The sequence below is a fragment of the Sulfitobacter sp. TBRI5 genome (genome assembly GCF_051013555.1).
Taxonomy (GTDB): Bacteria; Pseudomonadota; Alphaproteobacteria; order Rhodobacterales; family Rhodobacteraceae; genus JL08.
The window spans coordinates 2677360-2733113 of record NZ_CP112884.1 but is presented as its reverse complement, the minus strand read 5'-3'; the positions used below and the strand labels follow the sequence as shown (position 1 = coordinate 2733113).

At 57.5% G+C, this 55754-nt stretch carries 56 protein-coding genes, 2 tRNA genes, 3 pseudogenes and 1 riboswitch (1 of these 62 running past the window's edge); of the genes and pseudogenes, 27 read left to right on the top strand and 34 right to left on the bottom strand.

Features of this window, described 5'->3' with window-relative positions:
- The 8 genes from murB to ftsW form a co-directional block, all read right to left on the bottom strand.
- Positions 1-781, bottom strand: the 5' portion of a protein-coding gene (gene murB / locus OLX72_RS13800) for a UDP-N-acetylmuramate dehydrogenase (protein WP_433988890.1). 158 nt of this gene lie to the left of the window's left edge; only the first 781 of its 939 coding nucleotides appear in the window; the start codon lies at positions 779-781; its stop codon lies beyond the left edge, outside the window.
- Positions 778-1095, bottom strand: a complete 318-nt coding sequence (locus OLX72_RS13795; protein ID WP_114870743.1) for a hypothetical protein — start codon at positions 1093-1095, stop codon at positions 778-780. The genes murB and OLX72_RS13795 overlap by 4 nt, the downstream gene beginning before the upstream one ends.
- Before the next feature lie 2 nt (positions 1096-1097).
- The gene (locus OLX72_RS13790) at positions 1098-1370 is read right to left on the bottom strand and encodes a hypothetical protein (protein ID WP_114870744.1); all 273 of its coding nucleotides are present in this window, start codon (positions 1368-1370) and stop codon (positions 1098-1100) included.
- The gene (locus OLX72_RS13785; RefSeq protein WP_114870745.1) at positions 1360-1614 is read right to left on the bottom strand and encodes a DUF2484 family protein; all 255 of its coding nucleotides are present in this window, start codon (positions 1612-1614) and stop codon (positions 1360-1362) included. Before OLX72_RS13785 ends, OLX72_RS13790 begins: the two co-directional genes overlap by 11 nt.
- Positions 1611-1865 carry a DUF2484 family protein gene (locus tag OLX72_RS13780; RefSeq protein WP_205388949.1) on the bottom strand — a complete coding sequence of 85 codons (255 nt, stop codon included), beginning with the start codon at positions 1863-1865 and terminating at the stop codon, positions 1611-1613. Before OLX72_RS13780 ends, OLX72_RS13785 begins: the two co-directional genes overlap by 4 nt.
- Before the next feature lie 102 nt (positions 1866-1967).
- Complete coding sequence (murC, locus tag OLX72_RS13775) at positions 1968-3368, bottom strand: UDP-N-acetylmuramate--L-alanine ligase (RefSeq protein ID WP_114870746.1); 1401 nt, start codon at positions 3366-3368, stop codon at positions 1968-1970.
- Positions 3368-4465, bottom strand: a complete 1098-nt coding sequence (gene murG, locus OLX72_RS13770; protein ID WP_114870747.1) for an undecaprenyldiphospho-muramoylpentapeptide beta-N-acetylglucosaminyltransferase — start codon at positions 4463-4465, stop codon at positions 3368-3370. The genes murC and murG overlap by 1 nt, the downstream gene beginning before the upstream one ends.
- A gap of 30 nt (positions 4466-4495) precedes the next feature.
- Positions 4496-5662, bottom strand: a complete 1167-nt coding sequence (ftsW, locus tag OLX72_RS13765; protein WP_114870748.1) for a putative lipid II flippase FtsW — start codon at positions 5660-5662, stop codon at positions 4496-4498.
- Positions 5663-5803: 141 nt separating this feature from the next.
- Here ftsW and OLX72_RS13760 point away from each other — a divergent pair, with 141 nt between their 5' ends.
- The gene (locus OLX72_RS13760; protein ID WP_433988889.1) at positions 5804-6973 is read left to right on the top strand and encodes an NAD(P)/FAD-dependent oxidoreductase; all 1170 of its coding nucleotides are present in this window, start codon (positions 5804-5806) and stop codon (positions 6971-6973) included.
- A gap of 2 nt (positions 6974-6975) precedes the next feature.
- Here OLX72_RS13760 and murD read toward each other — a convergent pair whose 3' ends face one another.
- The 9 genes from murD to OLX72_RS13715 form a co-directional block, all read right to left on the bottom strand.
- Positions 6976-8373: a UDP-N-acetylmuramoyl-L-alanine--D-glutamate ligase gene (murD, locus tag OLX72_RS13755; protein ID WP_114870749.1), complete on the bottom strand. Its 1398-nt coding sequence runs from the start codon at positions 8371-8373 to the stop codon at positions 6976-6978.
- Between the two features lie 36 nt (positions 8374-8409).
- The gene (gene mraY, locus OLX72_RS13750; protein ID WP_114870750.1) at positions 8410-9492 is read right to left on the bottom strand and encodes a phospho-N-acetylmuramoyl-pentapeptide-transferase; all 1083 of its coding nucleotides are present in this window, start codon (positions 9490-9492) and stop codon (positions 8410-8412) included.
- A gap of 11 nt (positions 9493-9503) precedes the next feature.
- A complete protein-coding gene (locus OLX72_RS13745; protein WP_114870751.1) occupies positions 9504-10952 on the bottom strand; it encodes a UDP-N-acetylmuramoyl-tripeptide--D-alanyl-D-alanine ligase in 1449 nt (482 codons plus the stop codon).
- Positions 10949-12421 carry a UDP-N-acetylmuramoyl-L-alanyl-D-glutamate--2,6-diaminopimelate ligase gene (locus OLX72_RS13740; protein ID WP_114870752.1) on the bottom strand — a complete coding sequence of 491 codons (1473 nt, stop codon included), beginning with the start codon at positions 12419-12421 and terminating at the stop codon, positions 10949-10951. The genes OLX72_RS13745 and OLX72_RS13740 overlap by 4 nt, the downstream gene beginning before the upstream one ends.
- A gap of 26 nt (positions 12422-12447) precedes the next feature.
- Positions 12448-14232, bottom strand: a complete 1785-nt coding sequence (locus tag OLX72_RS13735; RefSeq protein WP_114870753.1) for a peptidoglycan D,D-transpeptidase FtsI family protein — start codon at positions 14230-14232, stop codon at positions 12448-12450.
- The gene (gene ftsL, locus OLX72_RS13730) at positions 14229-14573 is read right to left on the bottom strand and encodes a cell division protein FtsL (protein WP_114870754.1); all 345 of its coding nucleotides are present in this window, start codon (positions 14571-14573) and stop codon (positions 14229-14231) included. The genes OLX72_RS13735 and ftsL overlap by 4 nt, the downstream gene beginning before the upstream one ends.
- Before the next feature lies 1 nt (position 14574).
- Positions 14575-15576: a 16S rRNA (cytosine(1402)-N(4))-methyltransferase RsmH gene (gene rsmH, locus OLX72_RS13725; protein ID WP_114870755.1), complete on the bottom strand. Its 1002-nt coding sequence runs from the start codon at positions 15574-15576 to the stop codon at positions 14575-14577.
- A 4-nt stretch (positions 15577-15580) separates the two neighbouring features.
- Positions 15581-16084 (bottom strand): division/cell wall cluster transcriptional repressor MraZ, encoded by a 504-nt coding sequence (gene mraZ / locus OLX72_RS13720; protein WP_114870756.1) that lies wholly within the window; start codon positions 16082-16084, stop codon positions 15581-15583.
- Positions 16085-16763: 679 nt separating this feature from the next.
- Positions 16764-17837, bottom strand: a complete 1074-nt coding sequence (locus OLX72_RS13715; protein WP_114870757.1) for an Mrp/NBP35 family ATP-binding protein — start codon at positions 17835-17837, stop codon at positions 16764-16766.
- Positions 17838-18061: 224 nt separating this feature from the next.
- Between OLX72_RS13715 and OLX72_RS13710 the strand changes: the two genes are divergently transcribed.
- Entirely contained in the window at positions 18062-18229 is a 168-nt protein-coding gene (locus tag OLX72_RS13710) for a hypothetical protein (RefSeq protein WP_162798071.1), read from the top strand.
- A 243-nt stretch (positions 18230-18472) separates the two neighbouring features.
- Here the strand turns inward: OLX72_RS13710 and OLX72_RS13705 are convergent, their stop codons facing one another.
- Positions 18473-18751: a hypothetical protein gene (locus OLX72_RS13705; protein WP_433988888.1), complete on the bottom strand. Its 279-nt coding sequence runs from the start codon at positions 18749-18751 to the stop codon at positions 18473-18475.
- A 107-nt stretch (positions 18752-18858) separates the two neighbouring features.
- Positions 18859-19058, bottom strand: a riboswitch (cobalamin riboswitch).
- Between the two features lie 187 nt (positions 19059-19245).
- Here OLX72_RS13705 and OLX72_RS13700 point away from each other — a divergent pair.
- Positions 19246-19884, top strand: coding sequence for a sulfotransferase family protein (locus OLX72_RS13700; RefSeq protein WP_114872321.1), 639 nt, complete (start codon positions 19246-19248; stop codon positions 19882-19884).
- Between the two features lie 39 nt (positions 19885-19923).
- On the opposite strand, the gene OLX72_RS13695 is transcribed toward OLX72_RS13700, so the two are convergent.
- Positions 19924-22323: an ATP-dependent helicase gene (locus OLX72_RS13695; RefSeq protein ID WP_433988887.1), complete on the bottom strand. Its 2400-nt coding sequence runs from the start codon at positions 22321-22323 to the stop codon at positions 19924-19926.
- Between the two features lie 108 nt (positions 22324-22431).
- Here OLX72_RS13695 and OLX72_RS13690 point away from each other — a divergent pair, with 108 nt between their 5' ends.
- From OLX72_RS13690 to OLX72_RS13680, 3 genes are all read left to right on the top strand, one after another.
- Positions 22432-23571: an alpha-hydroxy acid oxidase gene (locus tag OLX72_RS13690; RefSeq protein WP_114870760.1), complete on the top strand. Its 1140-nt coding sequence runs from the start codon at positions 22432-22434 to the stop codon at positions 23569-23571.
- Between the two features lie 183 nt (positions 23572-23754).
- Positions 23755-27195, top strand: coding sequence for a pyruvate carboxylase (locus OLX72_RS13685; RefSeq protein WP_114870761.1), 3441 nt, complete (start codon positions 23755-23757; stop codon positions 27193-27195).
- Between the two features lie 130 nt (positions 27196-27325).
- Positions 27326-27400 (top strand) — tRNA-Gly (locus OLX72_RS13680).
- Between the two features lie 400 nt (positions 27401-27800).
- Here OLX72_RS13680 and OLX72_RS13675 read toward each other — a convergent pair.
- Complete coding sequence (locus OLX72_RS13675; protein ID WP_114870762.1) at positions 27801-28772, bottom strand: glycosyltransferase family 2 protein; 972 nt, start codon at positions 28770-28772, stop codon at positions 27801-27803.
- A gap of 19 nt (positions 28773-28791) precedes the next feature.
- Complete coding sequence (locus tag OLX72_RS13670; protein WP_302622774.1) at positions 28792-28917, bottom strand: hypothetical protein; 126 nt, start codon at positions 28915-28917, stop codon at positions 28792-28794.
- A gap of 246 nt (positions 28918-29163) precedes the next feature.
- On the opposite strand from OLX72_RS13670, the gene OLX72_RS13665 reads away from it, so the two are divergent.
- A complete protein-coding gene (locus OLX72_RS13665; RefSeq protein WP_162798073.1) occupies positions 29164-29487 on the top strand; it encodes a hypothetical protein in 324 nt (107 codons plus the stop codon).
- Entirely contained in the window at positions 29484-30269 is a 786-nt protein-coding gene (locus tag OLX72_RS13660; RefSeq protein WP_433988886.1) for a hypothetical protein, read from the top strand. The genes OLX72_RS13665 and OLX72_RS13660 overlap by 4 nt, the downstream gene beginning before the upstream one ends.
- Here OLX72_RS13660 and OLX72_RS13655 read toward each other — a convergent pair.
- Positions 30265-30354 (bottom strand): annotated as a pseudogene (locus OLX72_RS13655) (IS6 family transposase); the annotation flags it as partial. The gene OLX72_RS13660 and the pseudogene OLX72_RS13655 overlap by 5 nt on opposite strands.
- Positions 30355-30683: 329 nt before the next feature.
- Between OLX72_RS13655 and OLX72_RS13650 the strand changes: the two are divergent.
- From OLX72_RS13650 to OLX72_RS13620, 7 genes are read left to right on the top strand one after another with little or no spacing between them, the layout of a single operon-like run.
- Positions 30684-31379, top strand: coding sequence for a PAS domain-containing protein (locus tag OLX72_RS13650; RefSeq protein WP_205388950.1), 696 nt, complete (start codon positions 30684-30686; stop codon positions 31377-31379).
- A complete protein-coding gene (locus tag OLX72_RS13645; protein WP_114870766.1) occupies positions 31376-32782 on the top strand; it encodes a sigma 54-interacting transcriptional regulator in 1407 nt (468 codons plus the stop codon). The genes OLX72_RS13650 and OLX72_RS13645 overlap by 4 nt, the downstream gene beginning before the upstream one ends.
- Positions 32783-32817: 35 nt before the next feature.
- The gene (locus OLX72_RS13640; protein ID WP_254684602.1) at positions 32818-33831 is read left to right on the top strand and encodes an ABC transporter substrate-binding protein; all 1014 of its coding nucleotides are present in this window, start codon (positions 32818-32820) and stop codon (positions 33829-33831) included.
- A gap of 50 nt (positions 33832-33881) precedes the next feature.
- Positions 33882-34952: an ABC transporter ATP-binding protein gene (locus OLX72_RS13635; protein WP_114870768.1), complete on the top strand. Its 1071-nt coding sequence runs from the start codon at positions 33882-33884 to the stop codon at positions 34950-34952.
- Positions 34949-35812: an ABC transporter permease gene (locus OLX72_RS13630; protein WP_114870769.1), complete on the top strand. Its 864-nt coding sequence runs from the start codon at positions 34949-34951 to the stop codon at positions 35810-35812. The genes OLX72_RS13635 and OLX72_RS13630 overlap by 4 nt, the downstream gene beginning before the upstream one ends.
- Positions 35809-36663 (top strand): ABC transporter permease, encoded by an 855-nt coding sequence (locus tag OLX72_RS13625; RefSeq protein WP_114870770.1) that lies wholly within the window; start codon positions 35809-35811, stop codon positions 36661-36663. Before OLX72_RS13630 ends, OLX72_RS13625 begins: the two co-directional genes overlap by 4 nt.
- Positions 36664-36688: 25 nt before the next feature.
- Complete coding sequence (locus OLX72_RS13620) at positions 36689-38176, top strand: aldehyde dehydrogenase family protein (protein ID WP_114870771.1); 1488 nt, start codon at positions 36689-36691, stop codon at positions 38174-38176.
- 64 nt (positions 38177-38240) lie between these two features.
- On the opposite strand, the pseudogene OLX72_RS13615 reads toward OLX72_RS13620, so the two are convergent.
- Positions 38241-38333: pseudogene (locus OLX72_RS13615) on the bottom strand (IS6 family transposase); the annotation flags it as partial.
- 88 nt (positions 38334-38421) lie between these two features.
- Between OLX72_RS13615 and OLX72_RS13610 the strand changes: the two are divergent.
- Positions 38422-38765: pseudogene (locus OLX72_RS13610) on the top strand (IS110 family transposase); the annotation flags it as partial.
- 7 nt (positions 38766-38772) lie between these two features.
- Here the strand turns inward: OLX72_RS13610 and OLX72_RS13605 are convergent.
- On the bottom strand, positions 38773-39693 hold the full coding sequence (locus OLX72_RS13605) for a DMT family transporter (protein WP_433988885.1): 921 nt from the start codon (positions 39691-39693) through the stop codon (positions 38773-38775).
- A gap of 345 nt (positions 39694-40038) precedes the next feature.
- On the opposite strand from OLX72_RS13605, the gene OLX72_RS13600 reads away from it, so the two are divergent.
- Entirely contained in the window at positions 40039-40479 is a 441-nt protein-coding gene (locus tag OLX72_RS13600; protein WP_433988884.1) for a GFA family protein, read from the top strand.
- A gap of 167 nt (positions 40480-40646) precedes the next feature.
- On the opposite strand, the gene OLX72_RS13595 is transcribed toward OLX72_RS13600, so the two are convergent.
- From OLX72_RS13595 to OLX72_RS13585, 3 genes are all read right to left on the bottom strand, one after another.
- Positions 40647-41417, bottom strand: a complete 771-nt coding sequence (locus OLX72_RS13595; protein WP_433988883.1) for an enoyl-CoA hydratase/isomerase family protein — start codon at positions 41415-41417, stop codon at positions 40647-40649.
- 249 nt (positions 41418-41666) lie between these two features.
- A complete protein-coding gene (locus OLX72_RS13590) occupies positions 41667-42281 on the bottom strand; it encodes a dimethylsulfonioproprionate lyase family protein (protein ID WP_114870774.1) in 615 nt (204 codons plus the stop codon).
- A gap of 336 nt (positions 42282-42617) precedes the next feature.
- Positions 42618-43856, bottom strand: coding sequence for an APC family permease (locus OLX72_RS13585; RefSeq protein WP_433988882.1), 1239 nt, complete (start codon positions 43854-43856; stop codon positions 42618-42620).
- A gap of 349 nt (positions 43857-44205) precedes the next feature.
- On the opposite strand from OLX72_RS13585, the gene OLX72_RS13580 reads away from it, so the two are divergent.
- The 3 genes from OLX72_RS13580 (at position 44206) to OLX72_RS13570 (ending at position 47551) form a co-directional block, all read left to right on the top strand.
- Positions 44206-45255: an alpha/beta hydrolase gene (locus OLX72_RS13580; protein WP_114870776.1), complete on the top strand. Its 1050-nt coding sequence runs from the start codon at positions 44206-44208 to the stop codon at positions 45253-45255.
- Positions 45256-46058: 803 nt separating this feature from the next.
- Complete coding sequence (locus tag OLX72_RS13575) at positions 46059-46520, top strand: GNAT family N-acetyltransferase (protein WP_114870777.1); 462 nt, start codon at positions 46059-46061, stop codon at positions 46518-46520.
- A gap of 32 nt (positions 46521-46552) precedes the next feature.
- A complete protein-coding gene (locus OLX72_RS13570; RefSeq protein WP_433988881.1) occupies positions 46553-47551 on the top strand; it encodes an agmatine deiminase family protein in 999 nt (332 codons plus the stop codon).
- Positions 47552-47609: 58 nt separating this feature from the next.
- On the opposite strand, the gene OLX72_RS13565 is transcribed toward OLX72_RS13570, so the two are convergent.
- A complete protein-coding gene (locus tag OLX72_RS13565) occupies positions 47610-47849 on the bottom strand; it encodes an Lrp/AsnC ligand binding domain-containing protein (RefSeq protein ID WP_114870779.1) in 240 nt (79 codons plus the stop codon).
- A 130-nt stretch (positions 47850-47979) separates the two neighbouring features.
- On the opposite strand from OLX72_RS13565, the gene hisB reads away from it, so the two are divergent.
- Positions 47980-48567 carry an imidazoleglycerol-phosphate dehydratase HisB gene (gene hisB / locus OLX72_RS13560; RefSeq protein WP_114870780.1) on the top strand — a complete coding sequence of 196 codons (588 nt, stop codon included), beginning with the start codon at positions 47980-47982 and terminating at the stop codon, positions 48565-48567.
- Between the two features lie 4 nt (positions 48568-48571).
- Positions 48572-49210 carry an imidazole glycerol phosphate synthase subunit HisH gene (gene hisH / locus OLX72_RS13555; protein ID WP_114870781.1) on the top strand — a complete coding sequence of 213 codons (639 nt, stop codon included), beginning with the start codon at positions 48572-48574 and terminating at the stop codon, positions 49208-49210.
- A gap of 12 nt (positions 49211-49222) precedes the next feature.
- Here the strand turns inward: hisH and OLX72_RS13550 are convergent, their stop codons facing one another.
- Together OLX72_RS13550 and OLX72_RS13545 are read right to left on the bottom strand one after the other, a co-directional pair.
- Positions 49223-49618, bottom strand: a complete 396-nt coding sequence (locus tag OLX72_RS13550; RefSeq protein WP_254684603.1) for a DUF2147 domain-containing protein — start codon at positions 49616-49618, stop codon at positions 49223-49225.
- Positions 49619-49741: 123 nt separating this feature from the next.
- Positions 49742-50134, bottom strand: a complete 393-nt coding sequence (locus OLX72_RS13545) for a DUF2147 domain-containing protein (protein WP_114872323.1) — start codon at positions 50132-50134, stop codon at positions 49742-49744.
- Between the two features lie 138 nt (positions 50135-50272).
- On the opposite strand from OLX72_RS13545, the gene hisA reads away from it, so the two are divergent.
- The 4 genes from hisA to OLX72_RS13525 all read left to right on the top strand — a co-directional run bounded on the left by hisA (position 50273) and on the right by OLX72_RS13525 (position 52579).
- On the top strand, positions 50273-50995 hold the full coding sequence (hisA, locus tag OLX72_RS13540) for a 1-(5-phosphoribosyl)-5-[(5-phosphoribosylamino)methylideneamino]imidazole-4-carboxamide isomerase (RefSeq protein ID WP_114870782.1): 723 nt from the start codon (positions 50273-50275) through the stop codon (positions 50993-50995).
- Entirely contained in the window at positions 50988-51428 is a 441-nt protein-coding gene (locus OLX72_RS13535) for a YqaA family protein (protein WP_433988880.1), read from the top strand. The genes hisA and OLX72_RS13535 overlap by 8 nt, the downstream gene beginning before the upstream one ends.
- A gap of 81 nt (positions 51429-51509) precedes the next feature.
- Positions 51510-52271 (top strand): imidazole glycerol phosphate synthase subunit HisF, encoded by a 762-nt coding sequence (gene hisF, locus OLX72_RS13530; RefSeq protein WP_114872324.1) that lies wholly within the window; start codon positions 51510-51512, stop codon positions 52269-52271.
- Complete coding sequence (locus OLX72_RS13525) at positions 52268-52579, top strand: phosphoribosyl-ATP diphosphatase (RefSeq protein WP_114870784.1); 312 nt, start codon at positions 52268-52270, stop codon at positions 52577-52579. Before hisF ends, OLX72_RS13525 begins: the two co-directional genes overlap by 4 nt.
- 55 nt (positions 52580-52634) lie before the next feature.
- Here OLX72_RS13525 and OLX72_RS13520 read toward each other — a convergent pair whose 3' ends face one another.
- From OLX72_RS13520 to rlmB, 3 genes are all read right to left on the bottom strand, one after another.
- Entirely contained in the window at positions 52635-53105 is a 471-nt protein-coding gene (locus OLX72_RS13520) for a CoA-binding protein (RefSeq protein ID WP_433988879.1), read from the bottom strand.
- Between the two features lie 199 nt (positions 53106-53304).
- On the bottom strand, positions 53305-53631 hold the full coding sequence (locus OLX72_RS13515; protein ID WP_114870785.1) for a hypothetical protein: 327 nt from the start codon (positions 53629-53631) through the stop codon (positions 53305-53307).
- Between the two features lie 12 nt (positions 53632-53643).
- Positions 53644-54417: a 23S rRNA (guanosine(2251)-2'-O)-methyltransferase RlmB gene (gene rlmB / locus OLX72_RS13510; RefSeq protein WP_433988878.1), complete on the bottom strand. Its 774-nt coding sequence runs from the start codon at positions 54415-54417 to the stop codon at positions 53644-53646.
- A gap of 124 nt (positions 54418-54541) precedes the next feature.
- Between rlmB and OLX72_RS13505 the strand changes: the two genes are divergently transcribed.
- Positions 54542-54625 (top strand) — tRNA-Tyr (locus OLX72_RS13505).
- Positions 54626-54661: 36 nt separating this feature from the next.
- On the opposite strand, the gene OLX72_RS13500 is transcribed toward OLX72_RS13505, so the two are convergent.
- Complete coding sequence (locus OLX72_RS13500) at positions 54662-55384, bottom strand: DUF6880 family protein (RefSeq protein ID WP_433988877.1); 723 nt, start codon at positions 55382-55384, stop codon at positions 54662-54664.
- Between the last annotated feature and the right edge of the window lie 370 nt (positions 55385-55754).

The following is a 55754-nucleotide window of genomic DNA, read 5'->3' as shown; positions in this document are numbered from 1 at the left end:
GCATCTCGCTCATCTGCGCGCCGCCGCGCCGCGCACCGCGCATTCCGGCCTTGTCAATCACCGCCCACGCCTTGAGATCATGCACGTCATCCGCCCGCCCGGTTGAGCTGAAACCCGCCGGATTGCGAAAGGTCGAGCCTGCCGACCGTTCTTTTGTCGGTTGTGTCGCGTCCCGTTTGGCCAGTTGGCCGGCCATGCGCGCGTGCAAATCTGCGGGATCACCGGTCGGGGCGGCAAATGTTGCCTCGAACACCACCCACCCGTCGGGCAGATCAGTCTGGCGATAGCGGAATTTCAGATCATCGGCCGTCAGCGTGACAATGCGCCCGTCACGCGTAACGGCGCGCGCGCTTTGGAAGACATCTGCCGTATAGTGGCCGTAACAGCCTGCGTTCATCCGCACAGCACCTCCGATGCTGCCGGGGATCGTGCGCAGGAATGTCAGATCAAGCCCCGCGTCGGCCGCCTTGCGCGCCACGTGCGCATCCAGCGCCGCCGCCCCGGCTGTAACGGTGTTTCCGTCGATCCGGATATCATTGAACCCACGCCCCAAACGCACCACCACGGCGCGCAATCCGCCGTCGCGCACGATCAGGTTTGAACCAACCCCCATGGGAAAGACCGCGATACCGGGATCAAGGGCCGCCAGAAAGGCGGCAAGGTCATCGGCATCTTCGGGCTGAAACAGGAAATCCGCCGGCCCGCCAACGCGCAGCCACGTCAGATCGGACAGATTGCGCGCCTCGCTCAACCGGCCTCTTGGTGTCGGCAGTGCCGTCACGAACCGTGATCCGGATTTGACGGGTCAGGTTTCTTGCGGCCCCGGATCAGACGGGACAAGCCGCCAAACATCAGGCCGACAACATAGGCAGCACAGCCATAAAACAGAACCGCCAGCTGCGATGTAAGAGCGGGCGGATCCAGCGGAGATTCCCCCACGCCGTATTTGATCCAGACCGCGTGAAACAGAATGGCAAACAGGAAAAGAAAACCGAACAGCCTGCGATTGCGCCGCCACCCTGCAACAAAGGACAGCACGATCCAGATGATAAAGGTCAGAACGACCCCGCCCAGAACTTCCGCAACTTCAATCATGTTTAACCCTTTCCCATGATCCGCCCTACCCCCCAGGATGCAAGCGCGCCTCCACAAAAGGCCGGCAGTGCGAAATACAGCCAGAGCGACAGAAAAATCCGCCGGTCAAATGATGGTGTGCTCAATGCCAATAGAAACAAGACCACACTCAGCACAATCCACAGAACCAGCAGGATGCGCAACAAGCGGGTCAAGCCGAAATAACGCGCACTGCCTGTGATCAAGGCCGCAATGGCAGCCGTGGCCGCCATAAACAACAGGGCCTCAACTGCCATGGCGCCCGGCCTTACGCAACCAGCGCGTCAGGTAGATCACCGGCCAGCGCAAAACGCTAATGCCTGCGACCAGCACGAACAGCCCCACCCACGGTCCATTCTGATAGGTCACATATCCCAATAGCGGGATCCCGATGGCGATCAGGATATAGGCATTGCGCCAGTGGTTGTCGCGGCTGGGTGTCATCGCCAGAACATTTGCGATCACGGCCCACATACAAGCCAGAATAAGGGAATACGTCATTTTGGAACCTCGGGATGGCGGCCACGGAAACGCTGATAGAAATAACGCAGAGGATTGCGGAACATCGACACAAAGGCAGCCGCCCCCAACACGGAAAATTCCCATCCGTATTGCAGGCCGATCAGAAAGATCAAAACCGGCGCCATCAACAACAGCGCAAAACCGGGAACATACTGGTATCGCATCGGCAGCATTGCAACCACCGCAGACGCCAGAGCCCAGAGACAGGCAAGTATCAGGACGATATTCATGCCGCTCCCGCCCAAATCAAACCCGTTAACGACTGAACAACGACGCCATACACTGCCAGCAATCCGGGTCCGATCCGACGCTGTAGTGTATCTCTCATACCGCTATCCCTTGGCCAGCCGGTCTGGTAAACCGTGGGCCCATGCACTGATGGTGCCCGCCCCTAGGCAAACGACCATATCACCGGGGCCGGCCTGTTCACGCACAAGACGGGCCAGATCGTCTTCGTTGTCGATGGCGCGAGCGTGGCGGTGCCCGTAGCGGATTAGACCCGACACCAGATCGTCGCGGCTGGCCCCCGCGATGGGGTCTTCGCCAGCTGCATAGACATCCGCAATCGCAACGACATCCGCGTCATTGAAACAGGCACAGAAATCATCAAACAGAGAATGCAGCCGCGTATAACGGTGCGGCTGGTGGATCGCGATCACGCGACCTTCGGTTGCCTGACGCGCGGCGCGCAAAACCGCTGCTATTTCAACCGGGTGGTGGCCATAATCGTCGATAATGGTAACGCCGTCGACTTCCCCCACTTTGGTAAATCGCCGGTTCACACCGCCAAAATTTGCCAACGCGGTGCGGATTTCATCCTGTTTCATGCCAAGATGACGCGCCACTGCGACCGCCGACAGGGCATTGGATACGTTATGATCGCCCGGCATCGGCAATGTGCAGCCTTTGATCAGTTTGCCCTCGGCTTGCAGCGCGATATCGAAATGCGCCACGCCGGCTTTGTATTTCAGGTTCACGGCGCGCACATCGGCCTGTGCGTTGAACCCGTAGGTGACAATCCGCCGGTCGGTAACCTTGCCCACCAGCGCCTGCACTTCGTTGTGATCGGTGCAGCAAACCGCGACCCCGTAAAACGGGATGTTGGATACGAAATCCAGAAACCCCTGCCGCAGCGTATCAAAATCGCCCCAGTGTTCCATGTGTTCGGGGTCGATATTGGTGACAATGGCGATGGTTGCGGGCAACCGGTTGAACGTGCCGTCGCTTTCGTCTGCTTCGACGACCATCCATTCGCCCTGCCCCATGCGGGCGTTCGACCTGTAGGCGTGGATTATACCGCCATTCACCACCGTCGGATCAAACCCGCCTGCGACCATCAATTCGGCCATCATGGTCGTCGTTGTCGTTTTGCCATGGGTGCCCGCCACGGCGATGTTTGATTTCAGCCGCATCAATTCCGCCAGCATTTCGGCGCGCCGCACGATCGGCAGGCCCAGGCGCCGCGCCTCGTCCAGTTCGGGATTGCCTTTCTTGATCGCCGAGGAAATCACAACAACCTCGGCACCTTCCAGGTTTTCGGGCCGCTGGCCTTCGAAAATTGTCGCACCACTTGCAGCCAGCCTGTCGGTGATCTTGGATGCCTTTAGGTCAGAGCCCTGCACCGTGTAGTCAAGGTTCAGCAACACTTCGGCGATGCCCGACATCCCGATTCCGCCGATTCCGACAAAATGGATCGGCCCCACATCACCGGGGAGTTTGGTGGCTGCATTCATCAATCAATCTCCTTGCTCAGGGACAGAACCATATCGACCAGCCTGTCCGTGGCATCGGCACGGCCAGCGCCCAGCACGGCATTTGCCATTTTCGTGGCGCCTTTGGAATCGGAAAAAACAATTTCGATCTGTTCGGCCAGCGCATCGACCGTCAGCGCCTTTTCCGGAATCAGAATGGCCCCACCCGCCTGCACCAGTCCGCGCGCATTTGCGGTTTGATGATCGCCTGCCGCAGCCGCGAACGGGATCAGGATCGACGGGCGACCGATCACCGTAAGATCCGCAATCGTGGAAGCACCCGCACGGCTGATCACCAACTGGGCTTCGCTCATCCTGCGGGGTACGTTCTTGAAAAAGGGCTGCACTTCGGCATCAATGCCATGTTCGGCATAAAAATCTGCAACGCGCTGGCCGTCTTCCTCGCGGGCCTGATGGGCAACACGGATGTTCTTAAGCCATTTCACCGGCAAATTGGCCAAGGCAGGCGGCACCACATCAGACAGAATGCGCGCACCCTGACTGCCGCCCATCACCAGAACGGACATCGGATAATCGCCCGGTGGAATATAGGGCGCGCCTGCACGTTCCAGAATGGCCCCGCGCACCGGGTTGCCCACATGCACACCTTCTGCGCCTTCTGGCAGGTCTGTTGGCCAGACACCGCATGCCACCGCATCAACCTTGCGCGCGAACAGTCTATTCACCTTGCCCAGCACACCGTTCTGTTCATGGATCATACGCGGCCTGCGCAACAAGAACGCCGCCGCCATGGCCGGAATGGTTGGATATCCGCCAAAGCCCACCACGATAGCAGGGCGATCCTTGACCATCTTGAACGTCGCGGCAAGGATACCCGCCGCCAAGCGGAACGGAACAATCGCTTTTTGCACAACACCGCCGCGGGCAAATGTTGCGCTGCTGATCTGTTCGATCTCAGTTGTATCGGGAAATCCGCCCGTATAGCGCGCACCGCGCGCATCCGTCGAAAGTTTGACCCGCCAGCCGCGCCCCGTCATCGCCTCGGCCAGTGCCTGGGCGGGAAACATGTGGCCGCCAGTGCCGCCTGCCGCGATGACGATCAGTGGCCCATCACGCATGACACCCACCAAAGCGGTTTTCGCGCGCGTTCATCGCAGCCCGCTCCTTAGCAGATCGCCGATGCCGCCTTGCGGGCGGGTGCGGGTGAAGGCCAACAAAATACCAACCGCAATGCCGCCCGCAATCAGGGAGGATCCGCCGTAACTGACAAACGGCAATGTCATGCCCTTGGCTGGCAACAACCGGACGGCCACGCCCATGTTGATCATGGCCTGCACACCAAAAATACACGCCATTCCGGTACCGGCCAACCGGATGAACGGATCACGTTCCCGCATCAGCCGCAAAAGCGAACGGACCACAACAATCGAATAAAGCGCAATGATGACCAGCACCAGAACAAGGCCGTACTCCTCGGCGGCGACGGCCACGATGAAATCCGTGTGCGCATCGGGAAGCGACCATTTGACTTCGCCCTCGCCAACACCCACGCCGAACAGACCACCTTCGCGAATGGCGTTAGTTGCATATCCCAACTGGGTTGTCGGGTCTACGTCCGGCGACAGAAAGCCATCAATTCGGCGGGCAAAATGTTCTGAATTCGAATAGGCAACCGTGCCGGCCAGAATGACCAGACAGGCCATGCCCACCAGCAACAGCATCGGCGCACCTGCAACGAAATACATGACGCCCCAGCCGAACAACACAAGACACGCCTGTCCAAAATCAGGCTGCAAGGCCAGCATCAGAACGATCGTGATACACAGGACAAACGACCAGGTTCGCCCGGGCGGTCCGTTGATTTCCTGGCCTGCGGCCATCATCCACGCCGCCACAACGACAAATCCGGGCTTCAGAAATTCCGACGGCTGGATCGAGGCAAACCCAAGAGAGTACCAGCGCATGGCCCCTTTGCCGAAATCGGTGCCGAAAACCGGCAGGAACGCCATCGCAACAAAGGCCACAAGAAAACCGATGACTGACAACCGGCGCACCACCAGCGGCGTCATCATGGATGTCAGAAACATCGCTATCAAAGCCAGACCGCCAAAAAACGCCTGCCGCTGAACATAATGGAACGGTTCAAACCCGTTCTTGGCTGCCAGCGGCGGCGATGCCGCCAAACCCAACAGAATTCCGATCGCGAAAAGGATCAGAACACAGGACATCGACCATTTGTCGATGGTCCGCCACCATTTTGGTAAAATTGGTTCGCCGTCCCGCATAGGAACCGCGCCATAGACCATTTCCGTCATGGATCACCGCCGATCACTGCCTCAACATCGTCCCTTTTCGGGATCTGAGGCAGAGTTTAGCGCGAAAAACATCGTTGCGCCAGTGTCTTCCTCTTGCACTGGCGCAAGAAGCGCGTCACCTGCAAGGTTATGAGGACACGCTTGCACTACGAAACGGTGATCATTGGTGCCGGAGCCGCCGGAATGATGTGCGCCGCCCATGCCGGCGGATCGTGTCTGGTGATTGATCACGCCAAGGCCCCGGGCGAAAAAATCCGAATATCAGGCGGCGGGCGCTGCAACTTTACCAATCTTTACGCCAGTCCGGAAAACTTTATCTCGGGCAATCCGCATTTCGCGAAATCGGCGCTGGCGCGATACACGCAATGGGATTTCATTGATCTGGTTGCCCGTCACGGTATTGCCTACCATGAAAAAACGCTGGGCCAGTTGTTTTGCGACCACTCTGCCAAAGACATCATTGCGATGCTTCTGGCCGAAATGAAAAACGCGGATGCCGCGCTTGAACTGAACACATCTGTGTCGCGCATTGCGAAATCGCCGCAAGGTTTTGATCTTGATCTGGGCGACGGGCGCAAGATATCTGCCACAAACGTAGTGATCGCAACCGGTGGCAAATCCATTCCGAAAATGGGCGCTTCGGGCTTTGCCTATGATATTGCGCGCCAGTTCGGCCTGCCGGTAACCGAAACCCGCCCCGCACTGGTGCCGCTGACCTTTCCGGACGGGCGATTTGCGCCGCTTGCCGGTGTCGCAACCCCGGCACGCATACACAATGCGCGTGCAAGTTTCGACGAAGCGATGCTGTTCACCCATCGCGGCCTGTCAGGACCGTCGATCCTGCAAATCTCGTCCTACTGGCGCGAAGGCGAAGAGATTTGCGTTGATCTGCTTCCCGGTATCGATCTGTTTGAAAGGTTGCGCACTCAACGCCAGACCGGCGGGCGGCGCAATCTGACAACGGAACTGGCGCAGGTTCTGCCCACACGGCTGGTCGATCATCTGGCGCATTTCATGCCCATGGGTGGCAATCTGGCGGACCAGTCGGATGCCGCCCTGAAAGCGTTGCAACATGATCTGAAAAACTGGCGCATCACTGCCAATGGATCAGAAGGATACCGCACCGCCGAGGTGACGCTGGGCGGCATTGATACCGATGCGCTGGATGCAAGGACCATGCAAAGCAAATCGGTGCCGAACCTCTATTTCATCGGTGAAGCGGTCGATGTGACCGGCTGGCTGGGCGGCTATAATTTCCAATGGGCATGGTCATCGGGCTGGGCCGCTGGTACCGCCATCGCCGCCGCTTAGGATCACCCCAGCCTTGCCTTGACCTGCGCGATAAAATCCTCTCCGCGCCGCTCGAAACTGTCATATTGATCGAAACTTGCCGCCGCAGGGGCCAGCAACACGGTTTCGCCCTCTTGTGCATCGTCAATCGCGCGGGCCACTGCGATATCCATCGTATTGCACACCTCGGCTTCAACGTTCAGTTGCATCGCGAAGGCCGCCGCCTCGCGCCCGATCACATAGGCTTTGGCGACTTGGCTGGTCGCATTCTTCAACCCGTCCAGCCCGCCTTCTTTTTCCAGACCGCCGCAAATCCAGCGAATGTTCTGAAAGGCGCTTAGCGCTTTGGCGGCACTGTCGACATTGGTGGCCTTGCTGTCATTCACAAAGGTCACACCATCCGCCTGCGCAATGATCTGGCTGCGGTGCGGCAGCCCCGCAAAGCTGTGAAAGGCCGCTTCGATCACTTTGGGCGCAAATCCAAGTGTGCGGCAGGCGGCATAGGCAGCACAGGCGTTCTGATGATTATGCGCGCCGGGCAATCCGGCGATACCGCGCAGATCGACAGAACCAACCTGCCGCCCGTTGCGATGCTCTGAGAGGAACCCCTTGCGCGCGAAGACATGCCAGCCCGGCCCGGACAGTTTTTGCCCGGACGATATCCGGATCACCCGATCATCCCCCGGCCCTTCGGACAGTTGCCCGGCAAGATACTGCCCTTCCGGTTCATCGACACCGATAACGGCACGATCCGGCCCGCCTTCTGCAAACAGGCGGCGTTTGGCGGCAAAGTATCCGCCCAATCCCGCATGACGATCCAGATGATCAGGGGACAGGTTGGTAAAAACAGCAATGTCGGGCGTCAGCGCGCGGGCCAGTTCCGTCTGGTAACTGGACAGTTCCAGAACAACTACCTCACCATCGATTGCGGGATCGATATCCAGCACCCCGCGCCCGATATTTCCGGCCAGTTGGGCAGGGCGCCCGACATGGGTCAGAATGTGATGGATCAAGGCCGATGTCGTGGATTTTCCGTTTGATCCCGTCACCGCGATCACCCGCGGGGCGGTATCGAAACTGTCCCAGTCCGATGTCGCGAACGAGCGGAAGAACAGACCGATATCGTTGTCAACCGGCACGCCCGCCGCCTGCGCAAGGACCACAACAGGGTGCGGTGCCGGATAAAGATGCGCAATTCCGGGGGACACGATCAGCGCCGCTGCGTCATCAAAAGCGCCCTGGTTACGCAAATCGACGATATCCAACCCTTCTGCTTGCGCCTTTGCGCGGGCATCGGCATTGTCATCCCAGCAGATCGCATGCGCCCCGCCCGCCCGCAAAGACAGCGCGGCACTCAGACCAGAGCGCCCCAACCCCAGAACAGCCACAGTTTTTCCGGCAAATCCCTGGGTTGCGATCATTGGTTTTGTCTCAAACGCATACGCATGCCCAACCCCCTACCGGACTTTCAGTGTGGCAAGCCCGATCATGGCGAGGATCAGGGAAATAATCCAGAAACGGATCACGATCTGCGGTTCCGCCCATCCCTTTTTTTCATAGTGGTGGTGGATCGGCGCCATCAGGAAGACACGTTTACCGGTGCGCTTGAAATACAGCACCTGAATGATCACCGACAGCGCCTCGACCACGAACAGGCCACCTACGATAGCCAGCACCAGTTCGTGTTTCGTGGCAACCGCAATCGCACCCAGCGCGCCGCCCAGCGCCAGCGATCCGGTATCGCCCATGAACACGGCCGCAGGGGGCGCATTGTACCAAAGAAAGCCAAGTCCGCCGCCAAAAAGACCCGCCGTAAAGATCAGGATTTCACCCGTTCCCGGCACATAATGCACATCCAGATATTCGGTAAAGTCGACACGACCAACGGCATAGGCGATGATCCCCAGCGTGCCCGAGGCGATCATCACCGGCATGATCGCCAGCCCGTCCAGACCGTCTGTCAGGTTCACCGCGTTGGCCGCCCCGACAATGACAAGAATGGCAAACGGCACGAACAGGAACCCCAGATTGATCAGCGTGTCCTTGAAGACAGGCAGCGCCAACTGGTTTTGCAGCCCTTCGGGATGGTACTGCGCCGCCCAAAAGCCCGCAATGGCCGCAATCAGCAGGCCCAGAACCATACGCACGCGCCCCGATACGCCACCGGTGGTCTGCTTTGACACCTTGGCATAATCATCGGCAAACCCGATGGCGGCAAAAGACATTGTCACGAACAACACCATCCAGATGTAGGGATTGTCCAGACGCGCCCAAAGCAGCGTGGATGTCAGCAGCGCGCCAACGATCAGCAACCCGCCCATAGTGGGGGTTCCGGCCTTGATGAAATGGCCCTCTGGCCCGTCATCGCGGATGGGCTGGCCTTTGCCCTGTCTGCGCCGCAACACGGAAATAAGCGGTTTTCCGAACAGGAAACCGAATACCAGCGCCGTCAGAAACGCGCCCCCTGCACGGAATGTGATGTACCGGAACAGGTTGAACACATCCCCCCCGTCTGAAAGTGCGGTCAACCAATAGAGCATTTCAGCGGTCCCTACTCATCATCTTGTGTCTCGTCCTGTGGGAGCGCATGGCCCATTTTTCGGATGGCGTCAACGATCAGGCCCAGTTTCATGCTTAATGACCCCTTGGCCAGCACAACATCGCCGCTGTCCAGATGACGGCGCAGGCCATCGTCCAGCAGCGCCCGACTGGTTTCCACCCAGACACCGCGCTGGTGATCGGGCAAGGCCGCATAAAGATGCTTCATCAAGGGGCCGATGCAGTGCACGCGGTCAATCTGCGACAGCGCTGGCAGGGTGGCGATATCGCGGTGCAACTCCGCCTCGTTCGAGCCCAGTTCCTTCATGTCGCCCAGAAAGGCAATGCGCCGCCCCTGGGCCACGCGGCCCAACCCGTTATGCACTTGCGCAACCGCCAGCACTTCAAGTGCTGCGGCCAGTGAGGTTGGATTGGCATTGTATGAATCGTCCAGCAGGTCCAGTACCTGATCCGTTTCGACAGGATCCAGAACGATCTTTTCCCGTGCGCCGCGCCCCTTATAGGGATGCCAGCGCCCCAAACCCTGCGCCGACATCGCCAGATCGGCCCCCAATGCCTGTGCCGCCGCCAAAGCGCCCAGCCCGTTCATTGCAAAATGACGCCCGGCTGTCTGGATACGGAACAGCACAGGCACGCCAAAAGCGGTGGCTTTGACCACGGTTGTTTCATTGCTCAGGATCACGTCGTCCAGATGGTAATCAGATGCTTTTTCACCAAATTCAATGATTTGCGCACCAACGTTCACCGCCTTTTCACGCAGGATCGGGATCTGCTCCACATCAGCGTTCAAGACCGCGATGCCCCCTTCGCCCAATCCGTCCATGATCGCGGCCTTTTCGTGGGCAATCCCGTCAATATTGTCGAACGCTTCCAGATGGGCAGCGGCAATTGTGGTAATCAGCGCCACATCCGGTCGCGCCATACGCGCCAGCGGAGCAATCTCGCCGGGATGGTTCATTCCAATTTCGATCACGGCAAAATCACTGTCCTGCGGCATCCGCGCCAGCGTCAGCGGCACGCCCCAGTGATTGTTGTAACTGGCCTCGGCGGCATGAACCTTACCCTGACTTGCCAGCATGGCCCGCACCATCTCCTTGGTCGATGTTTTGCCAACCGATCCGGTGATCGCCACAACGCGGGCCTTGGTGCGCGCGCGCGCTGCCTGCCCCAGTGCAACCAGTGCCTGCAACACGTCCGGCACGATCAGCAATGGCGCATCCGGGCGCACACCGTCCGGCACATGGCTGACAAGGGCCGCCGCAGCGCCACGTTCGAACGCCTGCGCTACAAATTCATGCCCGTCGCGCGCAGCCTGCAAGGCCACAAACAAATCACCGGGCTGTAAACTGCGGGTATCGATGGACACACCCGACGTGGACCAATCGGCTGTGGATGTTCCACCCGTTGCATCCTCTGCCTGCTGCGCGGTCCAAAGCGTCATGCCAGCCGCCCGTCCAAAGCAGCCACAGCGACGCTGGCCTGTTCGGCATCATCAAAAGGCAGAACGTCATCCCCGACGATCTGTCCGGTTTCATGCCCCTTGCCACAGATCAGCAGCGCATCGCCCGGCCCCAGCGCATCGACCCCGCGCAGGATCGCTTCGGCACGATCACCGATTTCGGTTGCGTCCGGCGCGCCCAGCAAAACCTCGGAACGGATAATCTCGGGGTCTTCGCTGCGCGGATTGTCATCTGTCACAATCACCAGATCGGCGTGTTCCGACGCCGCCCGCCCCATCAACGGGCGCTTGGTTGCATCACGATCCCCGCCCGCCCCGACAATCGCAATCAGACGTCCCAGCACATGCGGGCGCAACGCCTGAAGCGCCGTGGAAATCGCATCGGGCGTATGTGCAAAATCGACAAAGACAGACGCGCCATTGTCACGCGTCGCCACAAGCTGCATGCGCCCGCGCACCGTGACCAGATGTTCGAGTGTTTCAAACACACGCGCTGGCTCTTCGCCGCACGCCATCACAAGGCCCGCCGCCAGCATCACGTTGTCGGCCTGAAAGCCGCCGATCAGGTTCAGCCTGATCTGATGCACCTTGTCCTGATAGGAAAACCGGACATCCTGCCCTGTCGCATCAAACCGCTGGCCCTGAATGTGAATATCACCGCCATCGCGCCCCACACTGATCACATCGTGACCACGCGCTGTTGCAATCGCCAGCATATCAACGCCCTTGGGATCATCGATATTGATCACGGCGCTGCCGTCTTCGGGCAACACGCGGCGGAACAGGCCCGCCTTGGCGGCGAAATATTCTTCGAACGTGTTGTGGTAATCCAGATGATCCTGCGAAAAATTGGAAAATCCGGCCGCTCGCAGATGAACCCCGTCAAGCCGGCGCTGATCCAGCCCGTGGCTTGACGCCTCCATTGCTGCATGTGTGACACCGTTTTTCGCCGCCTCGGCCAGCGCGCGGTGCAAGGTGATCGGTTCGGGCGTTGTGTGCGCCAAAGGCGCGGTCCAGCTTCCCTCGACACCGGTCGTCCCCAGATTGACGGCGCTGTATCCCATTTCCACCCAGATCTGGCGCACGAAACTGGCCACGGATGTCTTGCCATTCGTTCCTGTCACCGCAACCATTGTCGCAGGTTGTGCGCCGAACCACAGGGCGGCGGCATAGGCAAGCGTTTGGCGCGGGTCTTCCGTTACGATCAGAATCGCATCAGATGCATCCAGTTCGTTCTTGGCAATCGCAGCCCCTTCGGGATCCGTCAGGATCGCGGCCGCATCCATTCGCAAGGCATATTGAATGAATTCCCCGCCATGCATTTTTGAACCGGGAAGTGCTGCAAACAGATGGCCCGGCTTCACATCGCGGCTGTCGACGCTCAATCCGGTGATTGCAACATCCCGTCCTCCGGGTGCTGTCAGGCCCAACGCAGCCAGTGTTTTGCTCATCGGCCCTGCCCCCAAAGCGGTCTTCCCTAATTCGATGTCAGCGTTATACCAGCCAGCTTCCCGGGTTCAATATTGGGTCGCAAGCCCAAAAGCGGGGCAATGCGACCAATCATTTCCGCCGCGACAGGCACCGCTGTCCAGCCTGCGGTGCGGCGTGGTTCATCGCCGGAATTTTCAGACGGTTCATCCAGCGTAACAATCAGGACGTATTTCGGATCGTGCGCGGGAAAGATGCTGGCGAATGTCGCGATCACCTTGTTTTCATAATAGCCGCCACCGCGCGCCTTCGGCTTGTCCGCAGTGCCGGTTTTCCCACCAACCGCATAGCCCGGCACTTCGCCGAAACTGGCGGTGCCTTCGGTTACAACCTGACGCAGCATCATGCGCGATGCGGCGGCGGACTGTTCGGAAATCACGCGTGGCCCCGAAACCGGACCACTTTGTTTAAGGATCGTCGGTTTCACGTAATGTCCGCCATTTGCGATGGCCGCATATCCCGCCGCCAGATGCATCGGGCTCGTGCTCAGGCCATGACCGTAGGATATGGTCATCGTGCTCAGTTCAGACCAGTTCTTTGGCAACAGAGGCTGGCCGCCCTGCGCTTCGACGATTTCGAACGGTGTTGCCTCCAGCATGCCAAGCGACTGCATGAATTCGCGCTGCCGGCCTGCACCGATCTGCTGTGCCAGACGGGCAGTGCCGATGTTGGACGATTTGACGATAATGTTCGTGACCGACAATTCCTTGCCGTAATTGCGAAAATCCCGAATTCGGAACTTGCCCCATTGCAGCGGCCCACGAATGTCGATGATCGTCGCCGGATTGACCAGCCCCAGATCCATCGCCTGCGCAGTGGTGAAAATCTTGAACACCGATCCCAGTTCATAGACACCCTGCACCGCACGGTTGAACAGCGGGCTGTCGGACGGGTCACCCGATGTCGGCGGTCTTGGCCGGTCGTTGGGATCAAAGCTGGGCAGCGATACAACCGAAATCACTTCGCCTGTGTGCACATCCATCAGGATGGAGGTTGCGCCCTTGGCATTCATCAATTTCATGCCGCCGTACAACACCCGTTCGGATGCCGCCTGAATGGTCAGATCCAGCGACAGTTCCAGCGGTGCGCCCTGCCGGGCCGGATCGCGCAAATAGCTGTCAAAATATTTCTCGACACCGGCCACGCCGATCACTTCGGCTGCATTGACACCCTCTTTTCCGAAAGACGCACCGCCCAGCACATGCGCTGCCAGCTTGCCATTGGGATAAAGCCGCATCTCGCGCGGGCCGAATAACAGGCCGGGATCGCCGATATCATGAACCGCCTGTTTTTGTTCCGGACTGATCTTGCGCTTGATCCAGACAAATTTGCGGTTTCCGGTGAACTGGCGCTTAAGCCGTTCACGATCCAGATCGGGGAAAATGGCGACAAGCGCATCGGCGGCCGCAACCTTGTCCACCATGTGCGGCGGTTGGGCGTAAAGCGAATAGGTATCGAAATTCGTCGCCAGAATGCGGCCATGCCGGTCTACGATATCGGCGCGGCTTGCGTTGATGGCAGCGCCGGTTGCGCTGGCAAGAGGTTCGGTGGGGTCGCTGGTGGCCAGCATCCCCATACGCGCACCGACAACGGCAAATGCGCAGAAAAAGAACACACCAAGCACAAGAAGCCGCCCTTCGGCACGGGCGCGCGCCTTGTCACGTATCTGTTCGTGGCGAATGCGAATATTCTCGCGCTCGATCGCGTCGGGGTTTTCCCCCTTTTTGCGGGCCTCCAGGATACGGGCAAGCGGACGAAGCGGCGTACGGATCACTGTGTCTCCTCCGTATTTGCCACGTCGATCGCATTGCTGATCGGCAATGCTTCGGGCATCGGATAGCCAACCTGATCAACCTTGCCAAACTGGTCTGGCCGCAGCGGCAGCAGGCCCAGACGGTCAAAGTTGATTTCCGTCAACTCGCGCAGCCTGTCGGGCCGGTTCAGATAGGCCCATTCGGCGCGCAGCACAGCCAGCCGCGCGCGGGTTTCACCGATTTCCTTATGCAAACGGGTGGTTTCGCTGAGCGCACGCTGCGTCGAATAATTTTCGCGATAAGCCCAGAACGCCATCGCGATCACCGCCATCGCTGTCAGCAAAAACATGAAACTGCGCATCTTACTTCGTATCCTTTAACATCGGCATGCCAATTGATTTTTCATCCGGTTGCGTCCCGCTGTCTGACGGCACATCAGTACGGACAGCAACACGCAATTTCGCAGAACGCGCGCGCGGATTTTCCGCCAGTTCCTGCGCATCAGGTCCAATGGCCTTGCGGGTTTTCTGGGTAAAATGAGGCGCATCAGCCACTGTTTCGGGCGCATAGCGGTTTGCACGGCCACCCCCGCCGGAACGCGCCTGCAAGAACCGTTTGACCATCCGGTCTTCGATGGAATGAAAACTGACAACCGCCAACTGCCCACCGGGGCGCAATACACGCTCTGCGGCCATAAGCCCCTGAAAAAGCTCTTTATATTCATCATTTACCGCGATGCGCAGCGCCTGAAAACTGCGTGTCGCGGTATGCGACTGGCCCGGTTTGGCGCGCGGCAGACAGCTTTCGATTATTCCGGCAAGGCGCAGCGTGGTCGTGATCGGCGCCTCGGCCCGGGCGCGTAAAATGGCCGCCGCGATCCGGCGGCTGGCGCGTTCTTCACCGTAATGAAAAAGAATATCTGCCAGCGTTTCTGCGTCGGCCGTATTGACGATATCGGCCGCAGATATCCCGCTTTGCGACATCCGCATATCCAGCGGGCCATCCTTCATGAACGAAAACCCGCGATCAGCCTGATCAAGCTGCATTGACGACACGCCCAGATCAAGCACCACGCCATCTAGGCCGGTCGCATATTCGTCCATGCGCGAAAACACACCCAACTGCATCACGATGCGCCCGCTGTAGTCCGCGGCCCAGCTTTGCGCCATTTCAAAGGCCAGCGGGTCACGATCCACCGCGATGACACGCGCGGCACCTGCATCCAGCAAACCTTTCGTATAGCCACCCGCGCCGAATGTGCCGTCAAGCCAGGTTCCTGTCACCGGGGCGACTGCCGCCAGCAAGGGGCGCAATAAAACAGGGGTGTGCGGGGCAGTCTGATCGGGGCGGGCCGCAGCAGCCATAACCTTAATCCCCCTTTGGACCATCCAGATAAACCAGCGGATCGAAATCGTCCGGCAATTCGTCCAGCCAGTCTTCGGTTTTGGCCAACTCTTCGGTTTCGTAGGTCTCGGGCTTCCAGATCTGGAACGTATCGCCCGCCGCGATGAAAAATGCCTCTGCATCAAGCGCGATTTTCTGGCGCAGTTTTGCGGGCAGAACCAGACGGCCGGTCTCGTCTATGTTTGTCGGAAAAGACTGTCCGTGGAACAGGCGCTGCAACATCTTGCGCTCCATTGAGCCGCGCGGCAACGCATCAATCTTGGCATCGACCTCGTCGATCGCCTCCATTGTGTAGCATTCCAGGTAATTGCGACGATGATCGCCGTATACGATCACCAGTTCGGGATTAAGACCATCGGTCCAGTTCGGATCAGACGCTTCGATCACACGACGAAACGAGGCCGGGATAGACACCCTGCCCTTCGCATCCACCTTGTGATGGCTTTCGCCTCTGAATCTGCGACCCAACTTACTGGTCCCTCACATTACGCCACCCCAAAAAACTTGAAACAGCGCTGAATTTTCGTCCCCAGAATGTGGAAACGGCAGGTTGATCTGCTGCCACTGATCAACCTGCCGCCCTCGTCCGCTTTCGCGGGATGTCCAGCTGCGCGCGCCACCTGGGGGGATGTCTGCTCGCCCGCGCGCCGGATCTTCAATTAGATGAAAGCGAGGTACCTGTATGAAACCTGCTAGAGTTTTTTGTGTTCGGGGTCGTTTAGCGCCCCTGCTGTCTCGTTCTCATCTCATGCATTATGGATAAGATGGGAATTCATGGGAGGCAACAGTTTTTTATGGGAAATCACTGCTAAATCTTGTTTTCAGCGCACCGAAAAGACAAGATATGGTGCGAAAATTGGACCTTTCGACACATTCAATTGCGATTTATGGATTTCCGAGCACTATATCTGGTAGATAATGCGAAAGCGCGTATTCTTCCCACAAATTCCCATTTTTTTCGATCAAAATTGGAGCTGCCGTCGATGTTTTTGCTTTGTTCCACCAAACGTAGAGGAAATTACCCGCGAATCCTGACGAAATTCAGCTGAATCACTGATTGATTCGCGCTTTTAGAACGGTTGCGCGCACTGCGTCCCATCAATTCCCGTAAGTTTGGAACGCCGGCGGGTACCCCGTTTCAGTGCAATCAGGCCATGCCGCCCTTGATCAGCCCTTCGGCGATCTTTGCATAGGCTTGCGCGGCCGCGCTGTCACCGGCTGCGATCGGTGTGCCACCATCACCGGCAAGACGCGTCTCCAGATCAATCGGCAATGCCCCCAGCAATGGAACACCCAGCCTTTCAGCCTCGCTTGCCACGCCGCCCTGCCCGAAGATCCGATGCTCTGATCCACAATCAGGACACACAAACATCGACATATTCTCGATCAGGCCCAGAACCGGCGTTTTCAGAGTATCAAACATATCAAGCGCCTTACGGGCATCAATCAACGCCACATCCTGCGGCGTGCTGACCACAATCGCGCCCGTAACCTGCGATTTGGTGCACAATGTCAGCTGAACATCACCCGTTCCCGGCGGCAGATCGACGATCAGCACATCGAGTTCGCCCCATTCGACCTGACCCAGCATTTGCTGCAAGGCTCCCATCAGCATGGGGCCACGCCAGACCACGGCCTTGCCTTCTTCCAGCATGAAACCGATCGACATCAGTGTAACGCCGTGCGCATGCAACGGGATAATAGTCTTTCCATCCGGAGATGCGGGGCGTTTGTTGACCCCCATCATGCGCGGTTGGCTGGGGCCATAGATATCCGCATCCAGCAGCCCCACCTTGCGCCCTGCCCGCGCCAGCGCCACGGCAAGGTTTGAGGACACGGTTGATTTACCGACACCGCCCTTGCCCGAACCGATGGCCAGTATCCGGTCAACACCCGATGGTTTGGTCGGTCCGTCCTGCGGCTTGGGATGGCCGCCGATTTTCAGGCTGGGCGCGGCAGGGGCCTTGGGGGCTGGTCCGTGGGCCGTCAGTAACACGGAAACAGAAGTCACTCCGTCCAGGTCTTCAACCAGCTTGGCAGCGGCGGCGCGCAAGGGTTCCATCTGTTGCGCGATCTCGGGGCTTGGCGCCTCGATCACAAACCGCACTGCTCCCCCTTCGATTGCCAGCGCACGAATCATATCGCGGCTGATCAGGGTGCCGCCGTCGGGCAAGGCAAGGCGTGCCAAAGTGTCTTCGATAATCTGCTTCGTCACGGCCATGCTCAATCTCTCCTCTTGTTGCTGCAATAGGTGGCAGCTTTTTGCGAAATCTCAAGGCGTGCCTTCAAAACGCGCAACAGGGCTTTTCGCTGCCTCAATTCTGGGCGTGCAGCCTATGCAATTGCTGCATAGCAGCATTGAGGCAAAAAACCATTGTGCACGTGCAGCATTTCCCTATCTTTAACCCAACAGATGAAACACCCGCCACCGCACAGAGGTGCAAGATGAGAAACGTTCGTTACATTCCGCTGACCGGCTGGTCATTCTGGCGCGCCGCCCCGTGGTCGCAGCGCAAATTGCGCCGCACGACACAGGACGTTCAGGCGATCGGAGCAATTGCATTGGCCCAGTTGGGTCTGGGTGGGCTGATTTTCAGGGGTCAACACCTCTAACAACCAAAGACCTTCGGGTCCCGAATTTTGAGATCAGGCTCTCCTCTCCTCCTCCCTGGAGGGTCTGTGATTGGCGGCGGCATCGACCTCCTCCCTGATGTCGCCGCACCTTTTATTCGCGCACCTTCGGGTGTGACACCGCATCGTATCGGTCCCTCTCCTCCTCCCTGGGGCTGGTACGTGAAATGAGCGGTAGCACCTCTCCTCCTCCCTGGTGCTGCCGCTTTTTTCTTTGAAATCAGGTCAGTGAAACGTTTTGCGGCGCGCAGATGCACCGCCGCGCCGTAACGGGCGCGCGGCATCTGTCGTTGCCACGGTACGTACGAAACCCACAAAGGTTTCAGCTGCCACACTATGGCGCTGGCCCGAGTTTAACCCGTCCAAAGCCGCGCAAGCGGCATCCTTTGCGCCCCTGTCCAGGCCAAGCGCCCATTCAAGAAAGCCCAGACGCGCGGCCTGTTCGGCGCGTGCGCCTTCCGCGGTGATGGTGTCCAGCCCCTGCAGGATTCGTGCGAAACCCATGATCTTGCCTTTCTGCCACGCCCCGTGGCCTTTGTTAGGATGCGAAGGGCAAGAAAGGACCGTGACACGCCTATCCGGGCGCACCACCGCCCAGACCGCCACCCGCGGTTTGACGTACATCCAAGGCTGGTTTCCGGGCTTGGGGCGGGCGGCATTTCTGCCATGATCAGGCGCCTTCCCAGACCTCAGTGGCCCAGTGGCTTTTGCCTGTCTCATCCCGCCCTCACCGTTGCGGGGGCAGCGCCGGATTCGCACCGGCTTCCCAATTCTCCGCTTTGTCTGCGGCACCTTGGACCGACAGGCTATCATCACGTCGCTGGGGCGCAACGCCAAAACCGAAGCCACCTGTCCCGTTTCCGTCACCCGCGCGTGACCGGATCAATCCGTTGGCAAGTAGAAAACAGTTGAAAACTTACCGGACAGCCCTGACATTTGTGGTTTTACTGGAAACACTGGGGCGCACCGCGGCCCTTTTTTCAAAAAGGAATTTCAGGATGGCACTCAAAGTAATCGGTTCCGGATTTGGCCGCACAGGAACCAAATCGGCCAAGGATGCCTTGGAACAATTGGGCTTCGGCCCTTGCCATCACATGTACGAAGTGATCGAAAACCCGCCGCAGGTCGCCTTTTGGCAGGATATTGCAGCGGGTCGTCCGGTTGACTGGAATACGGTGTTTCACGGTTATACGTCACAGGTGGATTGGCCCGGCGCGCATGTCTGGCGGGAACTGGCCACGGCTTTTCCCGATGCCAAGGTTCTGCACACGCGCCGCCCCGAAGCCAGTTGGGTCAAAAGTTTTTCGCGCACCATCGGCAAGCTGATGTACACCTATCAGACGATGGAATTGCCGCCCCACATCAAAGATATGATGGATGCAACATCTCACCTGATCACAACCGAAACATTCAAAACCCGCCTTGACGATCAGGAAGGGTTACTGGCCGCCTACCGCCAGAGGACAGAAGACGTAATGGCCGCTATCCCGCCGGAACGTTTGCTGGTTTTTGATGTCGCCGAAGGCTGGGAGCCTTTGTGCGCGTTTCTGGATGTGCCGGTTCCCGACACGCCGTTTCCGCATCAGAACGTGCGCGCGGATTTCTGGGATCGTCTGGGCGGAGAGCCCGACACCTAGCATCCGTTTGATTGCCGGGCAGCAAGTGTCTGGCGCCCCTTAAAACGGAATGTCGTCGCTAGCTGACACAAAGCTGGCAACGACCTTTTTCGTGCCCGCCTTTTCAAACGCGACCTCAAGCTTGTCGCCTTCGATCCCGATGATGGCGCCATAACCGAATTTCTGGTGGAACACCCGTTCGCCGATCATAAAACTGGACACCGCCTGAAGGTCGATCACCGTGTTGCGGGTTTCCTTGGGCTGCGACATCGGGCGCTGTGATGCCCGCGCCTGCAAACGCCGCCATCCGGGTGAATTATAGCCATCCGCCTGCGCCGCGTTTTCTGCCAGACTGGAGTGTACCGGCTGTTCCTGCGCCATGCCCGCCGCCCCGTACCCGCCGCCGTACAATCCAGGCGGGGTCAGCACTTCAACGTGCTTTTGCGGCAATTCATCGATAAAGCGGGACGGCATAGAAGACTGCCATTGCCCGTATACCCGCCGGTTGGCAGCAAACGAAATGGTACAAAGCTCTTCTGCACGGGTTATCCCGACATAGGCCAGCCGCCGCTCTTCCTCCAATCCCTTCACACCGCTTTCATCCATCGACCGTTGCGAGGGAAACAGACCATCCTCCCATCCCGGCAGGAACACGGCCGGAAACTCCAGCCCCTTGGCGGCATGCAGGGTCATGATGCTGACTTTTGCACCGCCCTCTTCGCTTTCATTGTCCATGATCAGGCTGACATGTTCCAGAAACCCTTGCAGGTTTTCAAACTGCTCCAGCGCCTTGACCAGTTCCTTGAGGTTTTCCAGCCGCCCCGGAGCCTCGGGTGTCTTGTCGTTCTGCCAATGGCCGGTATAGCCGCTTTCATCCAGAATAATCTCGGCCAGTTCGATATGGCTGATGTCCGGCGCGTCCGCCATCCGTGACCAGCGCGCCAACCCGTCGATCAGTTTGACGAGCTCGGAACCGCCCTTGCCCTTGATCTGCCCCGCGTCAACGGCCAGACGCGCGCCCTCGACCAGAGACACGCCATTCTCGCGCGCCGTTACCTGAATGATTTGCTGGGCCTTGTCGCCAAGCCCGCGCTTGGGGGTATTCACAATCCGCTCGAAAGCAAGATCGTCGTCCGGGCTGGTGACAACCCGGAAATAGGCCATCGCATCGCGGATTTCCATCCGCTCGTAAAACCGCGGCCCGCCGATCACGCGATAGGGCAATCCGATGGTCAGAAACCGGTCTTCAAAGGCGCGCATCTGGTGGCTGGCCCGCACAAGGATCGCCATATCATCCAGCGATACCGGCGCATGGCCGCGCGTGCCGCGTTGCATCGCCTCGACCTCGTCACCAATCCAGCGCGCCTCTTCCTCGCCATCCCAGTGGCCGATCAGGCGTACTTTTTCGCCTTCTCCGGCCTCTGTCCAAAGCTCTTTTCCCAGACGGCCCTTGTTGCCCGAAATCACGCCCGATGCAGCACCCAGAATATGCGGGGTGCTGCGATAGTTCTGCTCAAGCCGCACCACATGCGCGCCCGGAAAATCCTTTTCAAACCGCAGGATATTGCCCACCTCGGCCCCGCGCCAACCATAGATCGACTGATCGTCATCCCCCACGCAGCAGATGTTCTTGTGATCCGCCGCCAGCAGGCGCAGCCACATATACTGCGCCACGTTGGTGTCCTGATATTCGTCCACCAGAATATAGCGGAACCAGCGCTGGTACTGTTTCAAAACGTCTTCGTGGGTCTGGAATATCGTGACGACATGCAGCAGCAGATCGCCGAAATCCACAGCATTCAGCTCGCGCAGGCGGGTCTGGTACTGGATATACACATCACCTACTGAACGTTGAAACCCAGTACCATCCGCTGCGGCACCGGGAATTCGATCGGCGCGTTTTCCGTTTCCCGCGCCAACTCTTTCGGCCGACTCCGCTCTGTTTTTGTAATTTTCGATGTGAAGGAGAAACCAACGGTCCGTCCATTTTTTTCGATCAACTTTCTCCGCGTCTAGTATCTGGCGAACAAGGCGCAGTTGGTCGTCGGTGTCCAGTATGGTGAAATTGCTTTTCAGGCCCGCAAGTTCTGCGTGCCGACGCAGCAGTTTCACGCAGATCGCATGAAACGTTCCCAGCCAGGGCATGCCCTCGACGGTCTGTCCCAGCATGCCCGAAACGCGGTTCTTCATTTCGCGCGCGGCCTTGTTGGTAAAGGTCACGGCCAGAATCTCGTTCGGGCGGGCGGTGCCGGTGTTCAGCAGATGTACAATCCGTGCGGTCAGGGCCTTGGTCTTGCCGGTGCCCGCCCCCGCCAGCATCAGCACCGGACCCTCAAGCGCCAGAACGGCCGCACGTTGTTCCGGGTTCAGCCCCTCCAGATAAGGCTGCGGGCGCGCGGCCATCGCGCGTGCGGACAGGGATGCGCTCTCAAAGGCGTCGGCTTCGTCAAAACTGCTCATGGCTGCCAATCTAGCGCGCGATGCCTCCAAGATAAAGACACGTTCACACAATGTTCCCCATTAAATGACGGACTCGACAAACCCATGTGAACTCAGTCACATACCGGCATGAACCTGCACAGCACCTATCCCGGACTGTTCGATCTGAAACAGCGCGCACAACGGCGCGTTCCCAGATTTGTATGGGAATATCTTGACAGCGGCACCGGGCAGGAAGCCACCAAGGCCCGCAATCGCACCGCGCTGGACAAGGTGTTGTTCAACCCCTCGATTCTGCATGGCGAATTCACCCCTGACCTGACCAGAACGTTTCTGGGCGAAACCCATCCCCTGCCCTTCGGGATTGCGCCGGTCGGCATGTCCGGTCTGATCTGGCCGGACGCCGAAGGCCATCTGGCCCGCGCCGCAGCGCAGGCAGGCATACCCTACACCCTGTCCACCGTGGCCAGCCAGATGCCCGAAGACCTTGCGCCCCATCTGGGTGCGCATGGCTGGTTTCAGATGTATCCCCCCCGTGACGAGGATATTCGCACCGACATGCTGAACCGCGCCAGAGAGGCCGGTTTCAAGACACTGGTTCTGACCGTCGATGTGCCCGTGGCCAGCCGGCGCGAACGCCAGACGCGCTCGGGCCTGACCCAGCCGCCCCGCCTGACGCCCCGCCTTCTGGCACAGGTCGCGATGCGCCCTGCCTGGGCAATGGGCATGGCCCGGCGCGGCATGCCGCATATGCGCATGCTCGACAAATACAGCACCGGCAATGTCGGCAATCTGCCCCCCACGGCCCATATCGGATACCTGCTGCGCACCGCGCCCGATTGGGATTATGTCAAGTGGCTGCGCGATGCCTGGGACGGCCCGTTCGTGATCAAGGGCGTCTTGAGCGCTGATGACGCCCCGAAACTGGAAAGCGCCGGCATCGACGCGCTTTGGGTATCAAACCACGCGGGGCGACAGTTCGATGCCGCGCCTGCCGCGATCGAAGCGCTGCCCGCCCTGCGGGCCGCAACCGGCCTGCCGATCATTTTTGACAGCGGCATCGAAGGCGGGCTGGATATCCTGCGCGCACTCGCACTTGGTGCGGATTTCGTGATGCTGGGGCGTGCCTTTCATTTCGCCCTTGCCGCCCTTGGCGCCCCGGGGCCGGCGCATCTGGTCGATATGCTGGCCAAGGATATGGCCGCCAATATGGGACAGATCGGCGCGCGCGATCTGAACACCCTGCCCAAGCCTTTCTTTTTGCCCTGAATACGGCCGCCGGAGGCGTCAAATGTCCTGGCAAACGGGGCATTTCGTTTTTGCGGGCCTGCAAGTCGCATCTGATTGCAGCATTGCTAGCGCAATCATGCCACATCTACCCAGAACTACGTGTTTACGCACCTGCAGAAACTTCCTAGACAAAACGTGATTTCACGCCAGCCAGAGGCCGCCATGACCGATTTCCGCAAAATCCTGATCGCCAACCGCGGCGAAATTGCCATCCGCATCATGCGCGCCGCCAACGAGATGGGCAAGAAAACGGTCGCCGTCTACGCGGAAGAGGATAAGCTGGGCCTGCACCGGTTCAAGGCGGACGAGGCGTACCGGATCGGCGAAGGGCTGGGGCCGGTCGCGGCCTATCTGAGCATCCCCGAGATCATTCGCGTGGCCAAGGCCAGCGGCGCGGATGCCATCCATCCCGGCTATGGCCTGCTGTCCGAAAACCCCGATTTCGTCGATGCCTGCGATGCGGCGGGCATCACGTTCATCGGGCCGCGCGCTGAAACCATGCGGGCCTTGGGCGACAAGGCCAGCGCCCGGCGCGTTGCGATCGAGGCTGGCGTGCCGGTCATTCCCGCAACCGAGGTTCTGGGCGATGACATGGCCGCGATCAAGGCCGAGGCGGCCGCGGTCGGCTATCCGCTGATGCTCAAAGCCAGTTGGGGCGGCGGCGGACGTGGCATGCGCCCGATCCATTCCGAAGCCGAAGTCGAGGAAAAGGTGCGCGAAGGCCGGCGCGAGGCCGAAGCCGCCTTTGGCAACGGCGAAGGGTATCTTGAAAAAATGATCCTCAAGGCGCGCCATGTCGAAGTTCAGATACTGGGCGACAAACATGGCGGCATGTATCACCTGTTCGAACGCGATTGTTCCGTCCAGCGCCGCAACCAGAAAGTCGTCGAACGTGCGCCCGCCCCCTACCTTAGCGAATTGCAGCGCCGTGAGATTTGCGAACTGGGCTACAAGATCTGCAAACACGTGAACTACGAATGTGCCGGCACTGTCGAATTCCTAATGGATATGGACGATGGCCAGTTCTATTTCATCGAAGTCAATCCGCGCGTTCAGGTTGAACACACCGTGACCGAAGAGGTCACCGGCATCGACATCGTGCAGGCACAAATCCTGATTTCCGAAGGCAAGACAATTGCCGAAGCAACCGGCAAACCCAGTCAGGACGACGTGGTACTGACGGGCCATGCCCTGCAAACCCGGATCACCACCGAAGACCCGCAAAACAACTTTATCCCCGATTACGGCCGCATCACGGCCTATCGCGAGGCAACAGGCATGGGCATCCGTCTGGATGGCGGCACGGCCTATGCTGGCGGCGTGATCACGCGCTACTACGACAGTCTGCTGACCAAGATCACGGCCAAGGCACCGACGCCCGACATGGCGATTGCGCGGATGGACCGCGCACTGCGCGAGTTCCGTATTCGCGGCGTCAGCACCAATATCGCATTTGTCGAGAACCTGCTGAAACATCCGACATTTCTGAACAACGAATACCACACCAAATTCATTGACGAGACACCCGATCTGTTTGTGTTCCACAAACGCCGCGACCGGGGCACCAAGGTGCTGACCTATATTGCCGACATCACCGTCAACGGGCACCCCGAAACCAAAGGGCGCCCCAAGCCGGCACCTGACCTCAAGCTGCCCCGCCCTGTTCAGCCGCGCAATGAACCGGCTGAAGGCACCCGCACCTTGCTGGAACGCGAAGGCCCGCAAGCGGTCGCCGACTGGATGGCAGCCCAGCCGCAACTGCTGATCACCGACACAACGATGCGCGACGGGCACCAATCGTTGCTGGCCACGCGGATGCGATCAATTGACATGATCAAGGTGGCGCCCGCCTATGCGGCACACCTGCCGCAACTGTTCAGTGTGGAATGCTGGGGCGGTGCGACTTTTGATGTGTCCTATCGGTTCCTGCAGGAATGCCCCTGGCAGCGCCTGCGCGATCTGCGCGCAGCCATGCCCAATCTGATGACCCAGATGCTGCTGCGCGGCTCGAACGGGGTGGGCTATACCAACTACCCCGACAACGTGGTGCAGGAATTCGTGCGTCAGGCCGCGCAAACCGGCGTTGATGTGTTCCGCGTGTTCGACAGCCTGAACTGGGTTGAAAACATGCGTGTCGCGATGGATGCGGTTCTGGACAACAACAAACTGTGCGAAGGTGCGATTTGTTACACCGGTGACATTCTGGATCCGGACCGCGCCAAATACGATCTGAAATACTACGTCGCGATGGGCAAGGAATTGCGGGATGCGGGCGCTCATGTTCTGGGCCTCAAGGACATGGCCGGACTGCTCAAGCCAGCCGCCGCAGGCAAACTGATCACCGCCCTGAAGGAAGAGGTCGGCCTGCCGATCCATTTCCACACCCACGATACATCCGGCGCTGCAATTGCAACGGTGATGGCCGCTGCGGCAGCAGGAGTGGATGCGGTTGACGCCGCGATGGATGCGCTTAGCGGCAACACCAGCCAGCCGACACTTGGCTCCGTGGTTGAGGCAATGAAACATACCGGTCGCGATACAGGTCTGGATATCGGTGCCATCCGCGAGATCAGCAATTACTGGGAAGCCGTGCGCGGACAATACGCGGCCTTTGAATCCGGCCTGCAGGCGCCTGCGTCAGAAGTTTACCTGCACGAAATGCCCGGCGGTCAGTTCACCAACCTCAAGGCGCAGGCGCGTTCGCTGGGTCTGGAAGAACGCTGGCACGAAGTGGCGCAGACCTATGCCGACGTGAACCAGATGTTCGGCGATATTGTCAAAGTCACCCCGTCCTCCAAGGTTGTGGGCGATATGGCGTTGATGATGGTCAGCCAGAACCTGACACGCGCGCAGGTGGAAGACCCCGATATCGACGTGGCCTTTCCCGACAGCGTAATCGACATGATGCGCGGCAATCTGGGCCAGCCCCCCGGCGGCTTTCCCGATAGCATCGTGAAGAAAGTGCTGAAATCGGAAAGCCCCAACACCGAACGCCCCGGCCGCCACCTGCCCCCGGTCGATCTGGAACAGGTCCGCGCCAGGGTCATTGCCGAGCTTGAGGGCAAACCTGTCGATGACGAAGACCTGAACGGCTATCTGATGTATCCAAAGGTGTTTCTGGATTACATGGGCCGCCATCGCATCTATGGCCCCGTGCGCACCCTGCCGACGCTGACGTTTTTCTACGGCATGCAACCGGGCGAGGAAATCAGCGCCGAAATCGATCCCGGAAAGACGCTGGAAATTCGCCTGCAGGCGGTCGGCGAAACCAACGAAGACGGCGAGGCCAAGGTGTTTTTCGAACTGAACGGGCAACCACGGGTCATTCGTGTCCCGGACCGTCTGGTCAAAGCATCAACAATCCAGCGTCCCAAGGCGGAAAGCGGCAATCAGAACCACATCGGCGCGCCGATGCCCGGTGTCGTGGCCACAGTGGGTGTAACCGCCGGACAGCCCGTCAAGGCCGGCGATCTTTTGTTGACCATCGAAGCGATGAAAATGGAAACCGGTATCCACGCCGAACGCGACGCGGTGATCAAGGCGGTGCATGTGCAACCCGGTGGGCAGATCGACGCCAAGGATTTGCTGGTCGAACTGGAATAAAGGGCGCGCGGCCAAAGTTGCGCCGCCCTGCTGTCCGGTTTTCCGCCGGGCAGCACTTTTTTCGCCGGTCAGGCCGATTTTCCTCTTGCAGGACACGTCAGTGGTGAGTATCTGAACCTCACCCAAGGAAGCGGGCGTAGCTCAGGGGTAGAGCATAACCTTGCCAAGGTTAGGGTCGGGCGTTCGAATCGCCTCGCCCGCTCCAATGGGAAACTCAATCAAAACAAGCACTTGCTGTGTAGAAATTACACAGCATTGCTGTGCGAAATCAACTTTTTTCGTTGGCGTTCACAGTTGAGATTGTGAACGTTTGGCTTGGCAAGGTGCGCAAAGCAAGGCTTTGGCACGATAGCTCTACCCCTGAGCTACGCCCGATTTTGCTAAACGAGCAATTTTCTGCCAAAAAAGATTACGATTGGCATCACGTATCCATGGGCGGGAAGCGGTCCTTCGCTGCAGTTGAGAGTTCTTTAGCCCTACTTAGCAAACGGGGACATCCATAGGGTTTCGTCCCCTGATCCGATCCCATTTCAGCAGACTTAACCATCTAATTTTGACATCGCAACTATGGAAATTCAGCGTCAGTGGGCCGACTTTCCATCGGATCAAATTCTGAGTTTAAAGCCTCTCACTAGGCTTCGAATATGCGTGTGAAGCTTAGTTCTATTTCCATTTCGGTAGAATGGAAATAGCAGCTCCTTTGCTATGGGCCGACGCGTGGACCAAAAAAGTCTTGCGACGCCACCATAGCAAACCATGCGATCTCTAAGTGGTAGCCCTGCTCTGTTAACCGACCGCGCAAATTCAACTACATATCGGCAATGCTTCATCACGCGTCTGCCCGATTTTTTGGGATCTATCCAATCTATGCAAAAGTCCTGTCCTGCGGACATCCGCTGACTATACTGCTGATCATGTACTCGGAACGAAAAGTCCGAACTTTTCAGAAGAGCGATGCCCCCATGCAGCAGCATTTCGGCGATCAGCACCCGATCGCTGCTTAGATAATTCCCATGAAGATTGGTGCACGCGAGCGCTTTACGGCGAAATAGCGCAAAGAATGGCGCGCAGTGAATCTGTCTACTCCTTGGCACAAATAATGCAAAGCGCTTAGCATCACTAACGTCATCAGAGCTGAAAAAATCGATGGTGACGTGGCTGAGTGTCTTTCCAGTTGGGTCAATTTTACGGACATCTTGTGGAAGCGCACCAACATTTTCGGGATGCTCGTTTAGATGTGCGACGCAATATCTAAGAAAATCATGCCCCAGTATATCGTCATGAGCGCACCACTTGAAAAGCTCACCCGTTGCCTCGTGAAAGGTGAAGTCATAATTCGCGGCGGCTCCCAGGTTTTTCGATTGGCGTATGTATCGGATGCGATCATCTTTCCTTGCATAATTTTCACAGATGCTCTGGGTCGCATCCGTCGACGCATTGTCACTAATGATCAATTCGAAATCTTTGAAGGACTGGGCAAGGATAGAGTCCAGCGTTTGGGCAAGATAGTTTTCACCATTGAAGACGGGCAAGCCGAGGGAAACGATCGGTTCTGAAAGGGACGTGTTTTCATTCATTTGAAAGATCCTTGCATGATCAGTCTCGCGATACAGCTTGGCCGAGAAAAACGGCGTCTAATGCCGCGCCCACTGCAATCACGTATGCATTTACACCCAAAGCCGACAGTTCGCCCCGGATCTCGTCCACATAGATGGCGTTCATCACCGCACAGCACCTCAACCTGCCGCAGCTTCGTGACAATCTCTTCCGGCTTGTGTCGCTTGATTCCCATCTTTGATCCTCCGTTTCCTAACTATGGGGGCGGACCACTTCAAAGGGGGAGGATCAAACGGTCTCGGCAGGGCCATCGTTGAGCGCGCGCGGGAGACATTCCGGAGTAATGTTCTGATCGGTTTTATCGCCACCGGATCAGAGGACGGCAGGAGTGACCGCTTCGATCAGGCGTTAATGACACTATTCGCATCCAAGCTGGGCCACCTATCGGCCCTCGACGCTGCATCCCAAGCCGAAAGGCTGGTGATCCCCAAGGGTCTCAAGCACGGTGATACGTTGATCAGGGAGGCTCATGGCCTTCGCACCAAGATAAGCCGCTCCGGGCGCATCCTGGTGGACGAACCCGACAGCCGCATCAGCCAGTTCGACGACGTGCTGAACTCGGTCAGCATGGGCGTTGCCGTTGCGGACCGGATTTGGACCAAATCGCACATTGCCCGGATGCGTGACAACTGGCCCGACAGACTGCAGGCCAGCCATGAGGAGTTGACCGGATGAATGAAGTCACAGTGGTAAAAAGCCTCTGGGTTGCCCCCACTCAAATACCCATTCTGGGCAGTTTCTGGCTTTGGCGATACGACCGGTTGGTCGCCGCAGGCGGGCAGCTGCAGGCTCTGCAGCGGAATGTGCAGCACAACGAGACCGGAATGATCGGTGGTGACAGCCGCGAAAGCAGGAACGTCTTCGTCGTGACACATTTGCTCGACGAGGATATGACTTCGCAGCGCGAGGCCGTGCGCGCCCTATCCAATTTCAACTGGGATGTGTGGTCGTCTCTTCGTTCCATTATGCTCGCCATTGGCCCTGCACAGCCCGAGCGGCTCAACGGGACGCGCAACGCAGTTGCCGCAGCATCGGAGGAAAAGGTCGATCTCTTCAGCCATCGCCGCTACCGGCCAATGCTCGCCTATCAGGGCATCGATCACCCGTACGGAACGGTCGAGATTAACCGGCGACCAACGGACCAGTATCCATGCAGCTTCCACGCCGGAGAGGTCAGCGGCATCCTGACAGAGCCTCGCGATGATCCGCGATCGCCGGCACGTTACAAGGTAGCCCCCGACCTCCCCCTCCTGCCTGTTCTGCGCGCAGAGCTGGACGGCATCATTGACGCACCGTCGGCAGATATTGCCGATCTACCCCAATTGGCGGCGTGCGTCGGAACTTTATCATCGATCATGCACAGTAGAAGATGGGCTCCAGAGCCCCTGCTGCGCAGGTCTGGAGATGATGCCGACTGGGACGGCCTTTACGACGAGATCACAACCCACCGGTACTGAGCGTGGGTCGGACATACAGCATTACCGCCAGGCGGATTATCTCTCGGCTCGTTTTGAAATAGCGAAATGGATCAGGTTTTGTCATCCGACGAGGCTACAAAACCGCCCTGCTCGTCTCAAGCGATTTTGCTCTAACAGTACCACGGAAACGCCCTGCCCGCCTCAACTCAAACCCTTCTAACAAGACCTATTTCCGGCCTGACGGCCTTTTTCATCGGTGCACTTTCAGTGCTTTACCGACTTTATTCACGAGGTCAGATCATTTCAGTTGACGTCGGCGATGCATAAATGCAGCTTTGATGCATGATCGCATCACAACGAATCCCCGCTACATATCCCTTGACGAACACGTCGACGCTAGACGTAGAAATTCTTGCTGGTATCATTTCAGCTTCGAATGATGCCTGCTGGTGTATGGAGTTTTCCGAACCCGTCGATTTGACCGCTCCGGAGCGGGAAATCGTCAGACAGGTTTTCGAAAATGACCCGTTCTGGCGGTTTACCAATCCGGCCATGGCGCGCCTGTATCTTCTGGAGCCAAAGAAAGATTTCAATTCGCGCCCGACGTCGGAAATTTTTCCGTGGAACGAACAGAACGAAGCATTCGTTCGCAATCTGATCGATAACGGCTTCGAAATGGACGCTGGCCCGGCGCTTGATACCCGTTACGATGGCGTACAAATATATGTGGAAAATGATGTCCGAGCGCATATTGAAGGCGGTAAGCTGCTGCGCATTTTCGGGATCGTCCGCAATGTAGGCAAGCATCGCCTGCGCGAAGAAACCATTCAGGAAGAGCTGAGCGAAGCGCTCAACATCCTGATGGATTTGCCGTGCGGTGCAATTGCATTCAATGAAGTTGCCGAGGTCATTGCAGTAAATCCTGCCGCCTGCAAACTTCTTGGCATACCGATGGAAAACCTCCTTGCAGGGGCGCTTTCGCAGAACACTCAAAGCTCGGACGTAATGGATACAGTGCGCCGCGTTATCGCGACGGGACAGGACGAGACAATCGTAGAAAATCTGGTTGGCTGGAATATCGCCGCGCGCAAATCTGGTGGCGCCGTGGTTTGCCTGCAACCAAACGATGCAGAAGTACATCACTCATGATCGAGCAACCTGAAAATTCCGCATCCTCGGCCGCAACCAATCAGGCCGCAGCGTTTAGCCTTGATACGCTGGGTGACGGGCTGATTGCACTGGCGCCAGATGGCGCAATCGTATCGGCCAACAAGGAAGCCTCTAGAATGCTCCGGTTTGGCAGGAACGCTGATCTGGGTGATCTCGGCTCGATCACTAAGGACAACGATGGCTGGAGCGCCCTGCGCGCAGCAGTATTGGCCGGCCGCAGCGGCGATTTCGCCGTGCGTGCAGCAGAGGGTCAGCCACTGATGGCGACAACCCGCCATGCCTCAGGTTCAAGCGAAATTCGCTGGATCGTGCTGCGTGACATTGAGGCCTTCGCTTACCGGCAGAACCGGGTCTTCAATCCAAAACAGGAAGGCGCTTCCCGGTTTATGTCCTCAGAAGGAACCCGACCGGATTTCCAAGTGCAGCGCCAATTGTGCCCCGAGATCAATCGCCTGCTTAATCGAGGTGAGCGCGCCACACGACAGGGCGCGCGTGTTCTGATAACAGGTGAACCGGGGGTCGGAAAAACGGAAATAGCACGGTTCCTTCACAACTCGATCTCTGACTCGCGCGATCCATTTTACCTGGTAAATTGCGCGTCTGCCGGCGAGGTGGAATTGAGCGAGATGCTATTCGGCACCCCAGGCGACCGAACGCAAGGCTTTCTGGGCCAGACGAACGGGGGAACCGTTTTTTTGGACGAGGTCGCCGAATTGCCACCAGCGGTTCAGGTCAGGTTGATCGGGTATCTGGAAGACAGGAAACGGCGGGATGAATATCAGCCCGCTTCGCGGCATCGGCAGTCGCGTATCATTGCCGCGACCAACCGGAACTTGAAAGAACTTGTCGCAAAGGGCCAGTTCCGGTCGGATCTTTATTTCCGTCTTGCGGTCATCGACCTGAAGGTACCGCCACTGCGTGATCTGGCGCCTCTGGTGAACCATCTAGTCGACCGGTTCGCCAGAACGATAAACCAGCGCCGTCATGCCCCGGTGATCATTCCCCAGCGCATCCGCGAAATCCTGAGCGATTACAGCTTTCCAGGCAATATTCGCGAGCTTCACAACATCGTCCAGCGCATCGCCGTCTTCATCGACGATGCGGACGGGCTAGATGAAATCATGGGCGACTTGCTGAGTCCGATGAGCATCCCGAATGACAGCGCGATGCAGGAACTCTCAGGGGCCGCAACTCTGGATTTGCGCAGCGAGGTGCGCCGTTTCGAACGGGCGCTGATCGACAAGGCAATTCAGGTTCACGGATCGAAACGAAAAGCCGCAAAGGCACTTGGCGTGGATATCGGAACAGTGGTTCGCAAGACCGCACCTACGACACAGGCACCTTCATCAAAACAATCACCTGACAGGGAGAAAAAAGTATGAGAAAGACATCAAAACTGACACTGGGCATCAGTGCCATGGCGCTTGCGCTGGCAACATCAGCGCCAGCCTTTGCCGGTGAATTGAGCCTGCTAACGTGGGAAGGGTATGCAGACGACAGCTTCATCAAACCCTTTGAAGAAGCAACCGGTTGTAAAGTCACGGCCACATATGTCGGCTCGAACGATGATTTCGCGCCCAAACTTGCGGCCGGCGGGGGCGTTTTCGACCTGATTTCGCCGTCGAGCGACTCGACCGCCCCGCTTATTGCCGCAGGTTTCGTTGATCCGGTCGATACAAGCCGGATTGATCGCTGGGACGAACTTTACGAACAGTTTCGCTCAGGTGAGAACATCAATGCCGATGGCAAGGTCTTTGGCGTGCCATATGCTTGGGGAGCAATTGCTTTCATGTATCGTCCGGATAAGTTCGACACCCCGCCGACATCTCTGGCGGCGTTGTGGGATCCGGCACTGGAAGGACGCGTTTCGCTTTGGGATGACAAGAGCGCGCTTTACGTTGCGGCCCGTCACAATGGCGACATGGACATCTACAACCTGAGCGACGAACAGATCGCGGCCGCGCAAAACTCGCTTGCCGAGCAGCGCCCGCTTGTGCGCAAGTACTGGTCGACCGCTGGCGAACTTGTCGATCTCTACAAATCCGGTGAGGTTTGGATATCGAACACCTGGGCCGGTTACCAATCCGCGCTCCTGGCGGATGAAGGGATCGAGGTTGTCGAATTCATCCCGGAAGAAAACGCGGAAGGGTGGATGGACAGCTTCATGATCGTGTCTGGTACGCCGAACGAGGAATGTGCATACCAATTCCTGAACATGGCGATCAGCGAGCAAGGTCAGTGCGGTGTGGCCAATGTGAACGGCTATTCAGTCACCAACCCGGTCGCGGCGAAGAACTGCATGAGCGAAGAGCAGTTCTCGGCGTTGCACCAAGACGATCCGGAATACCTCAACAGCTTGCTGCTGTGGGAAAATCTAGGTGATCGCCTTCAGACCTACACCAACGCCTGGAACGCCGTGAAAAGCCAATAATCCTTTGCGCCGGACCCGGAAACGGGTCCGGCTTTTTCAGGGTGAAACGCATGTCTGAAATCGTACAAATTCAATCAGTGACGAAACGGTGGGGTGATGTTGTCGGTGTCGACGATGCCTCATTGTCCGTCGAAACAGGCGAGTTTGTTACACTGCTGGGGCCGTCAGGTTGTGGTAAGTCAACTTTACTGCGGATGATAGGTGGTTTCGAGCAGCCGACCTCGGGGACAATTTGGCTGGATGGCCGGGATGTTACGCACCTGCCCCCGAACCGCCGGGACGTGAACATGGTCTTTCAGGACTACGCACTGTTCCCGCATATGAGCGTTGGGCGAAATGTCGGTTATGGGTTGAAATTCACCAAAGGGCCGCGAAGCAAGATCGTCGAAAAAGCGCTCGAAGCGCTAGATCTTGTTGGCCTGTCGGACAAGGTCGATGCAATGCCCAGTCAGCTTTCGGGTGGGCAGAGACAGCGAGTCGCGCTGGCGCGGGCGCTGGTCAGGCAACCTAAAGTGTTGTTGCTGGACGAGCCGCTTTCGGCTTTGGATGCAAACCTGCGCGAGGCGATGCAGGTCGAGTTGCGGCATCTGCACCGGAAAGTCGGGCTGACCTTTATCATGGTCACCCACGATCAGGACGAAGCCCTTGCCATGGCAGATCGTGTGCTGGTCATGCGGGCTGGCCGCGTGATTCAGGATGGCAGCCCTGATGATCTATATGATCGCCCTTCTTCGCCTTATGTGGCCGAGTTCGTAGGGTCGACCAACCTTTTCACATCAAAAGTCATCGATGGGCAGGTCACCCTGAACGGGCAAACGCTTGATCTGCCGGATCGGCTCAAGCAGCACGCCGATGGCCAGTTCGGGTTCCGTCCGGAAAAGGCGCGGATCGTCACCGCTTCCCAAAGGGGCCCCAACCAAATTTCCGGACTGCTAAGTGAAGTTCTCTACCACGGAAGCACCGCCCGTCTTGTTATCGGCACAGGCGAACAATCCATCTTGGTCTCGCACATGCTGCAAGGACACGGCGGGCGCGAGGGTCTGCCCAAACCTGGTGACGAGGTTACTGTCGAAGTCGCGCCGGAATCACTGATGTGTTTTGAACAAGAGGCGAGTGCATGACGCGCGGCAACAAACTTCGCGCGGCGCTGGTTCTGTCCCCGCCGCTTTTGTGGACGGTCGTCTTCATGTTCGTACCCTACACTATTCTTCTGGTTTATTCCTTCTGGAGGGCACAATTTCCGTTATTCGTGCCGGATTTCCAGCTAGGGAATTACAAGACGCTGATCACCGATCCGCAATACCTCAATGTCCTGCTGCGGACGCTGAAAATCGCCGGTCTGGTGAGTGTCTGTTCGTTGGTTCTAGCCTATCCATACGCCTATTTCCTTGTCTTCAAGGTCAAGCGACCGGGGGTGAGGCTCGCGCTTTATATGGCGGTCGTAGCACCGCTTTGGGTCAGCTATCTTCTGCGCGCCTATACTTGGAAAACCATTCTAGGAACGCAGGGAATCCTGAATTCATTCTTGATGTCCACCGGCATCCTGAATGAACCGTCGTCGGTGTTTCTTTACAATCAGACCGCCATGGTCCTGACTTTGACCTACGTGTTCATCCCGTTCATGGTCATGCCGATCTATGCAGCGCTGGAGAAGATACCCGGGTCATACATCGAGGCGTCCCGCGATCTTGGCGAAAACGCATTGTCGACCTTTATCAAGGTGACGTTTCCATTGTCGCTGACCGGCGTCGTCGCCGGTTTCACGATGACCTTCTGTCTGTCATTCGGTGATTTCATCGCGCCTTTCCTTGTCGGTGGACCTGACGGAACGATGGTTGCCAATGTGATCGCCTCACAATTCGGCGCGGCACTGAACTGGCCGCTGGGCTCTGCCCTTGCATTGGTGATGCTGGTCATTGTTCTGCTGATCATCTCCGCATCTGACCGGTTCGAACGGCTTGGCCAAGGGCGGTTGGCATGACAGTTTCAACATCATCTACACTACGTGTCTTGGCCGCTTCGGCGAAACAGCAGAAATTCCGGTCTGCGCAGTTTTTCGAAGACACCGTCTGGCGGACGGTCATAGGTGCCATCTTGGCGTTCCTCTATCTGCCGATCGCGGTACTGGTTCTGTTCAGCTTCAACTCTTCGCGCTCGCTAAGCTGGCCGATGACTGGGTTAACGCTCGACTGGTATCGCAAGCTTGCCGCCAATGAACAACTGTTGGAGGCACTTTGGAACTCGCTCTATGTCGCCACCTGTGCCACGGTCCTGACCCTACTCATCGGGGTTCCCGCAGCGATTGCACTGGATAGGCTGAATTTCCCTGGCAAGGCTATATTCCGCAAGCTTGTGTTGCTGCCAATCGCGCTGCCGGGGATCATCACCGGTATTTCGATGCTTTCGATGTTCAAGCTGTTTGGCATGCCGCTCAGCCTTGAAACCGTGATCATCGGGCACGCAACGGCCCTTCTTGCGGTGGTTGTGACACAGGTGTTTGCGCGACTTCAGCGTCTTCCCAAAAGTTACGAGGAAGCTTCTCTGGATCTGGGGGCGGGTGCCTTGCACACCTTTTTGTTTGTCACCTTGCCCAATATCCGCGCAGCCGTCATCGGGGCGGGATTACTCAGCTTCACACTCAGCTTTGACGAAATTCCAGTGACATTTTTCCTGACCGGGCGCGACAACACTCTGCCGATGTACATCTGGTCAACCATGCGGCGGGGCATCACGCCGGAAATCAATGCCGTTGGGGCACTGATCGTACTGGCCTCGGCCTTTCTGATCGTCACGTCGGTTCTGCTTCTAAGAGACAAAACAAACAGCCGCTAGGCGGCGAAAAAAGGAGGATACCACAATGAATAAGCACATTAGTAAAAATACAGACACGTTGAAGGCCATGCTTGTGAACGGCAGTTGGCAGGACGGCAGCGGCGGAACATTCGATGTCCACAATCCGCATGACGGATCGGTGCTGCACCAGGTTGGGCGCGCGGATGTCGGCGATGTTGACAAAGCCGTGGCCGCCGCGCGGGCGGCACAGCCGGGCTGGGCCGCGCTTTCGACGATAGAGCGCGCGCAGATTATGCGCCGGATTCACCAGATTTTTCTTGAAAGGGCCGAACCGATTGCCCAGATGATCACCGCCGAAATCGGCAAGACCATCACCGATGCGCGCGAGGAAGTCTTCGAATACTCGGCCCCGTCTTGGGCCAAATCTGCCGAGGAGATTTTGCGACATCGCGGACTGAGCTTTCCATCAACCCAGGAACGCACTCGCAACAAACGTCTGGTGATGAGCCATCGGCCCCTGGGTGTCGTTGCGGCGATCACGCCCTATAACTTCCCCACTGACATTTCGTCGATTGCACTGGCGCATATTGCGGCCGCGGGCAACACGGTCATCTGGAAGCCGTCGGAATACGCTGCGGTTTCCTGTGCCATGATGGGCGACGTTTTCCGCGATGCGGGCCTGCCAGACGGTGTGATCAACATAGTGCAGGGCAAAGGCGACGTTGGTGCGGCACTTGTCGATCACTCCGACGTAGATGGGGTCTTCTTTACAGGGTCGACCGCAACTGGCCGCAAGATCGCCGAGAAATGCGCTCTGCGCCCGCATCTTCTGGAACTGGGGGGCGACGGACCATTCATCATCATGGGCGATGCCGATATCGATGCAGCCGTCGAAGGCGCCATGAACGGGTGTTTTTATTACACCGGTCAGGTCTGCACTTCGGCCGAGCGACTGCTTGTGCATGAAGACGTCTATGACGAATTTCTTGAAAAATTCCGGGCTCGGGCAGCTCAGTTAAAGATCGGTGATCCGAGCAAGGAAGATACCGAAATGGGGCCGCTTTGCAACGCCGACACGTTGAAACGGGTAAAGGCACATGTCGAAGACGCACGTGCAAAGGGTGCCAAGATCGAGCAGATCGGCAATGAAGAAGGGTTTTATTATCCAGCTACGATCCTGACCGATGTTACGCTGGACATGGACATCATGCGCGAAGAGACCTTTGGCCCCGTGGCCCCGATCTACAAATTTAAAGACGCTCAGGAAGCTATCGACATCGCGCATTTGTCGGGGCTTGGACTAATTGCCTCCCTGTGGACCAGAGATCTGGCAACCGCTTGGCGTGTGGGCGAGGCGCTGCCGCACGGATCGGTGAATATCAACGAAACCTCAAACTACTGGGATCAGCTCGCGCCCTTCGGTGGCGCAGGCCAATCCGGTGTGGGCCGTGAGTTGTCCCAATGGTTCCTGGAAACCTTCACCGAGAAGAAACTTCTAGTCTTTGATCTGGGCGGCGAAAGCTATGACCGCCGTGCAGAAGGCGGCTGGTAAGCGGTTGCAATGGCGCTGTCAGACCAATTCGAACCCGTCTCTGCAAGGACAGCGACACTGTCCATTAATTCACGAAGAGACCGCGCCACTCAGCCAGAGCGGCGGCACGGTTGAGTTTGAAATTCGTTCGAGTTGAAAGGCTGCGTTCCTGATTGAAGATGGGGTGGTTGCCGCCCTCCCTCGACGGCATCGCAATGTGCCATGATGGTGGAGTACAGCCACTGAAGCAGGAAAGGACGGCAACCATGACGAAGGATACAATGATAGGCGTCGATCTGGCGGAGAGCGTTTTCAGGTTCACGGCGCATCGATGACAGGGCAAGTCAGGTTCTGCAAGAAGCTGACACGCGTGCAGTTTTTGAGGTTCATGGGAGACCACCCACCCGCAGTCGTTGTAATGGAAGCATGCGGCAGCGCATATTATTGATCGCGTGAGATGGTCCGCCTAGGCCATGAGACAAAACTGATTGCGCCGCAATATGTGAAACCATTTGTAAAGCGCCATAAGAACGATGCTGCTGACGCTGAAGCAATTGTCATTGCTGCGCAGCGCCCGGAGATGCGGTTTGTCGAGCCTAAATCGGAAGAGGTTACCTTTATGGCTCCTTACTGATTACGGTCGTGACAGTTCGCGTCGAGCGGCTTTGCGTCATGGCTATCGCCCCCAATACCAAAGCGCAGGCAATCGCCTGTGCAGCCGTAATCACTTCACCAAAAGCCAGCACGCCAACGGCAAACATCGTCGGCAATTCAATACTTCCAATAACAGCCGTGCGCGTCGCACCGATTATAGGTGAACAGACAGTGTAAATCAGTTGCGGAATAAGCGCGGTCACAAGGCCGATCCCAACAATCAGAAACCAGTCACTCCCGCCCTTTGGCAGGATTTCACCAACCTCAGACGTCAGAATGAGAGGGGCAAGGCCAATGACCGACCCAAGCGAGACCGACGCTATTCTGGCCAAAGGAGCAATGCGAGACAGGCGATGAACGAGAACACATATGCCAAAACCAAATCCAAAAGGTGCCGCCAAGGACACGATTAGCGTTGGAATCTGGTCTGGGGGCACAGATGCCGGAGAACCAGCAATGATCGCCGCAACAACTATCAATCCAGCTGCAACGATGCTGCGCCGTGTCGGTCGGTCGCCAAAAAGCGCCCATGCGATCACAATCGTGAACACCGGATACGTCATATATAAAACACCAACGGTCGATGCAGGAACTGTCTCAAGAGCCGTGACATAACCGACCCAGCCAAGCCCCATCACGCTTCCGGCCACCATTCCCCAGACGATTTCCCGCCAATTTGAGCGATACTTCAGAATTGCCGGTATCAGGATAATCGCTGCCAATATGTAACGATAGAATGCAACCGCGTAGGGAGCGAGACCCTGATCGGTCAACCCGCGGCTAAAATACGGGACAAAGCCAAAGCAGATGGATGCAAAAAGAACACCAGCTACCGCAAGGGCATAGGGGGTAGCTGCTCCTTCGATTGAGTTTGGCTTATCCATTTCTGACAGCTAACACACGCTGATGTGGTTGGCATCACCATCACAAATGAACGGCAGTTTTGTCCTGCAAGGCGGTCATTAATACAGAGTGCAGCGAACGTCTGGTGCCGGTAAAAGCAGCTATTCGGAACCAAAGTTTCGAATTTCCAGTCGCTAACGGCGGCTTGACGCGACACAGCAGACACTCGCCAAAAACCTGTGAACTTCCGCTTTGAGCCCTTTTGCGACATTTGGCTCGATCACAACATTCGATACCGACGAGAATTTCGCGACTCGCCGGGCGCTGTGCTATGCTTGTGACGCAAGGTGCCGGATTGACTGGTGCCGATAAAAAGGGAGGATTAAATGGCCAGCCAATATCAGGGTGGATGCCACCACGTGCGTGTAACCGCCTCCGGCGAACCGATCGACAACCATGAATGCCACTGCAATGTTTGCAAATCGGTGACCGGCCAGCAGCACACACATGTGGCTTTCTTCAACTGGGGTGATTTAACAGCCGATCATCCCGAGAAGATGGCTAGACAACCGTTCAACAAGGACAACCCAGACGGTCCGCTGGAGCTTTGCACCTGCTCTGAATGCGGGGCAGCTCTCATGCTGGACGATAAGGAGAAGCGCATCCGGGTCGCTGTGCCAAACGTAATGGGCTACGACGATGCGGCGTTTCCTGATGCAACTTATCACGCGTTCTGGGACGAGAGCAAAGGCTACCCGAAACCATCGGATGGTCGCCCGGTCTACGAGGCACTGCAACCCAGCTTTGCCTGGCCAGCCGGGGCCTAATAGCCTGCCCGAGTGAGTGCCTGGCTCCGCTAAGCGGCCGTCCGACAATATCGACCGGATGGCCGCAGAGAGCCCGGAGCGGACCTGTCGCCTTTGATCAGATAAAGGAAGATAGGTAGAGTTTATCAGACAGTCGGGCCATCGTTATCCCCCGTCCATTTGCCTTCTCATGTCCAGTTTGGGGGACGACGGTTGAGGAAAGCTTCTATCCCTTCCCGAAAATTTGGGTGCTCTGCGAGTACGCACGCCTCATGCGCCTCCATCGCCATTCCCTCCGCGAATGTCGTATCACCGCCATCAGCAAGGCAGCGACGGATTGCAGCAAGCGCGTTCGGGGGTTTGGTGGCTAGTTGCTCACAGAATACTTGGACCGTGGCCTCAATCTCTCCCGCATCATGAATCTCATCCACGAGACCGATTTTGAGCGCCTCTTCGGCATCAATCAATTCGCCCGAATACAGAATCTTGAGTGCCGCGCTGCGCCCCACCAAGCGAACCAAAGCCTGGGTACCGGCAACAGGTGGGACGAAGGCAATATTGACCTCAGGTTGTCCCAGCTGAGCGTCGCGCGCCGAGAAGCGCCGGTCGGCGTGGAGAGACATCTCAAGGCCGCCTCCAACCGCAACACCTCGGATACATGCAATCACTGGCTTTGGTCCGCTGCGGATTCTTCTGGCCAACCGGTGGCACGTAGTGACCCAGTCATCGATAGCTTCCGACGAAATGTTCCGGAATGTTTCGAGGTCAGCTCCAGCGCTGAAATACTTTGGGTTGGTCGATCCGAGCACAATTACACGGGCTGTTTCGTCGGCGAGAAGCAAATCAAATGCCGCCTCGGTTTCATCAAGCATTTGGCGATCGAAGGCATTGACCCGTGGCCGATCGAAACGAAGCCAACCGACCCCTGAAACGACATCGATTGCGACATGCTCAAACATAGACTGATCCCACTGCAAACATATCCTGAAACCGCAACGTACATTTTAGCCCGTCTGGCTGACTCAGAGTACATAAGTCTGGGACTGAATGTCGAGGGGCCCGGGTCCCGGTCGCCAGCTCAGTTAGTGACCCGGCTCTCGACGGCCGCTTAGTCCGCACAGCCGACATTTATTACTATCATCTTTGACGTCTGCTTTTGGGATAACTCTGCTAACAACAGTATTGAAAACAACTGGGTCAAGCGCTCGTCAGGCCATCAACTCAGTCTCGTGATCCTCGATGAAGGCATAGGAATGGGTATTTATGTCTCCACTCCAACGCCAGATTGCGAGAAAACCCTCAGATCCGGTGCGAAAGGCATGCGGCATCAGGCTGGGATGATGGATCATGTCGCCCGCCCCTCGCATCCGGGTGTCATCGCCGGCTGTCCACAGCGCCTGTCCTGCAATAATGGCATAGGTCTCGTCAGCATCATGAAGGTGCAGCGGGTAATAGCATTCGGGTCGCATATAGACCAAGCCCAGCCTTACATCTGGCGCGGGGATCGGTCCCTCTGGCCCCATCAGTGTCAACACGCTTATCATCGCGGCAATACTCTCTTCGGTATTCCCTTCGACGGGGTTTGATCCCCAAGACAGAAATTTCTGTGCTGTCAGAACCGAGCGTGCTGTCGGGTGGGTGCTGTCAGCCAAGACCGCGCGAATGCCCGCATGAAACCGGCAGGGCAGAACAGGGTCAAAGGCCACAGGCGATGGTGTCACCAAAAGAGTTTTGGCCGTATGAGGCCCTTGCGGATCGGGTTCGCTCTCATAGACTTCCGCGATTGCCTGCAGCATGTTTTGGAAAATGTTGTTTTGCACCATGGCCAAAGGACTCCGAATGACGGTTTAGCCTTGGTCAGTTTTTGTTCATATCTCTGCAAGGATTACGACCGCTTCAAGTCGCAATCATGCTTGGTCAATTCAAAAAAATCAGCCTGATCGGTCGAATTTGGCGGTTGGCAAGTCATGTGCTAAACTGGGTGTCCCGGAAAACAGAAAGTTTGGAGAAAGAAATCGTTGTCCGCTTGCAAGACATCTGCAATGCAGACGAATGTCCTCATTGTCCGCCGAGCCGACATCGGTGCAGACTGCGGCGAATAAGGACAATATCGGCAGTCTGTTCAGCGGTCCATGATCCACGTGAGCCGGTGTTAGCCGTCAACCCCCGGCAAGTGACGCGCCCACCACCAGGGCGAAGCAGAATACTGCGCCCGCAATCGGAAATACGATATGAACCGTAAAAGCACCTTCGGGTGCCGCCACGCCTTTGATCTTGAACCAGACCAGTGACAGATTGATCACCGCGAAGACTGTCAAAAGCACCTCCGAAGATGTTTCTGCCAGGACGTCCAGCGGCGTGAAGATCGCCATAACCAGAACGACCGCGGCAATGATCACGGTTGCGCGAACCGGTGTTTGCGTGCGCGGCGACACGGTCCCGATCCAAGCGGGCAATCTTCTCGCCTTTGCCATCCCGTAGGTGACGCGGGCAGCCATGATAAGGATAATGACCACACCGTTCATCGTGGCAATGATCGCGATCAATGTGATCGTGAGCGGGGGTAATCCGGTAAGGCGTTCAAAAAGCAGGCTGATCGGGGCAGATGTTTTGGCCATTTCTTCGACCGATACGCTTTTCGCGGCCACGAAGGATACCAAAACATAGAGCAACGTGACCACGGCCAATGTAATTCCTATAGCCCAGGGCATGATTTTTTTGGGGTTCTTAGCTTCTTCCACAAGATTGACGACGTCGTCGAACCCGATGAAGGCAAAGAAGGCAAGCATGCTGGCCGCCAGCACACCAGACACGGCTGGCCAGTCCCCAACAGGCGGAGTCAGCGATCGCGGCAATTCGGCGATGCTGCCGGGGTCGTTGACCAGTCCGAGGACGATAATGATAAGCAGTCCGGCGACCTCTACAAGCGTCATTGCTCCCGCGATCGCGATGGACTCGCGAATACCCCAAGCTGCGATCATTGCCATCGACAGGACGACAAAAGCTACCAACACTTCGCTGCGTAAGGGGATGAGTTCAGCGATATAGCCTGCTGACCCGACAGAGATGGCAGCAGCCGCAATCATCGCCTCTATCAGTACAGCAAGACCAACGGCAATGGTCATCCAGGCAATACCAAACGATTTCTCGACGTAGACTGCCTCCCCCGCTGCTTGCGGCACACGCCCTGATAATTCAGCGAATGACGCTGCGGTAAATCCCATGACAAAGGCTGAGAGCAAAAAGGAAGCAGGGGCGTATGGTCCGGCCCGCACGATCGTCTCGCCCACAAGAACATAGATCCCTGCCCCGATCGTAACCCCAAGACCATACAGGACAAGCCCCATCAGGCCGATCGATCGTTTGAGTGGGACTGCGTCTCGTTCGGTTTTCGACATCTGCAACCTTGTCTTGGGTTGGAATCGTAGCACTGATTGGCACCCGACGGTATAGAAGGTTCAGTTTTGGCTGGGTTTGTGCTGTACATTCACAGCGCAGCGAGATTGGGACATCTATTTCCGCGCTACGGACAGAACCAGTCCTTCGCTACTGATCTGAGCCAGTAATAAATCAAAACTTGGCGCTGCAGGTAAAGTAGACATCTATCCTTCAGCCACAAATAGTTGCGGCGACGTTTAGCGAGAGGCGAAGGCCAGTTCAAAGCACAAGATGACTTGAGTCAACGCTAACCTTGAGAAAATCAATTATCATTGTGCAGAACCACAACAGCTCAGGAGTGTATCCGCTATGAAGCAACGCAATCATCTGCTCTGGCTTATAGCGAGTGTCACCGCCGTCGCACAAATCGCCACAGTATCGCTTGCTCAAGATGCTGAGCCCCTGTGGGCGCACGCGCCTGATACGATCTCGTCTGAATGGAGCGCAGTGCTAAACGCACTTGGCCAAGGGCGGGACGCGGCGGTGCCTTCCCCGGATGATGTGCAAGCGTGGCAAGCACTGCAGGACGCCGACAGCACTGCTAAGATCAAAGCGGCGGCACCGTTCGTTGAGGCGTTCAACGGTGCGCTTCGGGATATCACGCTTGGCGGCGTCCCAGTGGTCGAGGTCACACCTGACAAACTGGCACGCAACGACAAGATCGCAGTTTACTTACATGGTGGCGCCTATGTCTTCAACTCCGCCAGAGGTGCGATTACCTCAGCGATCCTACTTGCCGATGAAACGGGTCTGACAGTAATGGCCGTCGACTACACTCTGGCGCCACATTCCAAGTGGCAAGAAACAACCGATCAGGTCCTATCCGTCTTCGCCGCCCTTGGTGAGAAAGACTTTGCGGCTTCGGATATCGTGCTCTACGGCGACTCGGCGGGCGGCGGCCTCTCGGCCGGCAGTGTGTTGAAGATGCGTGATCAGGGCATGGAAATGCCCGCAGTATTGATTCTCTGGTCGCCTTGGACCGATATCTCTGAGACTGGGGATAGCTATGTGACGCTCCGGGATGCCGAGCCGTTCTTCACATACCAGGACGTCCTCGGTCCCTCGGCGCTTGCTTATGCCGATGAAACGGACCACCGGCACCCCTACGTCTCTCCGGTTTACGGCGACTTTGCAAAGGGCTTCCCGCCAACGCTCATCCAGGGCGGCACCAAAGAGATATTCCTCAGCAATTTTGTCAGGCTCCATCAGGCATTGGATCAGGCCGGGCAGACCGTGAAGCTCGACCTTTATGAAGGTATGCCACATGTCTTCATGGCGGCTTTGCCGGAGTCGCCTGAGTCCAGAGTTGCTGTTAGCAAAGCGGGCGATTGGGTGTCCGAGCACTTGCTCGATGACTGAACTGAGCCGTAGGAAGTGAACTGGTTGAAAACCAACAGCAACTAAGCCCGCAAGTGAGGCTAGCAGTGCCCATGCACCAAGAGTCCGGTTTGAATTGCGACACATTAGACCATTTTGAATGTCTGGTTCGGGGAAGCGTGCCGCAATGCCGCTACATGTTCGGCGACTTGGCCGTCACTTAGAGTGGATTTTCTCTGCATCAGCATCAGGCGGGTTTGTCCCGCAACTCGGTCATAGATGCGGAGCGCGGCGAACGTCCAGTGTTGGAATAAGCGGTCATTCCCACACTCAGAGCACAAGAGTTGATGCAATAGATAATTCGTCGTTAAATCTTACCTGCTTGGTTGGAAATCGCGTCGATTGAGATCGTCTTGTTGTCAGGAGTTTCAGCGGCAAGGCTGAGCTGCCCTAACACACAAAATCCGTGCCACTTGACTGCCATTCCGCGCCAGTCTAGGAGTATTTTCAGAGCATTTCGGGGTGATAGCCTGTTATGCCGTTGGAATGGTTTAGTATTTCTGGGGACCTCGAAACCTTGCCAAGGTTAGGGTCGGGCGTTCGAATCGCCTCGCCCGCTCCAATCCACTTTAAAGTGGAACAAAGATCAGGCCGCCTTCGGGCGGTCTTTCTTTTTTGCGCGTCCTGAAAGCCGCCGTTTTTCATGCATCCGAGGGATTGCAGAATGACGCGCGCGGCACGACACTGGCCGCCGAACCCCCGAACCCGCCTGTCACAAAGGATTTGCCCATGACGTTATCCGCCCCGAATTGCGTGCTGAACGCAAACAGACCAGCAGGCACCACATGACGCCCGCGTGGGCAATCCGCCCCGTCACGGCTGCGGATCAGGCCGATTGGCGTGTTTTGTGGACCAGATATCTTGAATTCTACGAAAGCACTGTGCCCGAAACTGTGTATGAACACAGCTTTGCGCGCCTGTTATCGGGTGATCCGCATGAATATCACGGCTTTATCGCGCGGCTGGACGGCAAAGCGGTCGGGCTGACGCATTACCTGTTCCATCGGGACATGTGGACCGTTGCCAACACCTGCTATCTTCAGGATCTTTATGTCGACCCTGCCCAGCGCGGCACCGGACTGGGCCGCGCCCTGATCGAGGCCGTATATCAGGCTGCATCAGAAAACGGGGCCGCGTCGGTTTACTGGCACACGCAGGACAACAACAAAACCGCACGCCAGCTTTATGATCGCGTATCAACGCTCACTCCGTTTGTTCAATATTCCAAGACCCTTGCGACGGAATAGCGCTCGACAGTAGCAATACAGAAAGGCCGATCATGTCCACGCCCCGAAAAGACGGTTTTTACATGCCCGCCGAATGGGCGCCCCACCTGCGCACATGGATGATGTGGCCCTGCCGGACCGAAGTGTGGGATGATATCGGTGAAACACGCGCGAATTATGCGGCGGTCGCCCACGCCATTGCCCGCTTTGAACCTTTGACCATGGTTGTGCATCCGCGCGATGCCAATCAGGCCGCTGATCTGCTGGGCAGCGATATCGACATGTTGCAGGCGCCGATTGATGACAGCTGGTGCCGCGATTCCGGCCCCTGCTTTCTGATCGACGGCAAGGGCAACCGCGCGGGCACGGCGTTCGAATTCAACGCATGGGGTAGGAAATACACGCCTTTTGACGGCGACAATGCCGTGGCCGAAACCATCCTGAATACCGCCGGACTGACAGCCTTTACATCCAACCTGATTGCAGAAGGCGGCGGCGTCAGCGTGGATGGAGAAGGCACCATTCTGACAACACTCAGCTGTTTTCCCAACGCCAATCGAAACCCCGACTGGTCGGTCGCGCAGATCGAAGCAGAGCTGAAAGAGATGCTGGGCGGCGAAAAGGTGATCTGGCTGCCAGGCGATGCGTTCGAAGTGGAAACCGACGGCCATGTTGACGGCATCGCCACCTTTGTCGCCCCCGGCGTCGTCGCGATCCAAGGCGCCGAGACAGCGAATGATGAACTGCACGAGGTCTATCTGGCCAATCTTGATGCGCTGAAGGGCCAGACAGACGCCAGGGGCCGGCCGATCACGATACGCACGCTACCCGGCGCGACCGGTCTGGACAGCGAAAGCGAAATCTTTTGCGATTCTTACGTCAATTCCTACATCGTGAACGGCGGCGTTATCATGCCGTCATACGGGATCAAGGAAGACGGCCAAGTGCTTGAAATATATCATGATTTATTCCCAGAGCGCGAGGTCGTGGCGGTAGACATCCCGTCAATCGCGATCGGTGGTGGCGGCATTCATTGTATTACCCAGCAGTAACCCGCGCCGTAAACGCAGCAGCTGGAACCAGATCGTCCGCCCCTGCCTTGTGGCCCGGTCAGAATGCTTTGAACGTCAATGTCGTCAGCGACCTTTCGATTCCCTTGATGGTCAGCAGGTTGTCATTGATGAACTTGCCGACATCCGCGTCCTTGGGAATGTAGAGTTTCATCAGCAGATCATATTCACCGCTGGTCGAAAACAGTTCCGAATGGATTTCGCGCAGGGCGATCTCTTCGGCGACGGCATAGGTGGTTCCGGGGGTACAGCGGATTTGAATAAAGACGCAGGTGCTCATATCTTTGGTGCTCCTTCAGGCCTGCACAAACTGGCATATCGGACACGGGCGCTGCAATCCCTCAAACTGGGTGCTTGGCCCGCTGGTCCGTCCCGCCTATAAGACCTCGAAATCGTTCAGGATAAACACCATGCGCACGGCCACGATCACCCGCAAAACCGCCGAAACCGATATTTCGGTCAAGATCAACCTTGATGGCACCGGAACCTATGACAACCAGACCGGGATCGGTTTTTTCGATCACATGCTGGACCAGTTGGCGCGCCATTCGATGATCGACTTGGAAATTTCCGCCACGGGCGATCTGCACATTGATGATCACCACACTGTGGAAGATACCGGAATTGCTTTGGGGCAGGCCCTGACAAAGGCACTGGGCGACAAGCGCGGCATTCGCCGCTACGGATCGTGCCTGCTGCCGATGGATGATGCGCAGGTGCGCTGTGCCCTTGATTTGTCGGCCCGCCCGTTTCTGATCTGGAACGCAGACCTGCCAACCGCAAAAATCGGCACGTTCGATACAGAGCTTGTGCGCGAATTCTTTCAGGCACTCAGCACACATGGCGGCATAACGCTGCATATCGATGCTCTGCACGGGATCAACAGCCACCATATCGCCGAGGCCACGTTCAAATCGGTCGCCCGCGCCCTGCGCGAAGCGGTTGAGGCTGATCCGCGCAGCGCGGGTGCCCTGCCCTCGACCAAGGGCGCGCTGTAGCGCCATGCTGACTGCGATCATCGACTACGAAAGCGGCAACCTGCATTCCGCCGAAAAGGCGTTTCAGCGCATGGCGCAGGACACCGGTGCCGGGGATGTGGTTGTGACCGGCGATGCCGATGTTGTGGCCCGCGCTGACAGAATCGTATTGCCGGGTGACGGGGCGTTTCCCGCCTGCCACGCGGCGCTGACCGGACATAGCGGGTTGTTTGATGCCCTGCGCGAAGCGGTCGAGGTAAAAGGCCGCCCGTTTCTGGGCATTTGCGTCGGGATGCAGTTGATGGCGACATGGGGTCGCGAATATTCAGATACCAAAGGCCTGGACTGGATCAGTGGTGAAGTCGTGCGCATCACGCCCGACGATCCGTCGCTGAAGGTGCCTCATATGGGCTGGAATGATCTGATCCTTGATGTGCCCCACCCGGTATTTGACGGGATTTCCAGCGGCGACCACGCCTATTTTGTGCATTCCTATCATTATGTTGTGTCGCGTTCTTCAGACAGATTGGCGCATGTGGAATATGGCGGTGACATCACCGCTGTGATCGGCCACTCCACCATGATCGGAATGCAATTCCATCCGGAAAAAAGCCAGAACACGGGCTTGCGTCTGATCGCAAATTTCCTGAAATGGTCACCCTAGGCGCACGTCCAGTTATTTCAATCTGGTCCAGGTCTGACCGTCACAGATCTTGCCTTTGCAACCGGTCACTTTCAGAGTGTTGCCTGCCAATTTCATGCTGGCTGACGCTTTGACATTCAGCAAAGGCACAAACACCGTGCCGTTGCCATAGTTTCCACTGCCCAGATCCTCGACATCCCAGAACAGTTCGCGCCCCACATTGCGCGTTTTCACGGATTTTCCGTAAACGTCGAAGGCTTCCATGACCTTGCCGCATATTTTGACGCCACACTCGCGGATTTCGATATGCGAAGTCAGTTTCTTGCGGTCCGGTTCTGTCTTCCAGAGGCCAATTACGGCATCGCTGGCCTGCGCCGCTGATACGGTGCAGATTACAGAAAAAGACACCGCAAACAGAAATCTGAACATCCGCATCACTCCTTGATCAGGGTCCAACGACACTGTTCAAAACAATAATGCGATTTTACCACAAGCCAAGGGATCAGTTTTGAACCCGCCGCACCTGAGCGACGGGTCAATGTTGAAGTTGGATCAGTTCACCCGGGTCCATGTACCGCCATCACGGCATATGCCAAGGATACAGCCGGAAATCGCCAGCGTATTGCCGTTCAACTGCATCTTGGAATTGTAGGTCTTGTCACGGTCCGGCGACCAGACCTTGCCACCGCCATAGGCCCCGCCACCTTCGGCTTCCATATCCCAGATGATCTGCTTGCCGATGTTGCCGCTTGGGCCGGCTGCGCCGCCAGCGGCAAAAGATTTCACCAACGTGCCGCAGATTTTGGAACCACATGGCGCCACATCGATATGGCCATAATTGCCATTGTCATCGCTCACGGTTTGCCACGTGCCCAGAACCGGATCGGCCAAAGCCGGTCCCGCCAGACCAAGCGCGATAGCCGCAGTTAATGCCAGATTTCTCATCATCATCTCCTCGTTTTGATGGACCTGGCGAAACCCTGCGTACCAATTCTGCAATCTGGCAAGTGTAACCCAACGTCGCGTTGCAATTGACGTCAAGTCGGGGATAAGAACGCGCGGACCATTACCAAGAGATGCAGCATGATCCTTTACCCCGCGATTGATCTGAAAGACGGACAGGCCGTACGGCTTGTCCATGGCGATATGGGCCGCGCCACCGTGTTCAACGATGATCCCGCCGCACAGGCGATGGAATTCGTCAACGCAGGCTGCGAATGGCTGCACCTCGTCGACCTGAACGGCGCGTTTGAAGGCGAACCCGTCAACGCCGCGCCGGTCGAGGCGATTCTGGCGCAAACCCGCGTGCCCGCGCAACTGGGCGGCGGCATCCGCGATATGGCAACGATTGAACGCTGGCTGGCCAAGGGTCTGGCGCGGGTCATTCTGGGCACGGTCGCCGTGGAAAACCCTGATCTGGTGCGTCAGGCCGCGCGTGCGTTTCCCGGTCAGGTGGCTGTCGGCATTGATGCGCGCAACGGCCGTGTCGCAACCAAAGGCTGGGCGACGGAAACCGATGTGATGGTCACCGATCTGGCGCGGTCGTTCGAAGACGCCGGTGTGGCGGCGATCATTTACACCGACATCTACCGCGATGGCGCGATGCAAGGCCCGAACATAGAGGCGACGGCAGCCCTCGCCAATGCCGTGAGTATTCCGGTCATCGCATCAGGGGGCGTGTCCTCGCTTGCCGATCTGATCGCGTTGCGTGATTGCGGCGCAGATTTGAACGGCGCGATATCCGGGCGCGCGCTTTATGACGGGGCGATTGATCTGGCCGAGGCGCTGACTGCTCTGAATGGCTGAGATGATCTGGCCTCTGGCCGGCCTGTTCCTGATTTCGCTTTCCGCGGCCACCCTGCTGCCCGGCGGGTCCGAGGCTGCGCTGCTGGCACTGGCGTCGCTGTCGACATATTCCGCCCTGACACTGCTTGTCGTGGCCAGCACCGGCAATATCCTTGGTTCGATCCTGAATTATCTGCTGGGCCGCATCGCGCTCCGCTTTCAGGATCGCGTCTGGTTCCCGGCATCTGCCAGCCAACTGGAAAAGGCCCAGAATTGGTTTTCACGATGGGGATACTGGGCAGTGTTGCTGGCATGGATGCCGCTGATCGGTGATCCGATCACGGTCGCTGCGGGCGTCCTGCGGATGGGGTTTGGTCTGTTCCTGCTTCTGGTGACGATTTCCAAAACGCTCCGGTACATGGTCGTTCTGGGGCTGTTCAACCTGTTCGCTTGACGGGAAAACATGATATCCGCCGGTGCAATGCACCAGCGCTTGGCCATTGATCCTTTGGCCGCATCGCATTATGTCGGCATCATGCTGAAAACCCGTATCATTCCGTGCCTTGATGTTGCCAACGGGCGCGTTGTCAAAGGCGTGAATTTTGTCGATCTGATTGATGCAGGTGATCCGGTGGAAAGCGCCAAGGCCTATGACGCGGCAGGCGCAGACGAATTGTGTTTTCTGGACATCAATGCCACTCATGAAAACCGCGGCACCATGTTTGATGTTGTCACCCGCACAGCCGAACAATGCTATATCCCGCTGACCGTGGGTGGAGGTGTGCGCACCCGCGAGGACGTGCGCGATCTGCTGCTGGCGGGGGCCGACAAGGTGTCGTTCAATTCCGCCGCCGTGGCCAATCCCGATGTTGTGACGCAAGCAGCAGATCATTTTGGCAGCCAGTGCATTGTGGTGGCCATAGATGCAAAAACCGTCAGCCCCGGAAAATGGGAGATTTTCACCCATGGCGGGCGCAAATCCACCGGGGTCGACGCGGTTGAATTTGCCCGCACCGTTGCCGCCAAGGGTGCGGGTGAAATCCTGCTGACCTCAATGGATCGCGATGGCACACGCGCAGGGTTCAACCTGCCCCTGACCCGCGCCATATCCGATGCCGTGGACATTCCTGTCATCGCCAGCGGCGGTGTCGGCACCCTTGATCATCTGGTCGATGGTGTCACCAAGGGCGGCGCCAGCGCCGTGTTGGCAGCCTCGATCTTTCACTTTGGCGATTTCACCATCCGCGAGGCCAAGGCCCACATGGCCGCGGCAGGCATCCCGATGAGGCTGACATGACACTGGACGATCTTTACGCCACCATCACCGCCCGCAAATCCGCCGATCCCGAAACAAGCTGGACCGCCAAACTGCTGGCCAAAGGCCCCGAAAAATGCGCCGAAAAATTCGGGGAAGAAGCGGTCGAGGCCATTATCGAAGCCGTGAAGGGCGACACCGCCGCACTGACCGGCGAAGCGGCGGATGTGCTCTATCACCTGCTGGTGATGCTGGCCGCGCGCGACGTACCGCTGGCGGATGTGATGGCCGAACTTGATCGCCGCCAAAACCAAAGCGGCATCGCCGAAAAAGCCGGCCGCACGCCCTGATCTTCTTCTGTTTCCAAATATTCTCGGGGGTCCGGGGGCAGACAGCCCCCGGTCTTCACAGTTTGGATGAAATCACACCGGTGTTGAACCCGCCCATGCGCAGCTCTCCGAACAGGCGCTGATATTCGATCTTCGGACAGCGGTTCTGGATCACCGTAACACCGCGCGCTTGCGCCTTTTGAGTGGCGGCCTCGTGTTCCACCCCGATCTGCATCCAGATCGTTTGCAGATCCGGAAAGGCTGCAAGCGCTTCGTCCACCACCGGTGGCACCGCTTCGGAACGGCGGAAAATATCCACCATATCCACCGGGCCGTCGATCTCGGACAAGGATGCGACGACTTTTTGACCAAACAAAACCTCGCCCGCATGCCCCGGATTGACCGGAACGACATCATAGCCTTTCAGATTCAGATAGCGCGCCACATAATAACTCGGGCGCACGGGGTTGGCTGACACCCCGACCACCGCAATGCGCCGGGTTTTTGTCAGAATGGATCGCAAAAGATCATCAGAATACGCTGTCATGTTGGTTCCATACATCGCCCGATCAGAAGAAAAAAGCGCCCAAGGCAAAAAGCCAGGGGCGCCAGTAGCGGAACGAGGGACAGTGAAGGGTGTAACCGGAGTTCCGGACCGGCTACATGCAATAAAGATAGGAACGATTTGCGGATCGAAAAGGGGCGCTGACATTTACGTGATCGGTTTTTTTGACCGCAGGCACATGTCAGTCAAAAATATCCTCGATCACGTCAAACGCCTCTTCAAATGCCCATTTGAGGAAGCCTTTGCGTTTTTTGCGGTACTTCGTTTTTTTGACATGCGGTCGCGGCTCCCACTTGCCACCGGGCGTCGGGTCTTTGGGGCGAACCCGGATGCGGCTGGGCGAAACCAGTTCCCGGTCGCCAACCTTGTCCTTGCGCAGCATTTTCAGATCATGCAGCGGCGCCCCGCAAGAGGCACAGGCCAATTCGTGCCGCTCTTTGCCGCGCAGCACTAGCGCCGCGCGTGTCCCGCAATAACAGCAGGTCGCGATTTTCGTCGGATAGGCGATATCGGCCTCCTGTTAACGTCCTAACGTGGCATATAGGGCAACTGCCGCCGCATTTGAGACGTTGAGCGACCCAAAATTGCCCGCTGCGTCGATTTTGACCAGGGCATCACAGGTGTCTTTGGTTTTTTCGCGCAATCCCGGCCCCTCTGCGCCCAGAACCAGAGCGATCGGGCGGTCTGTTGCACCGGCGACGGCCTGTTCAATGGTCTGGTCAGCCTCGCCATCCAATCCCAGAACCAGATAGCCAAAGCCCTGCAATTCGCGAATGGCATCCGCCAGATTGCGCACCCGAAGATACGGCTGGCGTTCCAGTGCGCCACTGGCGGTTTTCGCCAGCGCCCCGGTTTCCGGGGCGGAATGGTGGCGCGTTCCAATCACCGCCGATGCACCGAAAACCTCGGCCGAACGCAGGATCGCGCCGACATTGTGCGGGTCGGTCACACGATCCAGTAACAACACACGGGGTACCTTGGCCCCGATACAAACCTCTTCCAGCCGCCCCCAGTTCAGCGGCTTCACCTCAAGTGCTGCACCCTGATGCACCGATCCGGGATCCAGCGGCGCGCCAAAGCGGCGCGGATCGGCAATTTCGGGCTCGATTCCGGACGCGGCGATCGCATCGGCCAGTTTCGTTTGTGCATTCAGCGTGACGATCAGGCGCAGTTTTGCCCGCGCCGGGTTTTGCAGCGCATCCCGCACCGCATGCAAACCGAACAGCCAGACGGTTTCGGCCCCGGCCGCCTTTTTCGCCTGTTCCTTTTCAACGACCCATTTGGGTTTTTTCATCTGATCCCGCCTTTGTGCCCATGCGTCGTATATCCACCCGCCACAGGTGATATTTGAGGTTGACGCCCCATAGGCGCGCTTGTAATCACGCCTTCACGTCCGGCGCAATCTTTGTCCGGTCCGTGGGCGACAGGCCGCAAGGTGTGGCAGGGGACTGTAACTCCCTCGCGGAGACGCACGCCTGGTTCGATTCCAGGGTCGCCCACCACTCAATCTCCCTAAAACCGTAGAAAAAACGTGCGCTCTAATTAGTGTTTATTTTTCCGTTAGTTACGGGACCACAGAGCACCAGAGACCTCACAATAGGTCTCAGATATTGCCCGTTTGGGGGCTGTTTCCAGGAAAGTCTCAGCGGGGCAAGTGCGGGTGACGGCTCTTCGGCGGGCATCTTTCCATAGGCTTTCACCAAGCCTTTTAGGTGCTCTAAGCCGTCGTCTCCCAGCGTCGGCGCAAGCCGTCCGATAATTCCGTCAAATTCGCCATAGCCGTTATCACGCAAGGCATCCCAAATGCGGGATGCCAAAGCTGTTGGATCGAGAACTGCACGGGGGCCAATATCTTCAAACCTCAACGCTGCAGACCGAAAGACATCGCCGACATCGCCGCGGCTGTCATCCACCCGCTCGTAGACCGACGGTGCTAGCTCGATGAACTGCCACAGCAAATCAAAAGCTTCTGTCGGCTCTTCAGGTGCTATTTTTTCGGTGATCATGTCCAATTGGGTGTCGAGGTCTTTGATCAGGGATTTGCGCTTGCGCCACCCGACAAAGCTGGTCGATTTGCGCAGCGACCCGAGCCGCTTTCGCACATCGCGTGCAAGTTCTGTCGGACCAACATTGTGGCTCAATTCAAGCCGCAGCCGTCGCTTTATCTCGGCGCTGCCAGTGCTGACCTCAAGCAACAGGTCGGCCAGACGTTCGGCGCCCAGCGCGGTCAGATTATCCTTGTTGAGGGTCTTTTTCGACATGGAGGCTTTTTGCCATCGGTCACAGAGAAAGGAAAGGACGGCTCCGTCACGGGTGTCCGTGGTCTGCGGGGCCGGATGGTGGTGAGGCCGGGCGCACCCTCAGCGACGCGCTGACTGTCCTGGAAAGTATCGTTGCAGACGAAACCAACGCACCTGGATTTGACGCTTTGCAGTTTGAAACCCCAACAACGGTGCAAAAGGTCAGACAGTGAAGTCTTTACGTTTGAGAACAGCCAATTAGAAGCGTTTCCATGGTCGTGTGATGACGTCTTTTCATCAATCGGGATTTCGCGACTTCAAGCTTTAAACGCGCGGTCTCCAACTGGAGCATTGCTCTCTCGCGTTGCTTGTACAACCGCCGAACATTGGA

Excerpts from the sequence above, each read along its gene's own strand:
- OLX72_RS13665 (WP_162798073.1), top strand. The coding sequence starts at position 29,164 with ATGACACTATTCGCATCCAAGCTGGGCCACCTATCGGCCCTCGACGCT.
- OLX72_RS13545 (WP_114872323.1), bottom strand. The coding sequence starts at position 50,134 with ATGAGAAATCTGGCATTAACTGCGGCTATCGCGCTTGGTCTGGCGGGA.
- ftsW (WP_114870748.1), bottom strand. The coding sequence starts at position 5,662 with ATGACGGAAATGGTCTATGGCGCGGTTCCTATGCGGGACGGCGAACCA.
- OLX72_RS13565 (WP_114870779.1), bottom strand. The coding sequence starts at position 47,849 with ATGAGCACCTGCGTCTTTATTCAAATCCGCTGTACCCCCGGAACCACC.
- OLX72_RS13550 (WP_254684603.1), bottom strand. The coding sequence starts at position 49,618 with ATGTTCAGATTTCTGTTTGCGGTGTCTTTTTCTGTAATCTGCACCGTA.
- OLX72_RS13635 (WP_114870768.1), top strand. The coding sequence starts at position 33,882 with ATGTCTGAAATCGTACAAATTCAATCAGTGACGAAACGGTGGGGTGAT.
- OLX72_RS13640 (WP_254684602.1), top strand. The coding sequence starts at position 32,818 with ATGGCGCTTGCGCTGGCAACATCAGCGCCAGCCTTTGCCGGTGAATTG.
- OLX72_RS13525 (WP_114870784.1), top strand. The coding sequence starts at position 52,268 with ATGACACTGGACGATCTTTACGCCACCATCACCGCCCGCAAATCCGCC.
- rsmH (WP_114870755.1), bottom strand. The coding sequence starts at position 15,576 with ATGGCTGCTGCGGCCCGCCCCGATCAGACTGCCCCGCACACCCCTGTT.
- OLX72_RS13645 (WP_114870766.1), top strand. The coding sequence starts at position 31,376 with ATGATCGAGCAACCTGAAAATTCCGCATCCTCGGCCGCAACCAATCAG.
- mraY (WP_114870750.1), bottom strand. The coding sequence starts at position 9,492 with ATGCTCTATTGGTTGACCGCACTTTCAGACGGGGGGGATGTGTTCAAC.
- OLX72_RS13575 (WP_114870777.1), top strand. The coding sequence starts at position 46,059 with ATGACGCCCGCGTGGGCAATCCGCCCCGTCACGGCTGCGGATCAGGCC.
- OLX72_RS13650 (WP_205388950.1), top strand. The coding sequence starts at position 30,684 with ATGGAGTTTTCCGAACCCGTCGATTTGACCGCTCCGGAGCGGGAAATC.
- OLX72_RS13625 (WP_114870770.1), top strand. The coding sequence starts at position 35,809 with ATGACAGTTTCAACATCATCTACACTACGTGTCTTGGCCGCTTCGGCG.
- hisH (WP_114870781.1), top strand. The coding sequence starts at position 48,572 with ATGCTGACTGCGATCATCGACTACGAAAGCGGCAACCTGCATTCCGCC.
- hisA (WP_114870782.1), top strand. The coding sequence starts at position 50,273 with ATGATCCTTTACCCCGCGATTGATCTGAAAGACGGACAGGCCGTACGG.
- OLX72_RS13780 (WP_205388949.1), bottom strand. The coding sequence starts at position 1,865 with ATGAATATCGTCCTGATACTTGCCTGTCTCTGGGCTCTGGCGTCTGCG.
- OLX72_RS13705 (WP_433988888.1), bottom strand. The coding sequence starts at position 18,751 with ATGGGTTTCGCACGAATCCTGCAGGGGCTGGACACCATCACCGCGGAA.
- OLX72_RS13795 (WP_114870743.1), bottom strand. The coding sequence starts at position 1,095 with ATGATTGAAGTTGCGGAAGTTCTGGGCGGGGTCGTTCTGACCTTTATC.
- OLX72_RS13585 (WP_433988882.1), bottom strand. The coding sequence starts at position 43,856 with ATGTCGAAAACCGAACGAGACGCAGTCCCACTCAAACGATCGATCGGC.
- OLX72_RS13500 (WP_433988877.1), bottom strand. The coding sequence starts at position 55,384 with ATGTCGAAAAAGACCCTCAACAAGGATAATCTGACCGCGCTGGGCGCC.
- murG (WP_114870747.1), bottom strand. The coding sequence starts at position 4,465 with ATGCGTGATGGGCCACTGATCGTCATCGCGGCAGGCGGCACTGGCGGC.
- OLX72_RS13520 (WP_433988879.1), bottom strand. The coding sequence starts at position 53,105 with ATGACAGCGTATTCTGATGATCTTTTGCGATCCATTCTGACAAAAACC.
- OLX72_RS13675 (WP_114870762.1), bottom strand. The coding sequence starts at position 28,772 with ATGAATGAAAACACGTCCCTTTCAGAACCGATCGTTTCCCTCGGCTTG.
- hisB (WP_114870780.1), top strand. The coding sequence starts at position 47,980 with ATGCGCACGGCCACGATCACCCGCAAAACCGCCGAAACCGATATTTCG.
- OLX72_RS13605 (WP_433988885.1), bottom strand. The coding sequence starts at position 39,693 with ATGGATAAGCCAAACTCAATCGAAGGAGCAGCTACCCCCTATGCCCTT.
- OLX72_RS13580 (WP_114870776.1), top strand. The coding sequence starts at position 44,206 with ATGAAGCAACGCAATCATCTGCTCTGGCTTATAGCGAGTGTCACCGCC.
- OLX72_RS13570 (WP_433988881.1), top strand. The coding sequence starts at position 46,553 with ATGTCCACGCCCCGAAAAGACGGTTTTTACATGCCCGCCGAATGGGCG.
- OLX72_RS13790 (WP_114870744.1), bottom strand. The coding sequence starts at position 1,370 with ATGGCAGTTGAGGCCCTGTTGTTTATGGCGGCCACGGCTGCCATTGCG.
- OLX72_RS13740 (WP_114870752.1), bottom strand. The coding sequence starts at position 12,421 with ATGAGCAAAACACTGGCTGCGTTGGGCCTGACAGCACCCGGAGGACGG.
- murC (WP_114870746.1), bottom strand. The coding sequence starts at position 3,368 with ATGAATGCAGCCACCAAACTCCCCGGTGATGTGGGGCCGATCCATTTT.
- OLX72_RS13620 (WP_114870771.1), top strand. The coding sequence starts at position 36,689 with ATGAATAAGCACATTAGTAAAAATACAGACACGTTGAAGGCCATGCTT.
- OLX72_RS13710 (WP_162798071.1), top strand. The coding sequence starts at position 18,062 with ATGAGAAACGTTCGTTACATTCCGCTGACCGGCTGGTCATTCTGGCGC.
- rlmB (WP_433988878.1), bottom strand. The coding sequence starts at position 54,417 with ATGAAAAAACCCAAATGGGTCGTTGAAAAGGAACAGGCGAAAAAGGCG.
- OLX72_RS13595 (WP_433988883.1), bottom strand. The coding sequence starts at position 41,417 with ATGTTTGAGCATGTCGCAATCGATGTCGTTTCAGGGGTCGGTTGGCTT.
- OLX72_RS13690 (WP_114870760.1), top strand. The coding sequence starts at position 22,432 with ATGAACCTGCACAGCACCTATCCCGGACTGTTCGATCTGAAACAGCGC.
- OLX72_RS13685 (WP_114870761.1), top strand. The coding sequence starts at position 23,755 with ATGACCGATTTCCGCAAAATCCTGATCGCCAACCGCGGCGAAATTGCC.
- OLX72_RS13745 (WP_114870751.1), bottom strand. The coding sequence starts at position 10,952 with ATGACGCTTTGGACCGCGCAGCAGGCAGAGGATGCAACGGGTGGAACA.
- OLX72_RS13660 (WP_433988886.1), top strand. The coding sequence starts at position 29,484 with ATGAATGAAGTCACAGTGGTAAAAAGCCTCTGGGTTGCCCCCACTCAA.
- murD (WP_114870749.1), bottom strand. The coding sequence starts at position 8,373 with ATGATCGCAACCCAGGGATTTGCCGGAAAAACTGTGGCTGTTCTGGGG.
- OLX72_RS13695 (WP_433988887.1), bottom strand. The coding sequence starts at position 22,323 with ATGAGCAGTTTTGACGAAGCCGACGCCTTTGAGAGCGCATCCCTGTCC.
- OLX72_RS13785 (WP_114870745.1), bottom strand. The coding sequence starts at position 1,614 with ATGACGTATTCCCTTATTCTGGCTTGTATGTGGGCCGTGATCGCAAAT.
- hisF (WP_114872324.1), top strand. The coding sequence starts at position 51,510 with ATGCTGAAAACCCGTATCATTCCGTGCCTTGATGTTGCCAACGGGCGC.
- OLX72_RS13590 (WP_114870774.1), bottom strand. The coding sequence starts at position 42,281 with ATGGTGCAAAACAACATTTTCCAAAACATGCTGCAGGCAATCGCGGAA.
- OLX72_RS13535 (WP_433988880.1), top strand. The coding sequence starts at position 50,988 with ATGGCTGAGATGATCTGGCCTCTGGCCGGCCTGTTCCTGATTTCGCTT.
- OLX72_RS13670 (WP_302622774.1), bottom strand. The coding sequence starts at position 28,917 with ATGAACGCCATCTATGTGGACGAGATCCGGGGCGAACTGTCGGCTTTG.
- OLX72_RS13715 (WP_114870757.1), bottom strand. The coding sequence starts at position 17,837 with ATGGCCGTGACGAAGCAGATTATCGAAGACACTTTGGCACGCCTTGCC.
- ftsL (WP_114870754.1), bottom strand. The coding sequence starts at position 14,573 with ATGCGCAGTTTCATGTTTTTGCTGACAGCGATGGCGGTGATCGCGATG.
- OLX72_RS13600 (WP_433988884.1), top strand. The coding sequence starts at position 40,039 with ATGGCCAGCCAATATCAGGGTGGATGCCACCACGTGCGTGTAACCGCC.
- OLX72_RS13700 (WP_114872321.1), top strand. The coding sequence starts at position 19,246 with ATGGCACTCAAAGTAATCGGTTCCGGATTTGGCCGCACAGGAACCAAA.
- OLX72_RS13630 (WP_114870769.1), top strand. The coding sequence starts at position 34,949 with ATGACGCGCGGCAACAAACTTCGCGCGGCGCTGGTTCTGTCCCCGCCG.